Here is a 47,233-nt window from a genome sequence, read left to right on the forward strand (position 1 = left end):
CACTTCGCCGGGCTGGTCGCGGCCGGGCTGCACCCGTCCCCGGTCCCGCACGCCCACGTCACCACCTCCACCACGCACAAGACCCTCGCCGGTCCGCGCGGCGGCATCATCCTCTCCAACGACGCCGAGATCGCCAAGAAGATCAACTCCGCGGTGTTCCCCGGCCAGCAGGGCGGCCCGCTGGAGCACGTCATCGCCGGCAAAGCCGTGGCGTTCAAGATCGCCGCCTCGGAGGAGTTCAAGGAACGCCAGGAACGCGTCCTCGCCGGTGCCAGGATCCTCGCCGAGCGCCTGGTCCAGCCGGACGTGACCGCCAAGGGCATCAACGTGATCTCCGGCGGCACCGACGTGCACCTGGTCCTGGTGGACCTGCGCGACTGCGAACTCAACGGCCAGGAAGCCGAGGACCGCCTCGCGGCGATCGACATCACCGTGAACCGCAACGCCGTCCCGTTCGATCCGCGTCCGCCGATGGTCACCTCCGGGCTGCGGATCGGCACCCCGGCGCTGGCCACCCGCGGTTTTGGCGAGGCGGCCTTTACCGAGGTTGCCGACATCATCGCCGAGGCCCTGACCGCCGACGCCGGCGCCGACCTCTCCGGTCTGCGTTCCCGGGTGGAGGCCCTCGCCGCCGCCCACCCGCTCTACCCCTCGGTTGCTAACCTCGCCTAGCGCTCAATGGGCGCATCATCGCACCGGTCCAGGGTCATTGGGGGGCCGGGACCGGTGCGGTGAGCCCCGCCTCTAGTCATTGACCATCATTCTCTTTCTCCGCGGAAGGTACGCATCATGGCAGTTGGAGTCTTCGACCTCTTTTCCATCGGAATAGGGCCATCCAGTTCCCACACCGTTGGCCCCATGCGGGCCGCCGCCGTGTTTGCTGAAGAACTCAAGTCCCTCGGCAAGCTGGCAGAGGCGGCGTCGCTCCGGGTGGACCTCTACGGCTCCCTCGCCGCGACCGGCCACGGCCACGGCACCATGACCGCCATTCTGCTCGGACTCGAGGGCTTCCACCCGGAGCAGATCCTGCCCGAGGAGGTCGAGGAACGGCTCGCCGCGATCGCGGACACCGGGAAACTACAGTTGGCTGGCTCCGTGCAGCTTCCCTACGGGGTGCAGGACATGGTCCTGCGCCCCCTGACCATCCTGCCCCGGCACACCAACGGCATGACCTTCACCGTCTCCGACGCCGACGGCGAGACCCTGCACAGCGCCACGTTCTTCTCCGTCGGCGGCGGCTTCATTGTCCGCGAGGGCGAGGAGGACGCGGCCCTGAAGGAACTCGACGAATCCAAGAAGGAACTTCCCCTGCCGTTCCGCACGGCCGCCGAACTGCTGGAACACTGCCGGACGACCTCGCTGAGCATCAGCGAGGTGATGCGGATCAACGAAGAGGACAGCCGGACAGAGGCCGAAATCTGTGCGGGGCTGCTGCACATCTACTCGGTGATGGAAGGCTGCGTCGAGGTCAGCCTCAAGCGCGTTGGGCTGCTGCCCGGCGGGCTCAAGGTCCGCCGCCGCGCGCCGGACTGGCACGAGCGGCTCATGAAGGAGGATAAGGACCGGGACCCGAAGTACTGGCAGGAATGGGTCAACCTGATCGCGCTGGCCGTGAACGAGGAGAACGCCTCCGGCGGCCGCGTCGTCACCGCCCCGACCAACGGCGCCGCGGGCATCATCCCGGCCGTGCTCTACTACGCGCTGCACTTCGCCCCCGGCATGGACCAGGCCACCCAGGCCGACCGGGACGAGACGATCGTCAAGTTCCTGCTGACCGCCGGCGCCATCGGCGTGCTGTACAAGGAGCAGGCCTCGATTTCCGGGGCGGAGGTCGGCTGCCAGGGCGAGGTGGGTTCGGCGTCGTCGATGGCGGCCGCGGCCCTGGCCGAAGTCATGGGCGGCACGCCCCAACAGGTGGAGAACGCCGCGGAAATCGCGATGGAGCACAACCTGGGCCTGACCTGTGATCCGATCGGCGGGCTGGTCCAGGTCCCGTGCATCGAACGCAACGCGATCGCCGCCGCCAAGGCCATCAACGCCGCCAAGATGGCGCTCTGGGGCGACGGCACGCACCGGGTCTCCCTCGACGAGGTCATCGTGACCATGCGCGAAACGGGCAAGGACATGTCCTCCAAATACAAGGAAACGGCCATGGGCGGCCTTGCCGTCAACGTCGTCGAATGCTGAAGGAAAGAGAACTAATGACACTGGCACCAGAAGGCCGGAAGATGCTGCGCATTGAGCAGCGAAACGCGGCCACACCGGTGGAACGGAAGCCGGAATGGATCAAGGCCAAGGTCCAGATGGGCCCGGAGTTCGTCCAGCTCAAAAACCTCGTGAAGAAGGAGGGCCTCCACACSGTGTGTGAGGAGGCCGGCTGCCCGAACATCTTCGAGTGCTGGGAAGACAAGGAGGCCACSTTCCTGATCGGCGGCTCCGAATGCACCCGGCGCTGCGACTTCTGCCAGATCGACACCGGCAAGCCCTCGCCCGTGGACATGTTCGAGCCCACCAAGGTGGCCCGCTCGGTCCAGGCCATGGCGCTGCGCTACGCCACCGTCACCGGCGTGGCCCGCGACGACCTCGCCGACGAGGGCGTCTGGCTSTACGCCGAGACGGTCCGCAAGATCCACGAACTGAACCCGGGCACCGGCGTCGAACTGCTGATCCCSGAYTTCTCCGGCARGCCCGAGCACATCGCGGCGATCTGCGACTCCAAGCCCGAGGTCTTCGCCCACAACGTCGARACCGTGCCCCGGATCTTCAAGCGGATCCGCCCGGCGTTCCGCTACGAGCGCTCCCTGGACGTCATCACCCAGGGCCGCAAGCTCGGCATGGTGACCAAGTCCAACCTGATCCTSGGCATGGGCGAGACCCGCGAGGAAATCTCCGAGGCGCTGCGGGACCTGCACGAGGCCGGCTGCGACCTGATCACCATCACCCAGTACCTGCGCCCGTCCGAGCGGCACCTGCCGGTGGACCGCTGGGTCAAGCCGCAGGAATTCGTCGACCTGCAGAATGAGGCGGACGAGATCGGCTTCCTGGGCGTCATGTCCGGGCCCCTGGTGCGTTCCTCCTACCGCGCCGGCCGGCTCTGGGCCACCGCGATGCGCAAGAAGGGCTGGGAAATCCCGGCCGAACTCGCGCACATCGAAAGCTCCGGAAGCACCCGCCAGGAAGCCAGCTCGCTGCTGGCAGCTACGGCCTGAACAACCCAACCTTGATGCCCAAAACCTGATACCCAAAAAATCTGATGTTCAGAGAGGACCAATGATGTTCCCCATCAGAATAGAAATCATCCCTTCCGGGGGAATCGTTGAGCGCGTCACGGACCTGGTGCCGTTGACCACGACGCTCACGGTGACGTGCCTGCCCCATCACGGCATCGAGCGGACCATGCGCACTGCCGTGCAGCTTGGTGTGTTGGGCTACACCGTCATCCCGCACCTCGCCGCGCGGACCCTGCATGACCGGGCCGAGCTGACCGGAATCCTCCGCGACTGCGATGCCGCCGGCATCCGCGAGGTCTTTGTCATCGGCGGGGACCGGAAGCAGCCGGCCGGCCCGTATGAGTCCGCCCTTCCTCTGCTGGAGGACATCGCGCAGTACACAGGCGGGTTGATGCGGGCAGGCATTGCGGGCTACCCGGAGGGCCACCCCTCCGCCGGCCCCGTGGAGGTGCTGGACGCCCTCCTGGCAAAACAGCACCTAGCCTCGCACGTTGTGACCCAGATGTGCTTCGCCCCGGAGAAAATCCTTGATTACGCGGCGCTCCTGCGCCGCGAAGGCGTTGAGCTGCCCATCTGGGCAGGGGTGGCGGGGTCCGTGCCCCGGACCAAACTGGTCTCGCTGGCTACGCAGATCGGCGTCGGAAGTTCCCTGAAGTTCCTGAGCCGGAAGGGCCCGCTGGCCCGCAAACTCCTGAGCGGCGACCACTACTCGCCGCAAAGCCTGGTGTCCGGGCTGGAAAACCAGCCTGGCAACCTCGCGGGCATCCATCTCTACAGCTTCAACAGCCTTGACTCGGTTCCCGGCGGACCGGGTCAGGCGCCCATCTCAGCAGCACTCCAGACAGCATTGATTCGAGGAGCAGCACGTGACAACTGAAACCGTAACTTCCCACCAGGAACCGCATCTTGAGCGGCAGCTCAGCAACCGGCACATCCAGCTGATCGCCATTGGCGGCGCCATCGGCACCGGCCTGTTCATGGGCTCGGGCAAAACCATCTCCGCGGCCGGGCCGTCCGTCATCTTCGTCTACATGATCATCGGCTTCATGCTGTTCTTCGTGATGCGGGCCATGGGCGAGCTCCTGCTCAGCAACCTGAACTACAAATCCTTCAGCGACTTCGCAGCGGACCTCCTCGGGCCCTGGGCCGGCTTCTTCACCGGATGGACGTACTGGTTCTGCTGGGTGATCACGGGAATCGCGGACGTCATCGCCATTGCCGGCTACTCCAAGGAACTCTGGCCGGGGCTGCCGCTGTGGATCCCGGGCCTGGCCACCGTGGCCATCCTCCTGCTCCTGAACCTCACCACGGTGAAGGCGTTCGGCGAGACGGAGTTCTGGTTCGCGCTGATCAAGATCGTCGCTATCGTGGCGCTGATCGTGGTGGGCCTGTTTATGATCTTCAGCGGGTTCCAGTCCGATGCCGGCCCTGCCAGCTTCACAAATCTGTGGAGCCACGGCGGATTCTTCCCGAACGAGTTCATGGGTTTTGTGGCCGGCTTCCAGATCGCCGTGTTCGCTTTTGTGGGCATTGAGCTGGTGGGCACCACCGCCGCGGAGGCCAAGGCCCCGGAGAAGAGCCTGCCGAAGGCCATCAACTCCATCCCGATCCGAGTGCTGCTCTTCTACGTGGGCGCCCTGATCATCCTGATGTCTGTCACTCCCTGGACCCAGTTCCAGGCTGGCCACAGCCCGTTCATCGCCATGTTCTCCCTGGCAGGGCTCGGAGCCGCGGCAACGATCGTGAACCTGGTGGTGCTCAGCTCCGCCATGTCCTCGGCCAACTCCGGCATCTACTCCACGTCGCGCATGGTCTACGGGCTGGCCCAGGAGGGCGACGCGCCGTCAGTCTTCAGCAGCCTGTCCCGGCGTAAGGTCCCGCAGAACGCCCTGTTCCTGTCCTGCGTCCTCCTGCTCTCCGGCGTGGTGCTGATGTACGCCGGACAGGACATCGGCAAGGCCTTCGACATGGTGACCACCGTGTCGGCCGTCTGCTTCGTGTTCGTATGGTCCATCATCTTGGCCAGTTACCTGGCCTTCCGCCGTCGCCGCCCGCACCTGCATGACGCGTCCAAGTTCCAGATGCCCGGCGGAATCCCCATGGTCTGCGTGGTCTTCGCGTTCTTCGCCTTCGTCCTCTGGGCGTTGACCACGCAGCCGGACACACTTCTGGCACTCCTGGTAACGCCGGTCTGGTTCATTCTGCTCGGCGCCGCGTGGTTCGTGCTGCGCCGGCGCCCCGCGCACTTGGCCCGCTATGAAAGCTTCCAGGCTGAGCTCGCGCAGGACGAGGAATCAGCTGTTGCGCGAAAGTTTGAGAAGGTGCAGAAATGACCGCACAGACCCCAAACAGCCCCGAGCCTGCAGCTGTGGAACCCGGTGCCACGGCAGAGCACATCCTGACCGTCGACTGTGTTGAGTCGCCGGGCATCGTCCATTCGGTCTCGGGATTCCTGCTCAACCACGGCTGCGACATCCTGGACATCAAGCAGTACGGGGACAAGGGGCAACGGCACTTCTTTATGCGCGTCCACTTTTCCTCGGGTTCCTCCTCCGACTCCTCCTTAGGGCGGGATTCCTTCAGCACCGAGGACCTGCGCCGCGACTTCACGCCTGTGGCCGAAAAGTGGGAGATGAATTGGCAGCTGGAACCGCACGGCCGCAAACGCCGTGTCCTGGTGATGGTGTCCAAAATGGGCCACTGCCTCAACGATCTACTCTTCCGGGCACGCACCGGCGACATCCCGGTGGAAATCGTCGCGGTGGTATCCAACCACCGCGACCAGGAGGGCCTGGTCCAGTGGCACGGCATCCCGTTCTTCCACCTGCCAGTCACCAAGGACACCAAGCCCGAGGCGGAGGCCCGGCTAATGGAGCTGGTGGACGCCTTCGACGTGGAACTCGTGGTCCTGGCCCGTTACATGCAGGTCCTGAGCGATGAGCTCTCGGCTCAGCTGGCGGGACGGACCATCAACATCCACCACTCGTTCCTGCCCAGCTTCAAAGGCGCAAAGCCGTACCACCAGGCCTACGACCGCGGCGTCAAGACCGTGGGCGCCACGGCTCACTACGTCAACGCCGAACTCGACGAGGGCCCGATCATTTCCCAGCAGGTCATCGAGGTGGACCACACGTACACCGCTGATGACCTGGTGGCGGTGGGCCGGGACGCCGAATGCGCGGCCCTCCGCAACGCCGTCCGCTGGCATTGTGAAGGCAGGATCCTGCTGCTCGGCAACCGCACCGTCATCTTGCGGTAGGCCATGAAACCGACAAATGTGCCACGCTGGCGCCCAGTGTCGTGGAACGCCTTGCCCGTCGGGCAGCCGGTGAGGCTCTCGCAGGACGGCCGCCCTATCGGCTCCGGCACCGTGGACGGAACCACGCCAGACGGATCCATCATCTGGGTTGTCCTTGACGGCTGGTCCGAACGGCGAATGTTCCACCGGGAGGATTATGTTCGGGTCGAAATTAGCGCGTAGCCGGCCGCGGCCAGCGCGCGAGTCATCGCACCGGAAGCGCGCTGATCGGCGGTTGCGCAGGGAAACCTGGGCTGTCATTCTCGCGGCCGGTGCCCTGTTGGCAGTGATCCTGTGGCAGGCGCTGTCCTATGGAAACTGACAAAACGCCAGCGGACGACGCCGACTGGGCTCCATAGAAGGTCAAGACGACGGCATCAGAGTCCGTCGAATTCAGACTGGTTCGATTTTGCTGGGCCGGGGTTCAGCATAATGTCCGTTCTGCTTGCTCGGGATCTCGGTCGGCGCTCAGGGGAGCGCGTACACGCGTCGGGCGTTGTCGCGTCCGACGAGTTGCACGATCCTGCGGGCGTCCGCCTCGGAACAGTCGTCGTCGTCGATCCATTCGCCGACTACCTTGGTGATTGCGTTGCGCCACAGTCTCGCTCCGAGGTAGTGAAGTTCGGCTGGGCCGCCACCGCCGCGCAGCTCGCCGCCTCCATCACCTTCCTGCTCAGCGACGACGGCACCAACGTCAACGGCGCCACCGTCGCTCGTTTACCTGCGTCAGGAGGGCGGCGCAGCGACGGTTCAAGTCCACCCTCCGGACGCCGCGACCGGCTTTCTGGAAAAGTTGCGCAGCCAGGTGTGGGACAAGCCCGAGGTGATAGGGCAGCTGATGACGGCAGCGCCGACGGCCAGGATTCCGGAAGAGGTGGCCCGCGAGGGCCAGGGCGCGGGCTGACCGCTGAGAATCCGATGGTCCCCGCCGGATGAGCTAGCCGCAACTTCATGTCGTCCCAGGACGACGGCGGAACGTCCCGCCGCCGCCGGATTCCATGTCCTCGTTCTGTACCCCGTCGGCTCTTGGGGGTCTTGACCTATATTCGGACAAGGGAAAGGACTGGACTGCATTGCAGGCCGAAGGAAGGCGGATTTCTGAATGGCTCGAATGCCGCCAGCCACGGTGGAAGTGAGTGACGCGGTGGTCCAGCGCCTCGTCCGGGACCAGCGGCCCGACCTCGGCGATTGTCCTTTAGCGCGGGTTGCGAACGGCTGGGACAACGCGACCTTCCGGCTCGGTGACGATCTGGCCGTCCGGCTTCCGCGCAGGGCGGAGGCCGTTCCGCTGATACTGCATGAGCAGCGCTACCTTCCCGACATAGCTCGCCGCTCCCCGGTTGCGGTTCCTGTCCCCGTCCATGCCGGCAGGCCGACGTCGGACTTTCCATGGCCGTGGAGCATTGTGCGGTGGGTCCCCGGAGCCGCTGCGGCCGACGTCGGGCCGGCAGGCCGCGGGCCGGCGGCTAAGGGCCTCGCCGATTTCCTGCTGTCCCTCCACGTGCCCGCCGAAACCGGCGTCCCGGTCAACCCTTTCCGGGGCGTGCCGCTGGCGGACCGTGACGCTGTGCTGATAGAACGGCTCGGGGACCGCGAACGCTACCCGCAGGCGGCAGCGCTGAGAGCAGTGTGGGCGCAGGCCTGCGCCGCCAAAGCCTGGGATGGTCCGGCGATGATGCTCCACGGGGACCTCCACCCTGGCAACATCCTGCTGGCGGACGACGGCTGCCTGGCCGGCGTCATCGATTTCGGCGACGTCGGGGCAGGGGACCCGGCTGTCGACATTGCGGTGGGGTGGCTGATGTTCGACGCCGGCACCCGCCACCGCTTCATGGGCGCCTTTGGCTCCGCAGTAGATGGAGACACCTGGATGAGGGCCCGCGGTTGGGCCCTCATCCTGTCCACCGCCATGCTGAGCAACTCCGACGATAATCCTCGGATGTTCAGCGTAGGAAAGTTCGGGATCAGGCAGATCCTGGATGACGGACTTCGCCTGCAACTCTGACGCCTGCGTTAAATGTCAGTGGCGGCTGCCATGCTGAGGGTGTGGAAGGCAAAGCAGCTGCGGAGACGTTGGAGGCCATGGAGGCCTCCCTTGCCAGGTTGTGTGCATTTGCAGGTCGCGGAGCCGGGAACGCGGCCTCGACTGGCGCCGACCCTCTTCGGGACGAAGCGGACGCGTGCCTGGACGGTATGGCTGAGGTCGCCAGCATGGAAGCCAGGCTGGCCGCCCTGAAAGTGCACTTCGCCGCCGGATATGCCCGCGCTGCCGTCGCCATGGCGGGCCCATCCGATTCCCCGCAGGAGCGCACCGCCCAGGAAATGGCCGTGACAGCAGAGGTGGCCTGTGTCCTGACCGTGAGTGAAAGATCGGCGGCGGCGCTCCTGGCAGAGTCGGCCACCCTGACCACTAAGTTGCCCCTGACGCTGTCTGCGCTGCAAGTAGGGAGCATTTCATGGCAACACGCGCGGGTGATGTGTGATGAAACGTCCGGTCTGGACCTCGCCGCGGCGGCTGCTTTGGAGGCTCATTTCCTGGACCCCGAAGCTCCCTTTGCCGCGCGTGGCTGCCCGGCGGGGGAGCTGGTGCCGGGCAGGTTCCGGGCCAAGGCGCGCAGATGGCGTGAGCTGCACCATCCCGTAAGCATCGAAGCCCGCCACCGCAAGGGTGTGGAGGACCGTCGGCTGGAATATGTGCCGGACCGGGACGGCATGGCCTGGCTCTCGGCCTATCTGACTGCGGATGTGGCGGTGGCTGCATGGTCCCGTGCCACGGAAGCGGCCCGTGCCCTGCAGGAGCCGAATGAATCCCGGACCCTGACCCAGCTCCGTGCGGACGTCGCCGCCGACTGGCTGCTGGCGGGGGTGGCGGAAGGAACTCCGTCACCCAAGGCGCAGGTCCTGGTGACCGTGCCGGTGCTGTCTCTTTTGGGCGCCGAGTCGGAACCGGCCACGCTGGACGGGTATGGTCCCGTTCCGCCGAGCATCGCCCGCCGGCTTGTGGGGGATGGCGCCGGATCGTTCCTGCGTGTGCTGACCGATCCGCGCAGCGGAGCGCCGCTGGAGATCGGACGGACCAGCTACCGGGTTCCGAAGGCGATGCGCCAATGGTTGCGGCTTCGGGATGGCCGGTGCCCTTTTCCGGGCTGCAACAACCATTCCCTGGATAACGAAGCGGATCATCTGTTGGCTTGGTCCGAGGGAGGCGGCACCGGGGTCACCAATCTGGGCCAGCCATGCCGGCGGCACCACCGGCTCAGACACACCACAGCATGGAGGCCGGTTGACGCGACCCGGGACAAGCCACCCGGCTGGATCTCACCTGCGGGACGCTCCTATCCCAGCGAACAACAAGACTGGGAACCACCACGCTGGCCGCAGCACCTCGGCCACGCGGGTGAAGGCCGGGAGTTGGAACCGCCCGACTGGCCGGACGTACTTGTCGGCGCTGTTGGACCCGGAGAGACCGGGCCGCCACTGCCGGTGGATCCCTTTCCTGACTGGGCACTGTTCATCGCGGCGTAGGAGCGGGGCTCCATGTTTCCCTCCCCGTCCAATGAGAGGCTCGAAAGGATGTGCCGGCCATTGGCCTGCACCCCTGCCTCCGCCGTGACCCTGAGCCGTGACCCTGAAAGGCCGGATCGGCCAGGACGAACGCGACTCAGGCCACCGTCCCCCCGCCCATCACGGTCCGGGTCAATCTCGACTCACCGGACGGGTTCGTCGGGTCTGCCTGCTGCGGCGATCCTGCGACGCATGACGCCGAGTGGACGGGGAAGAAGGCCTTGATGAAAGTTTCTTCATGACCGTTTCATCCCTGCCTCATTGTTGTCGTTCACGCTGGACACACGAATGGCTTGCGCCGGAAGAGCGTGGGTATGGGGAAGCGGGGGCATTGTGTACGGAGCATGGCTGTCTACTGTTCGGGGGCACGGCACGCCTGGAACGCGTCAATCTGCTGCGTCGCACCACTCGCTGGTGTCTCCGCCAGTCCATGGAATTGATTCCATGGATTGGCCCTCCGCCGTTCCGGCGTCTGCCGACGACGATACCGGCACGTCCTGGCTGGTTCAGCGGGCTTGGCCAGAGAAGACACCAGGAGAATTTGTACTGGAGGTCCGGACGCCGGGAGTGCCAGGCGTCCGGGGAGCTTATTTGCGTCACGGGCAGTTCGAACTAATCCCGTTGGACGATCCGGGGCTTCCCGCCTTGCGGGGGGAAGCGCAGCAGGGGGAATTGATTTCGTATTGGCCGTACCATCAGGCTGTCGTCCGGGCGGAGGGCCGCTATATAAAGATCTTCGGGCCCGGGGGCGCCGTCGTACCGGCCGAGCGCTGCGCACAAATGAACGTCCTACTGGACGCCGGCAACTTCACAACGCCCAGAATCCTTCGTCAGAGTTCCCAGGCGGACGTCATCGCTTTCAGCGCCATTCCGGGACCGACTCTGAACGAGCTGGGCCGGGTGGAAGCGGCCGTCTGCGATGAAGCGTTCGCCAGGGCATGGGAGAAATGGTCGCGCGCCTGGGTCGCGGAACTGAACGGCTCCCATGGTCCAGCAGCACGAGGCGTTCTCGACAGCCTTCCGCTCCGTTCAGCAGAGTGGGAAGCCACGAAGGTGTGTCGACGGGTGGACGACTGGTTGCGGCACAATGAAAACGTCCCCGAGTTGTCGTCTCAGCGCGCTGTCTTGCGCGCCGCGGCAGAGCACGTGGCCATGAACCTCGCACGGACGGCACCGGATCCGGTGGTATGGGCCCACGGAGACCTGTACGACAAGCAAATCATCGTTCCTGACGGCGACATCCCGCCCGGGCTGCTGGACTTCGACAGTACGGCCCGACACGAGGCCGCCCGGGATCTGGCCGGCCTGGACGTCCATCTGGAGCTGCATCTACGAAACAACCGCATGACGCCGGCACGCTATCTGACGGCTCACACGCAGGTGCTGGCCGTGGCCGAGGAACTGCGCGTCAGTCCAGCCCGGTTCGATGCGTACTCGGACGCCATCTGGCTCCGTCTGGCACTTTCTCCGTTACCTGGCCGCTTCTCTCTGGCCATCGGCGTCCTCGCGGAACGGGCCGAAAGGAGCTGAGGCCCTCGAAGCGGCCAGGCCGGCGAGCCCTTGGCATGTTTTGCCGGTTAGCCGCTCACTTAGGTGTAAAAGCGACAGAATGATTGCTACTCTGGATTCTGCACCTAGAGAGAGTGAGCAATGATGCTTCTCGAAAGAGACCTCATCCAGTCCGTCGGCTTCCGCAACGTAATGGACGGCGGACGTGTAACCGGCTTTCAGTTCCGGGTCCGGATGCCTTCCTACCGGGGCATGGCCGCGTCCCTCATCGATGGCATCGCCGTTCGCGTGGGCGGCATCGTCGACGTCGGACCTGACGTTCCGCTGTGGACCTTCGGCGGGCGGACCTACACCCTGCAGCAGCTCTGGGAAAGTGATGGCGTGCGCTGGCCCCTTGAGGAAGCGGCAGTGGTCACCGTTCCCCTCGATGGCGGCCTGCCGCAGGGCGTCCACGAGCTCTCCATCGAGCTGCGGCTGCGGATGTCCTACATACCAGTCGAGCACCAGCCCACCACCCACCGGACCAGCCGCAAGGTGACCCTCGCGCCGGAAGGCGGCGAAGGTACCTTCCGCTACGGCGTTTCCCTCTACAGCTTTATGGGCGATTACGGCACGGTGATGGACCTTGAGACGGCGCTGGCCGCCGTCGCCGACGTGGGCGCCACCGGCGTCGAGATCCTCGGCGAAGGCCACGTTCCCAACTATCCGGAACCGTCCCCGGCCTGGATCGATAACTGGTTCGGCCTGCTGGAGAAGTATTCGCTGGAGCCGACGAACTACGGTTCCTGGATTGACACCCGTCTTCACCCGGGCCGCACCATGACGGTCGCCGAGGGTGCGGAGGCCCTGCAGCGGGACCTGCGGCTTGCCAACCAATTGGGTTTCGGCTTCGTGCGCCCCAAGATCGGCGTGGTGTCCAGCGATCTGGTCCCAGACCCCATCTGGACCGAGTCCGTGGAACGCTCCCTTGATCTGGCCCACGAGTTGGGGATCATCATCTGCCCGGAGATTCATTCGCCGACGCCCATCAGGCACCCCGTCGTCGAGGACTACATCGCCCTCATCGAACGAACAGGAACCAAGAACTTCGGCCTGCTCATCGACACCGGAATCTTCCAGGACCGGCCCATTCCGCTGCGCGCAGGTGAGACCCGCAAGACCCGTCCGGCCTTCCTCGACGGCATCGGCGTCGACCCCGCCGACTTCGCCGATATCGCCCAGTATGTGGTGTTCGTCCAGGCGAAGTTCCACGACATCAACGAGCGGCTGGAAGACCAGCAGATTCCCTGGCTGCCCGTGCTCAAGGCCCTCAAGGACTCCGGCTACACCGGTTATCTCTCCAGTGAATATGAAGGCGAACGCACGCCATGGCACGCCATTGACCAAGTGCGGCGCCAACACGCCCTGATCCGCCGCATCACCGGCGAACTTACCTGACCCATCCCCTTTTCCCAGTAAAGAGAGCAACAATGCCAAACGGACTTCTTGACGATGCAAGCCTCCGCACCCATCCCGACGGTCTCGCGCTTGCCCTGACCCTGCCGTGGTACCGAAGTCTGTGGCTCTCCTCGGTCTCCAGCCTGCGGCTCACCGTCGACGGCCAGGATATCCCCGCCGGGAACTTGTCCCTGGAACTGGGCGGTGTCCGCTATGCGCTCCCGGACCTGCCCGCTCAAAGCGAAACGCTCTGGTACCTCCAGGAACATCCCTTGCTAATCGCCACAACGGAGAGCCCTGTTGCCTTGGGCGAGCAGCACACCGTCCGGCTCGTCGGTGAGCTGCGCCTGCCGTACATGCAGATTGTGCCCGGCCAGGACGGCGGTCCCGGCATGTACGTTCCCAACTTCGTGAACCAGACGTTGGAGCTGACCGTCACGGACAGGGCTGCGGCGGCACCGGAACTGACGACAGCGGTCACGCCGCCCCCACCGAAAGCGGAGGAAGATCCGTTCTCGCTGGGGCTCACCCTGTACTCGGCAAGCGCCGAATTCCGGGCCGGCTGGTACGACTTCGACGGTCTGCTGAACCGCGTGGCCGAGCTCGGCATCGGCCCCGGGATCGAGATTGTGGCATCGCAGGTCCTGCCTACCTATCCCAACGTGACTGACGACTTCGTGCGCTCGTGGCAGCGCGCCTTCGACAAGCACGGCTTCACCGCCAGCTCCTTCGGCGCCAATCTGGACATGGGACGCCGCCGTGACCGCGACATGACCCCGGACGAGGAGTACGAGTTCACGCAGACACTCTTCCACGGCGCCAAGAAGCTCGGTTTTCCGCTGGTCCGCATCCAGAGCGCGAAGCCGGACCTGCTTCGCCGGCTGCTGCCGCTCGCCGAGGACCTCGAACTCAAACTTGCCTACGAGATCCATGCACCGCTGGGACCCAACTCGCCCGAGATCATGAAGGTCCGCGACGTCTACGCCGAGCTGGATTCACCGCTGTTGGGCTTCGTGGCTGACTTCTCCTCAACCATGCACAGCATGTCTCCCACGCTCCTGCGCGCGGTTCGCCGTGCCGGGCTGGACGATGAAGCTGTCGAAAGGCTGCAGGCTATATGGGGCACTGAGGCACCGATGCGGGTGYGGCAGGAGGAGTTCATTGCGTACCTGCGGGGACATGACTTCGATCCTGCCCGGCTTGGGTCCTTCGCCCACCTGGCGTTCAACATGCACGGCCACGTCAACCCGAAGGAGTGGGCTGACATCATGCCGCAAATCATGCACGTCCACGCGAAGTTCTACGACATTGATGAGCAGGGCAACGAGCCGGCCATCGACTATCCGGAACTGGTCCGCGTATTCGTCGAAGGCGGCTACCGCGGTTACTGGTCCAGCGAATGGGAAGGCCATGCCTTCGCTGAGCTCGGTGAGGTGGATCCGCTGCTGCTGGTGCGGAAGCAGCATGACCTCGTCCGCAAGAGCATGCGGACGGCGCTGGCATCAGCCTGACCTGAAAGACCGACGTCCCATAGCCTCGATGCCCGTCCGTTTAGCCGGCCGGGCATCGAGGCATTTAAGGGGCTTCCTTGGTTGCGGCGGCGGCCACGATGTCGGCAGCCTCTTTGAAGAGGCCCCGCATCCACTCATGCTCGGAGTCGCGGTTGTGCACGGGGTGCCACCACAAGGCATTAACCAGCGGCGTGGCATCGAAGGGCAGCGGCAGGATCCGAATCCCGCCCACGCGCAGGGCGAACGGCACCAGGGCCGCCTGGATGAGCGCGATCCGGTTGGTCCCAACCACAAAATGCGGCAAGGACTGGAAACTTTCAACAACCACGTCCACGCGGGGCTCAACGCCCAGCTGCTGGATCTGCCGTTCCGCCGACGTTGAGGCTGAGCGCGTCTGATAGGTCATCACCCAGGGAAGTTCAGCGATGTTTTCCATGGTGATTTGCTCGCCGACGGCTTCATTTGACGTGGAGACCACGGCCACCCACCCGTCCCTCCACAGGTCCAGGTAGGGCAGCCCGGTGAGGAATCCATGCGGAATCACCATGCCGTCCACCGATCGAAGGCGGTTGGCTGCATCCTCCACCACCATCGGATTGTGGAGCATAAACCGGAACCGGACACCTGGGGCGCGCTCGGCTGCAAGCTCGGAAACAACCCGGCCAATGGTAGTGAAGCCGTAATCCGAGCCGTAGATGGAGAACTCGCGCTCGGATTCTGTGGGCTCCCAGGTGGCCTGGCTTTCGAAGACGCGGCGTGCGGCCTCCAGCGCGGTGGTGGTGTGCTCGGCGAGCCGGAGGGCGAAGGGGGTGAGGTCGTAAGCATTGCCGCGGCGGGCCAGGATCGGGTCCCCAAAGTGGGATCGGAGCCGGGCGAGCGAGGCGCTGAGCGCCGGCTGGCTGAGGTGGAGCCGCTCGGCCGCCCTGGTAACGCTTCGCTCGGTAATGAGGGCATCCAGCGAGATCAGCAGGTTGAGGTCGAGACGGGAAAGCAGGACATGTTTCGTCACGGCGCAGCGATCCTTTGAAAGTGGAACCGTTTCAAGGGAGCTTATCAGCGGGATCAATAACCTAGGCGAAGCCATCAGGCGTCTGAATAGACCTTCCGCGGACCCCCGTTAAACTTATGTCCGTCATAGCAAAGACTTATGTGTCTTTTAGGCACATCTCCTGCATACTTGTGAGTGACCGGGGTCACGACACCCGGATTTTGGACAATGAAGTCAGAAAGGCTGGACATGACACAGCACCGTCGCTATTCAGGCCTGAAGGTCGGCGCCCTCGCCGTCCCCACCGTCGCAGCACTCATTCTTACCGGTTGCTCGGCCTCCACCGGCAGCAGCTCCTCTTCGGGTGGTTCCCAGGAATTTTCACTGTCCTTCGCGACATCCAACACCATCGAGAGCCCCTTCCAGGTGTTGGCAGAAAATTACATGAAGTCACACCCGAACGTGAAAATCACCTTCAATCCTCAGCCGAACGACTCCTATGACCAGACCCTGCGCACACAGCTCCAGGCCGGAAACGCCTCAGACGTCGTAGTGACCTCACCCGGCTCCGGCACCGGCCGCAGCATCCTGCCGCTCGTCCAGGCAGGTTTCCTTGAGCCGCTTGACGATGCCGCGAAGCAACTGCTCCCCGAGGGAAGCGCCAGCACGTTTGGAACCGACGGCAAGGTGTACGGCCAGGCCACGGAAATTACGATCTCTGCCTTGGTGAGTAATGAGACGGCTGCAGCTGCAGCCGGTGGCTTCCCTGCCGACTATTCCTCCCTCCAGCAGCAGTGCAAGGCTCTGGAGTCCTCCGGTAAATCCCTCTTTGCCCTTGCCGGATCAGCCCCTCCCAACACAGGGCTGATGGCGATGTCCCTGGCAGCCTCGCGCGTCTACGCGGAAGACCCGAAATGGAACGATAAGCGCGCTGCCAAGGAAGCCACCTTCGCCGGCTCGGACGGTTGGAAGTCGGCCCTCGAAGCAGTTAATACCTTGAAGGACGCGGGCTGCTTCCAGAAGGGTGCTGCCGGCGGCGGCTTCGATGCCATCACCAAGGGGCTTGCCAGCGGAACGTCCGTGAGCGGCTTCATCCCGGCTCCAAGCTGGAAGCAGCTGCAGTCCGCCGCTGGGGGCTCCCAGTTCGCCGTACGGCCGTTCCCGGCGGAACAGGGCTCAGGTAATAGCTACGTATTTGCCAGCGCAAACTACGCCTTCTCCATCAACGCGGCCTCCAAGAACAAGGACGCTGCCAAGGCCTTCCTCGACTGGGCCGCCCAGCCTGAGCAGACCAAGGCATTCGCAGAAATCGACGGTGCCCTGCCGGTCAGCGGACTCGACAAGTACGATTTCGACGGCGGCGCCTATAAGAACGTCGGAGGCCTGATGAAGGACGGCAAGTACGGCCCCCTGCCTAACATCCAGTGGCCGAATTCCGCCGTCTACGACGCGCTGGCCACGGGGGTCCAGGGCATCATCACCGGCCAGAAGAGCCCTGACCAGGTCCTGCAGGCCATGGACGCGGCCTGGGATCAGTAGCAGTTCTTGACCATCAACGTTCCGACGACTCAAAGGGACAAGCAAGGAATACCAATGACTGCGACGATGCAACCGAAAAGCGAAGCAGCTGAAGCACCCCGGCGAGGCAAGCGGACGCCGGGGGCGGGTGAGAACACCCGTCCCCGGCGGGGGCCCATGCAGTTCGGGCACTGGTGGTGGGCGCTGCCCGGGATCGCCCTGGTGTTTGCCATCCACTACGTGGCAACCGGAATCGGCGGATTCTTCGCCTTTACCAACTGGACGGGCATCGGCTCGTTCAAAATCACGGGCTGGACAAACTTTGAGGCCATCTTCAAGGACCCCACGAAACTCGGAGCCCTCTTCAACACCCTCTTTCTGGCCTTTGGCTCGGTTCTCCTGGGCAACATCGCCGGGTTGGTCATTGCGCTGGGCCTGAACCGCGTCGTCAAGACGCGCTACATCCTCCGGACCCTCTTCTTCATGCCGGTGGTGCTCAGCCCGCTAGCCACGGCCTACATCTGGAAATACATCTTCGACTTCGACGGTCCGCTCAATGCCTTCCTTACGGCAATAGGCGCCGGCGACCAGGCCAAGCCGTGGCTGGCCGACCCGCAGTGGGCCATCTGGACCGTGCTGGTGGTGCTGGTCTGGTCTTCCACCGGCTTTGCCATGGTGATTTTTATGGCCGGCCTGGCCGGTGTCCCCGTGGAAGTGGAGGAGGCGGCGGCCATTGACGGTGCCAATCTGTGGCAGCGGTTCCGCAACGTTACGCTGCCCGCCATCCGCCCCGCCGTCGCCATCGCCACCACGCTGGGAATCGTCCAGGGGCTGCGCGTCTTCGATCCCATCATGGCGCTCACCGGCGGCGGACCTGCCGGAGCGACGGAAACGCTGGCCACGCTGGTTTACAAGCAGGCCTTTGCGCTCGGGAACTTCGGGGGCGGTGCCGCCCTGGCCCTGGTGCTCGCCGCCATCATCCTGATCTTCGCCGTTCTCCAGCAGCGGCTGACGCGTTCGAACCCTGAGGACTAAGCCATGTTCCGCTACACCAAACTCACCCTGCTCCGCGAAGTCGGCCTCTGGGCGCTGGCCCTGGTGTTCCTCGCACCGTTCTACTTCCTGGTGACAACTGCCCTGAAGCCGGACAACGAGTTGTTCACCACCTCGGCCCTGGCTCCGCCAACAAGCCCCGACTTCAGCAACTTCATCGACGTCCTCACCGCCACCGGCAACTCCAACGTGGTGATGGGCCTGGTCAACAGCGCCATCATCACCGCAGGCAGCATCGTGGGGCTGATCGCACTCGGTTCCATCACCGGATATGTCATCTCCCGCAGCACCCGACGCTGGAGCAAGGGCGCGTATTACCTCTTCCTGATCGCCATCATCCTCCCCGGCCAGCTCGGCGCCGTCCCGCTCTACATGGGTGCACGGGCCCTTGGGCTCACCGGATCCGCTTGGGGCCTGATCATCCTCTACACGGGCATGCTCCTGCCGTTGTCGATCTTCCTCTACGCAAACTTCTTCCGCGGCCTCGGCACGGACTACGAAGAAGCGGCCACCATCGACGGCGCGAGCAAATCCCAGATTTTCTCCAAGGTGGTGTTCCCCATGATGGCGCCAGCCACGGGAACGGTCACCATCTTCGCCGGGCTCATCGTGTGGAACGACTTCTTCACGTCGCTGATCTTCCTGGGCGGCTCCGCCAACCAGACGCTGCCGGTGGCCATGTACTACTACATCGGCTCCCTGGTCTCCCAGTGGAACTCGATCTTCGCGATAGTGATCGTCTCCATGATTCCCATCCTGGCGCTGTTCCTGTTCGCGCAGAAACGGTTCATCCAGGGCTTCTCCGGCGGCCTGAAGGGCTGACCCGCGATGGTTGACAACCGCGCAGCGTTCGAGCGCTTCGTGGAGATCTTCTACACCCAAAAACGGGTGCGTGAAGCCTTCGACTTCCTTGTGGCCGACGACTACCGGCAGCACAACCCGACCATTCCTGACGGGCCTGAGGCGGCAGTAAGAATGCTGACGCCGAAGTTCGACGGATCGCCAGACTCCCGGTTCGAGGTTCAGCGCATCCTGGTGGACGGTGACCTGGCGTTGGTGCATGTGCGCGCTTCAGGTCCCGGGCGTCCCGACGCCGCCGTCGCAGACATTTACCGCTTCGAAAACGGGCGGATTGTTGAGCACTGGGACGTGCTTCAGCCGGTTCCCGAGCACCCGGTCCACGACCACCCCATGTTTTAGACCACCATCTTAATTCCCTAGGAGACATCCATGTTTCAACTTTCGCCCAATATCGACCTTTTGTTCGCCGAAGCAGGCGAAAGTGCTGCCGACCGGGTTCGCGCGGCGGCAGCAGCCGGCTTCGACGCCGTCGAAATGTGGGGCCCAACGGGCAAAGACATTCCTGCCCTGAAGCACGCACTCGAGGAAACCGGAGTCCAGCTCACCTCCCAACTGGCGGAACCGCGTATGCAGTTCATGATCCCGCCCCGCAACCACGATGCTTTCTACACCGGGCTGGACGCCGGCGTCGAAGTGGCACAGCAGCTCGGCTGCCCCCGGATGGTAGTGGGCAGCGGTACCGGATTCGGCGGCCGCAAGCGGCAGGACCAGCTGGACGAACTGATCGAGATCTTCACCCGAGGCGTCGCGCACATCGAGGGTTCCGGCATCACCCTGGTCCTCGAACCGGTCAACGTCAGGGTTGACCACCCGGGAGCCCTCCTGGACCGGACCTCGGAAGCCGTCTATGTCGCCAAGGGCGTCAACTCGCCCAACTTCGGCGTTCTCTACGACCTCTACCACTCCACGGTCGAGGGCGAGGACGTGGCCGCCGAGCTCGCCAACGCCGGCGGCCTCATCAAGTATGTTCAGATCGCCGATGCGCCGGGGCGCGGCGAACCCGGCTCGGGATCCATCGACTGGCACGCCCGGCTCAYGGACCTGGGGAACAGCGGGTATGCCGGCCCCATCGGGCTCGAGTACTATCCGACGATCGACTCGGCGAAGTCCGTCCGGCGCATCCAGGAACTGGTGGCGGGATGGTGAGCGGTAACCGGTATCCCGTTGCGGTCGACGTCGCCATCGTCGGCAGCGGCCCCACGGCATCGGCATACGCGCGGATCCTCAGCGAGGAAGCTCCTGGTGCCACCATCGCCATGTTCGAGGTGGGCCCCACGGTCAGCAATCCACCCGGGGCGCACGTCAAGAACATTGAGGATCCTGAACGCCGCAGCCTCGCGCAGCGGGCATCGGAAGGCCCCGGTGCAGGTGCCGAAACGGTGAACTCACCCGGCGCGGTCAAAAGCGGGGAGCGAAGGGCCAGGCCCGGCACCTACCTGCTCCAGGATGGCTACGTCTTCCCCGGCGAGGACGGGATGCCCGTTGCCGCCATGTCCAGCAACGTGGGCGGCATGGCCGCTCACTGGACCGCTGCCTGCCCCCGCCCGGGCGGCAAAGAGCGCATTCCGTTCCTGCCGGACCTTGAAGAGCTTCTTGAGGACGCCGACCGGCTGCTGGGGGTGACCACCCGCGCCTTTGACGGGGCTCCGTTCTCTGACCTCGTCCGGGAACGACTCGCCGCCGCCGTGGACGCGGGCCGTGGCACCGCCTACCGCGTCCAGCCCATGCCTCTTGCTGTACACCGGCGGGAGGACGGCGGCCTGGTCTGGTCAGGTTCCGACGTCGTGATGGGGGATGTGACCCGCGAAAATCCGCAGTTTGAACTCTTTGATGAGTCGCTGGTAACGCGTGTGCTCCTGGAGGATGGCGCTGCTGCCGGCATCGAAGTCCAGGACCGCCGCAGCGGCGAAACCCATCAGGTGACCGCCCGCTACGTTGTGGTGGGTGCGGATGCCCTGCGCACGCCGCAGCTGCTGTGGGCTTCCGGGATCCGGCCCGACGCCCTGGGCCGCTACCTCAACGACCAGGCGCAGGTAGTGTTCGCGAGCAGGCTGCGCGATGTCACGGCTCCGCAGGGCCGGGCAGCCGCCAACGGCGCGCTCAGTGAGCAGAGCGGAGTTGCCTGGGTTCCCTACACGGACGGGGCACCCTTCCACGGCCAGATCATGCAACTGGATGCCTCACCGGTTCCCTTGGCCGACGATGACCCCGTTGTCCCGGGCTCTATCGTGGGGCTTGGCCTGTTCTGCGCCAAGGATCTGCAGCGCGAGGACCGGGTGGCGTTCGACGACGGTGTCCGCGACTCGTACGGGATGCCCGCCATGCGCATCCACTACCGCCTCACAGGGCGGGATCACGAGGTACTGGACCGCGCCAAGCAGGAAATTGTCCGCCTGGGCAAGGCGGTGGGTGAACCGCTCGACGAGCGTCCGTTCGTCATGCCGCCCGGCGCYTCGCTTCACTATCAGGGCACAACCAGGATGGGTGCAAGGGACGACGGCGAGAGCGTGTGTTCGCCCGACAGCCAGGTGTGGCAGGTCCCCGGCCTCTTCGTGGCCGGCAACGGCGTCATTCCCACCGCCACGGCCTGCAATCCCACGCTGACCGCTGTGGCGCTCGCAGTGCGCGGCGCCCGGAAACTCAGAGAAGAACTCAACAGCTCTTTACTTATGTCTGAATCAGACAATAGACTGACTAAATAATGAATAAGTGGTGCGATGCCGCTGCTATTTCGTTCAACCACAGGCAAGGCATGCCGCAGACAAGGAGGTCTCGATGATCGCCGACCGCATAATCGAGCAGGGAACACTGATCACCCAGGACGGCCGTACCGCCGTCGAAGTCCGCATCCCCTGGTACCGGGCCCTGCCGGGTTCCTGCATCGCTGGAGCTGCATTGACAGTGGACGGCGTCGCCGCCCCCGAGGGCTCACTGCGCTGGACCATGAACAACCGCACTTTCAGCTTCGAGGAACTCGTGGACGAGACCGGCGAATGGTGGTTCCCGCTGGACTCGGCAGTCCTTTCGGGCGACCTTCCCGTCCCGGACAGCCGGACCGAGCACGAGGTCAGGGTGGACCTGAAGCTCTACATCCCCTACATCATCACCGACCACGGCGTGCTGCACATCGAAGAGCACGACACCAAGACCATGAAGGTGGGACAGCGATGACCAGCCTCGGCACGCCGATCCAGGGCGTCACCCTTTACAGCTTCACCCGGGCCTTCCACGCCCGGCAGTACGACCTCGATGGCCTGATCCGCAAAGTAGCGGCCGAAGGCTTCGGCCCAGGGCTCGAAGTCATCGGATTCTCCAGCCTGCGCGGCTTCCCGGACCGGATCGATGACAACTTCGTGGGCCAGTTCCGCGATCTTGTTGAGGAAGTGGACCTGGTCCCCACCTCGCTCGCAGTCAACGTTGACACCGGTATCCGCCGCGACCGGCTGATGAACCATGACGAGCTTGTCGAATACATGCGCAAGCAGATCGAAGTAGCCGCCAGGCTCGGCTTCCCGATCGCCCGGGTGCAGATCTCCCTGACTCCGGACGCCATGGAAAGCCTGCTGCCCGTGGCCGAGAAGTACGGCGTCACCCTGGCCCTCGAAGTCCACGCGGACCAGCACGGCGCCCACGAGCGTGTCCTGGCCCTTCGCGACCGCTACGAGAAACTCAATTCCCCCTTGCTCGGCTTCACCGCCGACTGGGGTGCCACCGTTACCGGCTTTGCGCCCTCCCTGCTGGAGGCCTACCGCCGCCGTGGTGCTTCGGAGGAACTTCTCGGACAGGTGGTTGACCTGTGGAATGGTTTCTACGTCGACGGACCGCCAAACACGCAAAAGGTTCACGGTGAACGCTTCGGTGCCTTCATCGGCCTGGCCGCCCGGAACGGCCGGCCCGACCTTGGCATTGACTTCGCCATCAACGGAACAGGGCTTTTCGGTCCTGCCCCGCTGGACACCTGGCTGGAGATCATGCCTTGGGTCCGCCACGTGCACGGCAAGTTCTTCGGCATCGACGAGACCGGCGAAGAGCCCTCGGTGCCGGTTCGGAGCCTTGTCCGGCAACTGGTTGAGCACGGCTACTCCGGCGCAATCTCCAGCGAATACGAAGGCTGGCACTGGAACAACTGGCAGGACCCGTTCGACATTATCCGCGGCGAGCAGGCAGTCCAGCGCTCAGCGGCCGCCAACGCCGGTTCGGCCATGATCACCGACCCTTCAGAAGCCCGCCGCATCCTCAATAGCCATCTCGCCCAGCCCGTCCGCGGCTGACAACGAAGGAACCAGAAATTATGTCAGAAGGCATCGCAGGCTCGGGCATCGAGCTTGGCATTACCCTCTATTCGCTCACCTCCGAGTTCGCCGCCGGGCTCTACACCCCTGAGACGCTGATCAAAGCTGTTGCAGATGAAGGCCTCGGCCCGGGGGTTGAGTTCAACATCGCCCAGATGCTGCGCACCTACCCGGACGTCGACGACGACTTCGTCCGCCTGTGGCGCGACAGCATGGACCGCTACGGCCTGACCCCCAGCGCAGTGGGCACCAACCTGGACATGGGCCGCCGCAAGGACCGGGACATGACACCCGATGAGGAGTACGACTTCTTCGCCGCGCAGCTGCACACGGCCAACAAGCTTGGTTTCCACCGCGTGGTGATCCGCTCCGCGGGCAAGGAATTGCTCCGCCGGCTGCTTCCCCTGGCCGAGAAATACGACCAGAAGCTCGGCTACGAAATTCACGCGCCGCAGGGGCCGAACGATCCCAAGATCCTGCAGATCCGCGAGATGTACGAGGAACTGGGAAGCGACCGGCTCGGTTTCACCGCAGACTTCAGCTCGACGATGCACAGCCTTTCCCCGACCCTCTTCCGCACGTTGACGCAAATGGGGCTGCCCGAGGAGCACTTTGCCGTCATGCAGGACATCTGGCGCAAGCCGTTGCCGATGCAGGAACGCAACCAGGAGTTCGAGGACTACCTGAACGCCAACAACTTCGACCCCGCGCGCCTTGGTCCTTTCACCCGGCTGGCGTTCAACATGCACGGACTGGTTCCGCCGGAGGAATGGCTGGATATCATGCCGCAGATCTTCCATGTCCACGCGAAGTTCTACGACATCGACGAACACGGCAATGAACCCGCGATGGACATTCCCCGCATTGTGCGCCAGTTCGTCAAGGGCGGCTACCAGGGCTACCTGTCCAGCGAGTGGGAGGGCCACGCGTTCGCCGACCTGGGCGAATCCGATCCGATCGACCTCGTCAAGAAGCAGCACACGCTGATGCGGCATGCCATCGAAGAAGCCGCTGATCCAAATGCATCCGACTCCCACGCGACCCTGGTCGAGACTGTTAAGTAAGGAAAGCCATGGCAACTCACAATTCCCTGTTCCAGGACACCGACGTCCGCAGGCACCCCGAGGGGATTGCCGTATCGGTGCAGCTGCCCTGGTACCGCAGCCTCTGGCTGTCCGCCGTTGACGACGTCGTTGCAACGGTCAATGGCGTGGAGATTCCCAAGGAGTCCCTCCGCTTCGAATTGCAGGACAAGTCCTACTCCATAGCTGAACTCCCGGAGCAATGGGAAACCCTGTGGTTCGTCGCAGACAAGCCCGACGTGATCATCCGGCTGGACCGCGTCCCCGACGCCGGCGAGGAGATCGACGTCGAGGTCATCCTCACCCTGCGCCTGCTGTATATGCAGATCGCGCCGATGCGTTACGTGGGCAACCGCGTCGCGGTTGAACGGACAGTGGTGCTCGCATGAAAACCCTGCGCGTGGCCATGATCGGTTATGGCTTCATGGGTGCTGCCCACTCCCAAGGCTGGCGGACGGCGCCGCGGGTATTCGGCCTGCCTGCCGAGCCGGAAATGGCGGTTATCGTCGGCCGTAACGCTGAAGCGGTCGCCGCCGCTGCCAGCAAGTGGGGCTGGGCCGAGTCAGCAACAGACTGGCGGGACGTGATCGCCCGTGACGATATCGACGTCGTCGATATCGTCACCCCCGGCGACTCCCACGCCGAAATCGCGATCGCCGCGCTGGAGGCCGGGAAGCACGTTTTGTGCGAAAAACCACTCGCCAACACCGTGGCGGAAGCCGAAGCGATGGCCGAAGCTGCCGAACGGGCGGCTGCCCGGGGCATCCAGGCAATGGTCGGGTTCACCTACCGCCGCGTTCCGGCCGTCACCTTCCTCCGCAACCTCATCGCCGAAGGCGCCGTGGGCACGATCAACCAGGTGCGTGCCTCCTACCGGCAGGACTGGCTGGTGGACCCGGAGATGCCGCTGGCGTGGCGCCTGCAGAAGGAACACGCCGGCTCGGGGGCCCTGGGGGACATCGGCGCCCACGCCATCGACCTGGCCCAGTTCGTCACCGGCCTGAACCTGGAGAAGGTATCCGGAGTAATCGACACCATCGTGAAGGAGCGGCCTCTTTTGAAAAGCTCCACTTCAGGCTCCGGACCTTCCGATACCGGGCTTTCCGGCGCTGCCGGCGTCGGCTCCGGCCAGGTGACGGTGGACGATATCGCCATCTTCACGGGCCGCTTCGAATCCGGCGCGCTGGCGTCGTTCGAGGCCACCCGGTTTGCCACCGGCCGGAAGAACGCGCTGCAGATTGAGGTTTCCGGGGACAAGGGCGCCCTGGCCTTCGACCTGGAGGACCTCAACAGCGTCCAGTTCTACGACCGCACGGCCCCTGCGGACCGCCAGGGCTTCCGGAAGATCCTGGTCACGGAAGCGGAGCATCCCTACGTTTCGGCGTGGTGGCCGGCAGGGCACATGCTCGGTTACGAGCACGGGTTCTCCCACCAGGTCAAGGAGTTCGTGGAAGGCATCGTGGGCGGCTCCGCCCCGCATTCGTCGTTCGCCGACGGGCTGAGGGTGCAGCGGGTGCTCGACGCTGTCGAGCGCAGTTCCGAAAATGATTCCGCCTGGACACGGGTCGCTGCCGGCGTTCCCGTGCCGGCCAGTTGAGGAGGGGAAGTACGTGGCACGACCAATTACCTTGTTCACCGGCCAGTGGGCCGACCTGCCGTTCGAGGAGGTGGCCCGGCTCGCCGGCGAGTGGGGCTACGACGGGCTGGAGATCGCCTGCTGGGGTGACCACCTGGATCCCTGGCGCTGGGACGACGACGCCTATGTGCAGGGCAAGCTGGACATTCTTGAACGCCACGGCCTCAAAGTGTGGACCATCTCCAACCACCTCAAGGGCCAGGCCGTCTGCGACGACCCGATCGACGAACGGCACCGCGGCATCCTGCCGGACGTCGTATGGGGCGACGGCGATCCTGAAGGGGTCCGCCGTCGTGCCGCCGAGGAACTGAAGAACACTGCACGGCTCGCCGCAAAGCTGGGCGTGAAAACGGTGACCGGCTTTACGGGATCGTCCATCTGGAAGTACGTGGCGATGTTCCCGCCCGCCTCCGAAAAGATGGTCGACGCCGGCTACCAGGATTTTGCCGACCGGTGGAACCCCATCCTCGATGTCTTTGACGAGGTGGGCGTCCGGTTCGCCCATGAGGTGCACCCGTCAGAGATCGCTTACGACTACTGGACAACGCAGTGCGCCCTCGAGGCGATCGGGCACCGCGAGGCCTTTGGCCTGAACTGGGACCCGAGCCACATGGTGTGGCAGGACATCGACCCTGTGGGGTTCCTGTGGGACTTCAAGGACCGGATCTACCATGTGCACTGCAAGGACACGAAGAAACGCCTGTCCAACGGGCGCAACGGCCGGCTCTCCTCCCATTTGCCCTGGGCTGATCCGCGCCGCGGCTGGGACTTCATCTCCACCGGCCACGGCGACGTGCCGTGGGAGGATGCGTTCCGGATGCTGAACGCCATCGACTACCGCGGGCCGCTGTCCGTGGAGTGGGAGGACGCCGGAATGGACCGGCTGAAGGGCGCCCCCGAGGCTCTGGCTTTCGTGCGCCGGCTCTCCGGCTATGAACCCTCCGCCGCAGCTTTCGACGCCGCATTCAGCACGAAATAATTCGCAGACAAGTGAGGCCGGCCCCGCGGGGCCGGCCTCACTTGTGCCATGAGCTTCTTGTATCCGGTCAGCGTTTTATATCGGTCAGAGGGCAGCCCGGGCCGCTGGTGCCGGCTCCACTGCTGCTGGCTCTGCGAGGGCTGCCCCCGCCAGGGCCAGGTGACTCCGCGTCATCTCCGTTGGGTCGTCCTGGAGCCACTCGTGGCCGCCCCATTCGCTGGTCAGCGTGCCCGTGAAGCCGGTCCCGCGCAGCAGGCTGCCGAGGTCATGCAGCGGCTGGGAAACCCGGCCGCCGTCGTCGTCCAGATCCCAGAACTTCAGATGGAAGGCGCCCACCAGGGGGAGGATGCCCTGCAGGTCTGCGGCGTCACTGCGGCCGAAGCGGATGAGCAGGTTCATGAAGAGCGTGTGGATGCGCGGCGGAACCTTCCCTGCGCGGAGCAGGGCGGTAACGGCATCGAGGGTGGCGGGATCGCGCCAGTCATTCTCCAGGCGCGCCAGAAGATCGGAAGGAACGCCGCCCTGCCGCAACTCATGAAGGTACGTGACGGGAAGGGCCGGCATGAGCATGCTGATGTCAACGAGTACCCGAACGCGCTCATCTGCCAGCCCGGCTATCGCATCCAGGGCTGGTGCCACCGAAGGGTTGTTTGGAGTCTGCTGCCCTTGGATTTCTTCGTACAGCACCAGATCGAGTTCATGCAGCAGCGGCTGCAGCATCGTGAGCAGTTCCGTGCCCGCCTGTCCGATCGGTAACCGGATCCCGCGGGCACCCACTCGGCTGGCGGCGCTGAGCTGGGGGACCAGGAAGTCCAGGCGCTCCTGCAACGAGCGGCGGTCGGTTGGGGACGTGAAGTCGTCGAGGCTGGCGCCAACGATGCTGACGCGTCCCCCTCTTGCGGCCAGCGAATCCCGCAGTTCGTCCACCTCGGCGTCCTGCGGAGCGGGGAAGGACCGCCACAGCAGCCCAGGTTCGAGCTCTATTGTCTTCGTCACGGAATCCGCGATGCCAATCACAACGTCCGAGGCTGTCCGGCGGGCTGCCGTGATCTCCGGAGTCCAGTTGAACGAGCTGGCGCAGAGGGTCCAGTTCTCAGGAAGTGCGGGGGCCATGTGATGCCTTCCCATTTATGCTTGTTAATGACAAACTTATGTCACTTTTAGGATAAAGGACGGAAGCCATGTTGCAAACCGCTTTGCGCGAAGATGCGCTGACGGCCACGCCGGAAGGCTTTGAACTCCGGCTCGGCCTGTCATGGATCCGCTCAATGCCCCTTTCCGGCGTGGCTGAGCTCGCAGTTGAGCTCGACGGCATCCCGGTGGCACCAGGGGAGTTGGCGGTGGTAATGGGGGCCCGGCGCGTGCGTGCGGACGCATTGCAGGCGGAGTCCGGGTGGTGGTTCGTGCAGGACAGGCTGGTCCTGGCCGGCAGGCGCGAGCTTTCCCGCGGGGTGCACGCCATCGCCGTCGACTTCCAGCTGCTGGTGCCCTACCTTCAGGCGCGTCCCGGTTCGCCGCTGGTCCTGCCGTTCCATCTGGAGGCCCAGCTGGAGCTTGACCGGGCGCCGGTACCCAGCGTCTCCCGCGACGTGGCCTGAGCGGCTATGCCCAGGCCACGCAGTGGACCCTAGGCGGGAACGGCGTGCCGTTCCGGTGAGGGCCTGCCGTCAGCAAACCAGCGCGGGAAGGTGACATCAAACAGCTGCTCGCGCGCCAGCTCGGCTCCTCCGCGCAGGGGTTCGCGCTCATCGTTGACGGACAAAGTGATGGTGAGGTCGCGGGTGGCGAGCGGCAGGGACAGTTCGTAGACCCGCTGGCGCACTTCGGCCAGGAACACTTCGCCAGCCGATCCCATGGCCCCGCCGATGACGATGATTCCGGGGTTGAACATGTTCACCAGGGCTGCAATGGTCTCACCCGCTACCCGGGCCGACTTTTGAATCAGTGTGATGGCCAGCGGGTCCCCGGCCTGGGCCGCGAGGGTGATCTCCTCGAGGGTCAGTGTCCCCTTTTTTGCCAGCGGAGCCAGGGAGCTGTGGGTGCCTTCCCTGACAGCCTCTTCCGCGTCCCTGACCAGGGCCCAGCCGCTGGCCACCGCTTCGAGACAGCCGATCTTGCCGCAGCGGCATTGGGCATGGGAGTCGGAAACCCGGACATGGCCGATGTCGCCGGCCGCGCCGTTGGCGCCGCGGTGGATCCTGCCCTGGGACAGCAGGCCGGCACCGATGCCCGAACCGATCTTGCAATAGATGAGGTTCGCGAGGGATTCGCGACGCCGGGCGCGCTCACCAAGGGCAAGCAGGTTGACGTCGTTATCCACCCACACCGGTGCGTTAAAGCGGTCCTCGAAGGGTGTGCGGACATCGAATCCATTCCACCCGGGCATGATCGGAGGTGCCACCGGTTGTCCCGTGGCGAAGTCAACCGGGCCGGGGAGGCCCACCACCACACCCCAGACGGGCACTTGGTGATCCYTTTTCAGCACGTCGTCAACGAGCGCCATCACGGCGTCAATGGTCTTCTCGGGGCCCTGGGCGATATCCCAGGTGCGGTGCGTGTGTGCCAGGATGTCGCCGTCCAGGGCAGTGACGCCAACCCTTATATGAGCGGCTCCGAGGGCACATATGACGATCCGGCCCTGCTCCGCGCGGAAGCGAAGGGTCCGGGGTGCGCGGCCACCGGAGGAGGCGCCGAATTCTCCATCCCCGAGAAAGCCGATCTCAATGGCCTGGTCCACACGCTGGCTGACAACGCCCCTGCCCAGCCCGGTGACCTTGCCGATTTCCGGGCGCGTTGTCGCCTCGCCCGTTCGCACCAGGTTGACGATCCTCAGCAGGCTCGTCACTTCATCCGTTTGTGCTCCAAAGCGGAGTGTGGACTCTGTCGTCATGATCACAATTCTCACACATAAGAGGGGACTAAGGTGGGGTTGAACGCGACTATAGCCGGATATTTCCGCACTTATGAATAATAAGGACAAAAGGGGAGGGCGACGATGCCTTGGAATATAGGAGTTCTTGGGGCCGGGCCGGGCGTCGCGGCCCTGCATCTGCCGGTGCTGGGGCGCCTGGCGGAGCTGTTCAAGGTGGTGCACATTGCCGATGCGGGAAGTGGGCGCGCCCAGGGCCTGGCCGAAAGGCTTGGTGCCCGGTGGTCAGTGGGGGAGGCGGACCTGCTTGCGGACCCGGCTGTCCACCTGGTGGCCATCTGCAGCCCGCCCGCTGAACATGCCCGCCAAATCCTGGCGGCTGTAGCCGCGGGGAAGCCTGCAATCTTTTGCGAGAAGCCGTTGGCCACCAGCAGGGAAGAAGCCGACGAAGTCATCTCTGCCTGCCGGCTCGCGGGAACGGTCCTTCTGGTGGGGACGAACCACCTGTTTGACGCCGCGTGGGGGCGGGCCAGGCATCATCTTGTGGCCCTCGCGGGCCGGGTGCAGGCGATCTCCGTGACGCTGGCGCTCCCGCCGAATGACAGGTACCACCGGCTGGTCGCCGAGGGCGGCCCTTTCCAGGCCGCCCGGAGGGGACGCCTGGACCTCGACAGTCCTGCGGTTGCGGCCGGCGTCCTGCGGCAGCTGCTGACCGGTCTTGCGATCCATGATCTCCCGGCCGTGAGGGACATCGCGCCAGGCATCGACGAGGTCGTCTACGCCAGGGTCGCTCCGCCAGTCGGCTACCTTGTGGGGTATCGGGCCGGCGGAATCCTGGTCCAGTTGGCGCTTACCATGCTTCCGGAAGGACCGGATGCCCTCTGGAGGATGAATATCGCCACCTCCCACGACCGCATCGAGGTGAATTTCCCGCCCGCCTTTGTCCATGCCGGAAGCGCGGCCACCCGGGTGCGAAGCACGGACGGGCAGTGGACGGAGTACAGGCGGGATCCGGAAGACGGCTATGTGGCTGAGTGGCGCCTGCTTGCCTCGCTCCTTGAAGGCGGGGTCCCGGTGGAGTACGACGAGCTGCTGGCTGACTCGCACTTTGCAATCGACCTGGCCGATGCTGCCGCAGCCAAGGTTCTGGAAGGGGTGTCGCAATGAGTTCGGCAGATCCAGGGCTCGGCATCTTCACGGTGTTGCCCTCCTATGTCGCGGCTGTCGCCGAGCTTTCCGTCAGCGCTGCACTCACCGGAGACGTCAGTGGGGCGGTGGCTGTGGTGCCTGGATCCGGCGATTGGTGGCAGGGCATGCTGGACGCCCGGGCCAGGGGAGCGGCGGCCGTGGTGGTTGCGGACCCTGCTGAGCTCCCGCAGAAAGGAATCGGAGCCTACCCGTGGCCCGGTGACATCCCGGTCATCGTTGAGCGTCCCCGGCTGCGCCCGGATGTGGTTGCCGATGCCCTCCGGGCCAGACGAGGCAGGCCGGCCCGGATCGTCACCGTCGAGTGCGCTGCTCCCGCGGCAGGTCTTGAAGCGGTAATCCGCGACGGCTTGGGCTGGGCCCGGTCACTGGTCCGGGGCCCGTTGACGCTCCAGGTGTGCAGTGCCACGGCGCAAGCCAGGATTGCTCTGCTGGATTCAGGGGGATCCGCGGGCGCGGCAATACCCGTCACCCTGGGGGCGACGGCGGCAGCGGGCCTTCACGCCGACGGCCTGCTTCAGGTGCTGGGCCTCGGCGAGGTGCGAACCGAAGTCACCGTGGACCAGCAGGCCGGGCTGACGCGGCTGGAGACGTCCACGGGGGACGGGGCACTAAGGGCTCCGGAGCGCTATGAATCATCAGCCCGTCTGGCGCTGCGCCGGGCTATCGAGGCGCACTCTTCCGGTCAGCCCGGAACGGACCTGGCTGAGCTGCTCGAGGACATGTCCCTCACGCGCGCCGTGCTTGCTACATAAGGAATGCCCGCCACAGGCGTCTAATTCACGCATTCTTTTGTTGCTTTCAAACTAAAGTGCGGTAGCATGAGTAACGGCGCCGGGGTTCCTTCCGAACCCGTTCTCCGTCGTGATGGTGCGCCGGAAGCACAATACGTCGCGTCGACGGCCCGATCGTTCGGGTAGATCACTATGCCACTTTCACCTTTGAGACTCCGTCTCCTTGTTATCTCCCTGCTCACGGTTTCGTTCCTCGGGGCCCTGGACCACACCGTGGTGTCCACATCCCTGGCTACGGTTGCGGGTGAGCTGGGCGCGCTGAAGCTCATGAGCTGGGTTGTTGTGGGATACACCCTCGCGAGCACAGTGCTGCTGCCGGTGCTCGGCAAACTAGGTGATGTCCTGGGAGCCCGCCGGATCTTCCTCGGTTCGCTGGTGATGTTCCTGGCGGCCTCCCTTGCCTGCGGCTTCTCGCAGGACATGGCCTGGCTTATCGCCGCGCGCGTCCTGCAGGGGATGAGCTCCGCGGGCCTGCAGCTGATGTCGCAGACCATCATCGCCAGGGTCACCTCGCAGCGGGAACGTCCGCGCTACATGGCCATCATTGGCGCAGCTTTCCCCATCGCGGTCCTGGTTGGACCCGTTCTCGGCGGCGCCATCACCGATTACTGGGGATGGCAGTGGGTTTTCTGGATCAACATCCCGGTGGGCGCTGCAGCCCTGGCCCTTGCCCTGGTTGCCGTTCCCCACCTGGAGCCTGGCCCCATGCCCCGCCACTTCGATGTTGCCGGGGCGGCTGTATTTACCGCTGCACTGGTGGCCCTAGTCCTCGCCGCCACCTGGGCCGCAGAACGCAGCGCGGGCCCCGCCACCGCTGCCGCGCTCGCGGTCAGCATGCTGGGCTTTGTTGCCTTTTACTTTGTTGAGCGCCGCGCACCCGAACCCATCGTCCCCCTGCATTTCTTCGCCAACCGGACCATCGCGGCAGGCACCGCACTCTCGGCGATTATCGGCGTCGGCCTCTTCTCCATCACCGCCTATTTGCCCACATACGTCCAAATGGCGTACCAGACCACCGCCACCGTGTCCGGGCTCGTGCCCATCGCAACCGTGTTCGGCATGCTGACCAGCAACCTGCTGACCGGATGGCTGGCCAGCAGGACGGGGCGGTACCGGATCTTCCCCATCCTGGGAACATCGTTGGGGGCCGCCGGACTCTTTGTGATGGCGGTGCTGCCCGCCGGGCTTCCGCTGTGGGTTCCCATGATCGTCATGGCCGTTGTTGGGATGGGCACCGGCGCGTTCATGAGCCTGATCGTCACTGTGGTCCAGGGAGCTGTTCCCGCCAGCCAGACCGGCACCATCACCGCGACCATCAACCTGGTGCGGCAGGTGGGCTCAACAGTGGCGACGGCGATTATCGGCGGGGTGATCGGCTTCGGCGTGGCGGCCCTCTTGCCGGCGGGCCTGGACGCTTCCACCCTGACCCCGCAACTGGTCAAAGGGGCCGCTCCGGCAGTGCAGGCCAGCGTGGCTCAGATCTACGGCTCAGTCTTCGCCCCCATCTTTATTGCCTTGGCGGCCACGTACGCCGTGGGAATAGTCGCGGCGGTCCTGCTTCCGCACGGGCGCCTCTCCGACGAACCCGTTCCCGCCCCCCAAACAACTTCCGAATCCCTTTCGGCCTGATTTCAAAGGAGACATCATGTCCAACCCAACCATCGCCATCGTCGGCAGCGGGCCCATCGGCTCCACCTATGCGCGGGTGCTCCTCGAGCAGGTCCCRAACGCGCGGGTGGTGATGTTCGAAGCCGGACCGCAGGTGACGGAGGTTCCCGGCGAAAGCGTCCGCAACATTGCCGACCCTGGCGAAAAGGCTCGTGCGCGCGAAATGTCGCAGGGGCCGCAGGCCGGCGCTTACCGGGAGTCGCTCGGCATCCCGGCAGCCACAGTCACCGAGGGCATGTTCACCGCCCGCCAGGGCACCCACCTTCTGGACTTCGGCGGCGCGGGCTCCGCCCACGCCCCGAGTTTTCCCGCGGCGGCTGCGGCCACCAACGTGGGTGGCCAGGGTGCGCACTGGACCTGCGCGACGCCGTCGCCCGCCTTCAGTGAAAAAGTCCCCTTCATAGCTGACGACGAATGGGACGGTCTGATTGAGGACGCGAAGCAGCTGCTGCACGTCCACAGCGCAGCGTTTGCCGACTCCGCCGTTGGTGAGGCCATTCGGACCCTCCTCGATGAAGAGTTCGGCGCGGAGCTGCCGGATGGGTATGGCGTGGGCACCCTTCCGGTTGCCGGGGACCCGCAGCCCGACGGCTCCGTGCGCTGGGCGGGGGCCGACGTCGTCCTCGGCCCGCTGATCGACAAGGACAGCCCGCTCTCGAAGCAGTTCGAACTCCGTGACCTCACCCTGGTCCGCCGCGTGGAACTGGACGGACACCGGGTCACCGGTGTCACCGTCGAGGACCTCCGCACCGGGGAGAAGTCATTCGTGGCAGCAGACATCGTGGTGGTGGCCGCCGATGCCTTCCGCTCCCCGCAGCTCCTCTGGGCATCCGGTGTGCGGCCGCAGGCCCTCGGCCACTACCTGACCGAGCATCCCGTGGTCATCTCCACGGTGGCGCTGGACGCCGAAAGGATGGGGCGGTACGCCACCGAAGAGGACCTTAAGGCCGAGCTGGCCCGGCGCGCACTGAACCCGGCAGACCCCGTCGCGGCGGTCAACCGCATCCCGTTCTCAGAGCCGGAACACCCCTTCTCCGTCCAGGTGATGTACACCGAGACCACGCCGTTCCCAATGGAGCCGGGAACCCCGTACTCCGAGAACCGCTGGGGCTACGTCAACATGGGCTACGGCATGCGCAAGCACCCGCGCTACGAGGATGCCGTCACGTTCGACGACAATGAGCCGGACTACCGGGGATTTCCCAACATGAGAATCGAGTATGCGCTCACAGAACGGGAAAACGCGGAAATCGCCGAGGCAACCGAGCGGCTGCGGCGTGCCGGCAAGGCCCTGGGCGCCTTCGTGGCCGAGCCCAGGCTCATGCCGAACGGCTCGAGCCTGCACTACCAGGGCACCATGCGCATGGGTGAAACCGACGACGGCACCTCGGTGGCGGATCCCTGGTCACGCGTGTGGGGCTACAACAACCTGGTGGTGGGCGGAAATGCGCTCATTCCGACGGCCACGGCCATGAATCCCACGCTGATGAGCGTGGCCGTCGCCGTCCGCGGTGCCCGGAAGGTTGCTGAGGAGCTTGGTTCGCAGAGTGCCTAGGTCAGCTGCTCGTTGGGGCTCAGACGCCCGCCAGCTGTGGCCGGGCTGACGTCGAGGCACGGATAACCTGTGGGTATGAAGAACCTGGACCTCAACCTGCTGCCCCAGCTGCAGGTCCTGCTGGAACTGCGGAATATCTCCCGGGCAGCCGAGAGGCTCCAGCTCAGCCAGCCGGCCACCAGCGCCGCAATGGCCAGGCTCCGGCGCCATTTCGACGACGAACTCCTGGTGCGGAACGGCCGCGCCTATGACCTCACGCCCTTCGCACAGTCCCTGGTCCCGCTGGTTGATGAAGCCATGCTTCACATCCAGCGGGCCACGCGGGTGCGGTCCGGCTTCGACGCCGGCACGAGCGAGCGGGAGTTCATTATCGCCGCCTCGGATTACGCGGCGGCCCTGATCGTGGGGCCGCTGCGGGGGATACTGCGCGAGGAGGCCCCCGGAGTGTCGGTGGATTTCGTTCCCACAGCCAAGTCCGGGATCCAGGGCCAGATGGCCGACTACTCAAAAATCGACCTGCTCGTCGGGCCCACGGGATACCAGATGCAGGGAGCCAGCAAGCAGCTGTTCCGGGACAGCTTTGTTGCTGTGGCTGACACCGGAAATCCCCTGCTCCAGCGGCCCCGGCTCACCGTGGAGGACCTGGCCACCGTTCCCCACGCCGTCGGCTATTTCGGTGAGGGAATCAGCACCCCGGCGGACAAGCTGTTCGAATCGCGAGGTATTCAGCGCCGCGTGGCGGCTGTGGTGGCCGGGTTCCTGTCCCTGCCACTCCTGGTGGAAGGGACAGACCTCGTGGCGCTCGTCCCCGGGATGCTGGCAGCACGGGCCCAGCGCGGCGCGGATATCGTTGTGCTGGGGTTCTCCGAAGGCGCTGAAGCGTCCCTCGTGGAAGCGATGTACTGGCACCCGTCCCAGGCGGAGGACCCTGCCAGCGTCTGGCTGCGTTCCGTGGTCCAGCGGGCCTGTTCGCGGCTGCACGAACTCTTCCCCATCACCGCGCACCCGGTAACTATCCACGCGGCGGATACCACCTAGAACCAAAGCGCCGTTCCCCATCCGGACCATCCCTGCGAAAGTCGAAGAAACGTACTTTCGAAAGGGATCCCCCATGCCTGTCTCCAGCCAGCGCCTCGACGGCAAGACCGCCGTCATCACCGGAACGGCCAGCGGCCAAGGCAGGGCGGCGGCGCTCGCCTTCGCCGAGGCGGGCGCCGTGGTGGTGGGCTGTGACATGGACGACGACGGCGCCGCGGCCACCGTCCGCCAGGTCACCGCCGCCGGGGGCCGGATGAGCAGCAGCCGGGTTGACCTCACAGACGAGGCCGCTGTGGCGGCATGGGCGCAGGACGTAGCCGCAAACCACGGCCAGGTGCACATCCTGTATGCCAACGCGGCGGTCACCCGCTTCGCCCCGGTGGAGCAGCTCACGTTTGCCGACTGGAAGTGGAATGTCGAACACGAGATGGATGTGGTGTTCCTGCCGGTCAAATACTTCTGGCCACAACTGATCCGCGTGCGGGACGCCGCCATCGTGCTGGTGGGATCCACGGCAGGAGTTACCGGTTCCATGACCAACGGCCGGCTGGCCCACACCGCCACGAAGGGGGCCGTGGTGGCCATGACCAGGCAGCTCGCGGCCGAAGGGGCTCCGCATGGACTCCGCGTCAATACTGTCAGCCCCGGAATGATCCGCACCGCAGCGACCGAGGGCAACCTCCTGGCCGCCGACCACCCCATGCGGTCCATCGCCGGCAGCATCCCGTTGGGCCGGATCGGCACGCCGGAAGAAGTGGCCAAATGCGCGCTGTTCCTGGCCTCCGACGAAGCGTCATACGTGACGGGCGCCAACCTGATGGTCGACGGCGGCTGGTCGGCCGTGCTGCCGGGCTAGTTGGAATCGTGCACCGCGTCAGCGCATGGCGTCGGAGACAGACTTTGCTCCGCCGTGGCCCGACTGGCCGCCGTCCACCGGGATCTCGGCGCCGGTCACGAAGGACGAGAGCGGGCTGAGGAGGAACAGCACGACGCCGGCCACTTCCTCCACGCTTCCAGTGCGGCCCAGCGGGGTCTCGGCCAGGGTGGCCTGCCTGAATTCCGGCTTAGCGCTCGCCGTCATGGGCGTTTCGATGAAGCCCGGATGGACAGTATTAACGCGGATCCCCCGCGGGCCGAGTTCCATGGCCGCCACCTGCGAGAGGCCCCGCAACGCCCACTTGCTGGCGGTATAGGCCACCGGATAGTGCGCGGTCAGGCCTGCGACGGAACCGACATTGACGATGGATGCGGCACTGCCCATCAGCGGTGCGAGCGCCTGGATCCCCAGCAAGCTTCCGGCGACATTGACTTCATAGACGCGCTGCAGGTCAGCCACAGAGGCATCCAGCAACCGGCTCCGCTGGGTGATGCCCGCATTGTTGACCAGCCCGTCCACCTGCCACCCCTGGGACTCGATCCAGGAAGCGAGATCGGACCAGCCGGAGGCATCGCTGACGTCCAGCTGCCGGTACACCAGCGCACCGGCCGAAGACGATGACACGGCGGCCAGCTCGGCCGGTATGTCCGCTGCGAGGTCTGTGGCAATGACGCGGGCCCCGGCCTCCACCAGCATGCGCGCCTCGGCAGCGCCCTGGCCCTGGCCAGCGCCGGTGACCACCACGGTCCGGCCATCGAGCTGAAGGGAGAGCACCCTAGATACCGGACGTAACCGCAGCGGCAACCCGGTTGCGCGGACGCTGCCGGGCACGCACCAGAGTCCCGGCGTTACGGCGTTCACCTACCGTGTTCTCTATGGTCCCGATGCCTTCCACCGTCATGCGGACCATGTCTCCCGTCTTCAGCGGCGGGGGAGTCTTCGCGCCGTTCCGTCCCCAGAGCTCCGCGAGGCAACCGCTGCCGCAGGTGCCGGAGCCCAGCACATCGCCGGGCCGGACCACGGAGTCCTGCGAGGCGTAGGCCACTAGCTCGGCGAACGGCCAACCCATATTGGACAGCAGGTCCTGGCCGATGGCTTTCCCGTTGACTTCCACGGCCATGGAGATCGGCAGGAACCCCTCGGCGTCGTGCAGGTCCTCGAACTCATCCGCGGTGACAATCCAAGGCCCCAGCGTATTGGCGAAGTCTTTGCCCTTGCACGGCCCCAGGCTGACTCTCATCTCCCGGCGCTGCAGGTCCCGCGCCGACCAGTCGTTGAGGACGGTGTAGCCGAAAATGTGCCGGTGCGCCTCCGCTGCAGTCAGGTTCCGGCCGTCGCTTCCGGGGACGCGCCCGACGACGGCGGCTACCTCGGTCTCGAAGTCCAGGTCCTCGCAGCCCGCCGGAATACCAATCACCTCGCCGGTGCCGGTCACCGTATGCGGGTTGGTGAAGTAAAAGGTGGGCGCCTCGTACCATTCGGGCACCACGCCGGCCACGCCGTCGATGCTCTTCCGCACGCCTTCGACGTGTTCCTCGAACGCGACAAAATCCCGGATGGTGGCGGGCGCCAGTGGGGCGAGCAGCTGCACGTCCGCCAGCGGAACGGCCGGGCCAGACCCGATGATCCGCCGGGCCAAACCCAGGGTCGCCTCGAGCCCTGCTTCCAGGAGTGTCTGAACCGTCTGGCCTGCGGGCAGGGCATAGCAGTTACCGCCGTCGACGAAGCCGGACTGCGTCCCGCCGTCGTGGTTCCAGCGAGCAATCTTGACCATAAGAACGTCCTTAGGCTGTGCGGCGGGCGGTGAGGATGGAAGCGGGCGTGATGCCCAGGGCAGCGGCGTTGCCGGCCAGCACCCTGGCCTCGTCCTCGGCGGAAAGCTGTGCCTCGATGACCTCGGCCACGGGGCGGTCGGAGCCCATGTCGAACGGGTAGTCCGAGCCCAGCAGCACCTGCCCCGGGCCAGCGGCGGCCACGAGCGCCCGCAGTTCAGCCGGGCTGTGGACCAGGGAGTCGAAGAACAGCTTCTTCACATACGAYGACGGCGGCTCAGCACAGCCGCGTGCCTCCGGCCGGACCCTCCAGGCGTGATCGGAGCGGCCAAGGCTGGTGGGAAGGTAGCCGCCGCCGTGCGCGGCCAGAACCAACAGGCTCGGGTGCCGGTCCAGGACACCGCTGAAGATCAGGTGGGACAGGGCCACCGCGTTTTCCGCGGGCTGGGAGACGGTGTTGGCGAGGTAGAAGCGGTCCAGCCGCTCGTCCAGCGAGCAGCCGAACGGGTGCAGGAAGACCAGGGCACCAAGCTCCTCGGCCCGGCTCCAGAACGGTTCCAGCCTGGGGTCGGACAGCTCAACGGTGCTGCGCTCCGGGTCGGCGGGGGTGGCGGCGAACGAGCCGATTTCCACGCCTAGCAACCCGCACTCCAGCATGGCGTGTTCCAGGGCTTCGACCATCAAGGAAGGGTGCTGCAGCGGGACCAGGCCCAGGCCGTTCAGCCGTTCCGGGGCGCGGGCCACGAACTCCCGCACCGCCTGGTTGGCGGCCCTGGCAACCTGCAGGGCCAGCTCTTCCGCGGCGAAATAGTAGAAGTGCGACGGCGACGGCGAGACGAGCTGCACGTCCACGCCTTGGGCGTCCATGTCCGCAAGACGGCGGTCCAGGTCCGTCAGCTGCGGCCAGCGCTCCTTGATCATTTTTCCCGAAGCGGCCATCGACTCTGGTCCGTTGCGCCGGACTTCCAGAGCCTGTTGAGCGCCGAAGCCCTCGGGATCAGCTTCGGCCACCAATTGCTGCAGGGCCGGAAGCAGGATGTGGGCGTGGACGTCCACGGTGGGTTTTTCAGCAGGGCCGGTGCTCATGCGGGCTCCCTAACCAAGCTGGAGACTGAATGCATGAGGCCCGGAACGTTGGCGTCCCGGACGCCGTCGAGCATCCACTGGCCCAGCTGGACGGAGGCGTCGACCACTGCTTTTGCCCGGTCCAGTCGGCGGTCGGTGAACTCTTTCCAGAGTGTCTCGGTGATCTCGTCGGCGCCGATCAGGAGATCGGCCAGCACGGCTGCGTCTTCCATTGCCATGGCAGCACCTTGCGCGATGGTTGGCGGGCAGCTGTGGGCGGCGTCGCCGATGATGACGGTGCGGCCGCGGTTCCACGGCCCGTCCACCAGGTGGGCAGTGAACCAGGTGTAGTTGATACGGGCGCTCTGGTCCAGGTTGGCGCGGATCTCGTTCCATGGGCCGCCGTAGGCTGCGGCGAGTTCGGCCATAATGCGCGGGCCGTCCTCGTGTTTGCGCTCCTGGGCCCTTTCCACGAGGTAGGCATAGATGGTGTCAGGGCCGGTGGGGCAGTAGCCGGCAATAAAGCAAGGGCCGCCGTACGTCAGGTCGGTGCGGACCACGTCCTGCGGCCGTTCCACGAACGCGCGCCAGATGCCCATGCCCGTGGACCGGGGTTCAACATCGATGCCGATGGCCTTGCGGACAGCTGAGTGCAGGCCGTCGGCGCCGATCAGGAGGTCGTAGCGGTCGGTGCCGCCGTCGGAGGTGCTCACGGTGACGGAACCGCCGTCGTCCGTTATTTCGGTGACCGTCTTGCCGTAGCTGATCCGTGCGCCTGCCTGCCCGGCACGCTCGCGGAGGATGGCGGTGAGGTCGGGGCGGTACATGCCCAGGGTGGCTGGGAGGTCGTCGCCGCCGGTCCGCATGTCATCCAATACGGCGATGACGGTGCCGGCGGGGTCTGGGGCGCGCAGGCCGAGGGTGCTGAACGCGTAGCCCTTCGCCTCGATTTGCTCCCAGACGCCCAGCTGGCGGAGGACCCGCAGGGCGTTCCCCTGCAATGTGATTCCAGAGCCAAGGGTTTGCGGGGCATCGGCCTTCTCCAGGATTTCAACCTGGATTCCCGCGTCGGCCAGCAGGATGGCGGCGGTCAGTCCCGCGGCTCCCGCCCCGACGATTCCGACGTTCTGTACTGCTGCCATCGCTGACTCCTTTGTATTGACGGCCTGACTGATGATGGTTGTCGTGCTGTTGTACTGAAAGCTACCGGAGGGCGATCGGGTTGACGGGCGATCCGACGGCGCCGGTAATGGGCAGGGGCGCCGCGGTGAGCAGGAAGTCGTACCTGCCGTCTGCCGCGCAAGCCTCCGCGAGGCCGTCCGGGTCCCACATTTCGCCGAGGAACAGCCCAAGGTTGGGGATGGCGATCTGGTGGAGGGGCTGGAAGGCGCCGTCGAACTCGTTGGGCCGGACCTCGAAACCCCAGGTGTCCGTGGCGATCCCCGCGATTTCACTGCGGTGAAGCCAGGGTGCGGTGCTGAAGGACAGCCCCGGGGCTGAGCCGCCGGCGTAGTCGCCCCAGCCGTCGCGGCGCACCCGGGTGTGCTGTCCGGTGCGGATCACCAGGATGTCGCCCCGGCCAACCTTTGAGCGGGGGCCCTGCAGGTCGATGGTCCGCTGGAGGTGTTCGGGGGTGATGGCGAAACCGTCCGGCAGCTCGCCGTCGTTCCTTCCCAGCTCTGGTCCGAGCGCGCGGCCGACGTCCAGCAGGACGCCGCGGGTGACGATCTTGGCCGCGGCGGTTTCGATGCCGGTGACCAGGTCGCCTTCGGAGGTGACCACGTCCCCTGCGGCGCGGCCGTTCCAGGCCTTGCCCTGGTCGAAGATGTGGCCGAGGCCGTCCCACTGGGTGGAGCACTGCAGCGGCATGGCAATGACGTCGTCCGCGCCGCCGAAGCCGTGCGGGAAGCCCTGGTTGCCGCGTTCGGCGTCCACCCCGGTGTCGGTCATGGTGTGGACAGGGTTGGTGCGTCGCCGCCAGCCCTTCTGCGGTCCGTTGGTGTCGAACGGCTGGGACAGCGAGAAGGCCTCGCCCGTCTTTACCAGGGCTGCTGCTTCAATACGCTTGTCCGCGTCGATGAAGTTCAGGGTCCCAAGGACGTCGTCCTGGCCCCAGCGGCCCCAGTTGTTGTGGGATTCGGCCATGGCGCGGATGCTGCCGAGCGGATCCTCACGCCGGATGACCGGGGAATCGGTGGCTGATTCCCCGGTGCCGGTGGTGGTTGGTGCTGTGTCCTGGCTGGTCACTGCTGGCTGCCTTCAGATACAACTTCGTCCTTGCAGTGGATGCGCTGGGTGCCCAGACCTGTAATGGTGCCCTCCATGACGTCGCCGTCCTGGAGCAGCCTTCCCCAGTGCTGGCCGTTGCCGGCGGGGCTTCCGGTGAGCACGAGGTCTCCCGGGCGCAGCGGCATGATCTGGGAGGCCTCGCTGATCAGCTTGGCGACACCGAAAATCATGTCTGAGGTGGACTCGTCCTGCATGGCCTTGCCGTTGAGCTTCAGCGTAACCTGGACGTCCTGCGGGTCGCCGAAGAACTTGGCGGGTACCAGCAGCGGTCCGGTGGGCAGGAAGCCGGGGGCGTTCTTGGCGCGGTACCAGTCCGAGCCGATCGCCGGCATGTCCTTGCGGAACACGTACTCACGGGTCGTGATGTCGTTGACCATGGTGTAGCCGAAGACGTAGTCCAGGGCTTCCTCGGGGGTGACCCGGAACGCCGTCCTGCCGATCACCGCGGCCAGTTCAAGTTCCCAGTCGTGGGACTTGGAGTAGGCAGGCAGGGTGAGGTCGTCCGTGGCGGACGCGATCGCCGTCGGCAGCCCGATGAAGAAGTACGGCGTTCCCTGGCCCGCGCGCTTGTCCATCATCGCGGCGGTCCGGTCCCGGACTTCGTCCTCGTCCTGGCCCGGTTCGCGGTGGGCTGCGGCGAGGTCGATGACGTGCTTGCGGTAGTTGGCGCCGGTCTGAAGGACCTGGACAGGCTCTACCGGGGCGAGGACCTCGATGTCGGCCATCGCCAGGCCGGTGTCCTCGCCGGCCGATGCGGCGATGGCGTCCAGCTGGCTCTCGGCGGCGCCCCAGTGCTCGATCAGTGTATTGATCTCCTCATTCAGGGCCACGACGCGGTCGCCGACCAGCAGGCCCGCGCGGGCCTTGCTGTCACCGGTCTCCTGGAACCGGATGAGTGCATATTGTGTTTCGGCCATGGTGTCCTAGCCCCGTCCCTGCTTGGCGTAGGGGTTCAGGAGGGCTTCCTTCATTTCGGGGGAGGCGCCTTCTTCGGTGGCGGTAAAGCCTTCCGCGGGAGGGAAGGATTCGGTCATGGAGTGCGGCATGGCGCCGTTCTTGTAGAAGTTGTTGGAGCCTTCGGAGGGCTTCCAGGTGTTGGCTTCCCAGTCCGGGACGTAGTTGCGGTATCCGCCGGAGTTGAGCTCGACGCGCAGGCCTGACGGGTCGCGGAAGTAGAGGAAGTTTTGCTCGCCCACGCCGTGGATGGAGGGGCCGTATTCCATGGCGGTGCCGTTTTCCATCATGACGTCCGCGGTGCGCAGCAGGTCTTCGGTGGCGTCCACCCAGAAGGCGATGTGGTTGACGCGTCCCGCGCGGCTGGAGGTGTCCAGGACCACGCCCAGGTCGTGGGACTTTTCGTTGGTCGTGAGCACGGAGAAGACGGTGATGGGTGCCTCGTCCAGGTCCACGAAGGCCATGACGCGGAAGCCCAGGGCCTCGTTGTACCACTTGGCGAAGCCTCGGACATCGGAGGAGGCCACGGTGACGTGGTCCAGGAAGCGGGGCGCTGCGGCGTGGCTGCTGCGGCGCTCCGGCCGGTCCGGGTAGGTGGATTCAAAACCGGGTTCGGCCACGAACTTCTCAACGTCGAAGAAGAGGCGCATGGGGTGGCCATAGGGGCCGGTGAATTCGTAGGTCTTGCCGTAGCCGTGGCCGCCGGCGGTCCAGCTGCCCTGGACACCGGTTGCTTCGACGCGCTGGGCTGCGGCTTCCAGGGCGGTCTGGGAGTTGGCGCGCCAGGCCATCCGGCCGAGGGAAGCTTCCGGACCTTCCGTGAGGACCAGGCTGTAGCGGTAGTAGTCACCCCAGCAGCGCAGGTAGACGTTGCCGTCCACCCGGTCGATGATGCGCATGCCGAACTTTTCCTCGTAGAACCGAGCCGAGGCTTCGACGTCGGGAGTGGTGATTTCGAGGTGGGCAAGATGGGAGAGGGGAGTTTCCACGTTGAATTCCTTCTAAGTACTGATTGCCTTGAGTGGGGTCGCTGCAGGTCTAGTAACCAGACTGAGGCAAGAGAGGTATTCGGTGAAGAGGCGTTTACTGATGCCACCTATTTGTATGGCAGATAGTTGGCCTGAGGGGTCGATCCGCGCGCAACGCCGTACCGGCTGCTCCGGCTTTTGAACCAGTGTCGGGTTCCTAGCCCGCCGCGGGCGCGGTGCGGGTGGTTGTGCCGAGGCCCGCGGGGTCGGCCAGGAACGAGGTAAACGCCAGCTCCGCGGCCCCGATCATCATCAGGTCAGAACCGAGCGCTGCACGGTAGATCTCGACCTGGCCGGCGGGGCCGTCCATTGCCTGGGATAGCAGCACTCCGTCTACCGACTCCGGTGCGAGGGCGTACAGCGTTCCCAGGAAGCCGTCCAGGACGATTGCCTCGGGGTTGAAAATGTTCACGGCATTGCGCAGGGCTATGTCCAGGAACATGAGCTGGCGTGCCACTTCGTCGTTCACCTCAGCACTGCTGCTCGTTGCCAGCGCTTTTTCGAGGTCGGCGGTGTCGCCGCGGTTTAGGCCGGCCAGTTCGAGGAGGCGGGACTGGGAGACTTCGGTTTCCAGGCAGCCGGTGGCGCCGCAGTGGCAGCGCTTTCCTTCGGAGCGGACAAAGGTATGGCCGATCTCCCCGGCGTAGCCGGAGGCGCCCCTGAGCAATTGCCCGTCGGAGATGATTCCGCCGCCGATGCCGCTGGCGCCGCCGTTGAGGTAGATCAGGTTCCCCTGCCCGGCGCCGGCGCCGAAAATCAGCTCAGCTTCGGCGCCGAGGGAGGCGTCGTTCGCGGCCTGGCACGGATAGCCGGTGGCTTCGCTCAGCATTCGGGCGACCGGCTCGTTCCGCCAGCCCAGGTGCGGAGCGTGCCGGACCACGCCGTCGTCGCGGTTGACCAGGCCGGGCACGGCCATGCCAATGCCCGTGATCCGGTAGGACGCATCCAGCTCGGAGCGCATCCCGGCGATCACGGCCGATGCGATATTCACCGCTTCGCGGGCGCTCGGTATCCGTTCCGTGTCGAAGCGGATCTTCTTTTGCACCTTCCCCCCGAGACTGACCAGGCCGATAGTGACGGCGTCGATTTCTGGGTTGACTGCCAACGCCGCGACCGACGGGCTCGGATGGACGTTCGGACTCGGCCTGCCGACGTGCCCTTCGCCGGCGGGCGCCGTTTCATAGACCAGGCCCAACGCAACGAGCTGTCCGATCAGCGTCCCGACGGTGGAACGGTTCAGTCCCGTGTGCCGGGTCAGTTGGGCACGGCTGAGGACGCCGTGGTGGTGGACGAGGGAGGTCAGCAGCGACAAATTGTTGCGGCGGGACGGATCCGGCTCCCTCGCCGCCGCGGAAGCAAGTGTACGTGGAGGCATCATCGTGACACTATCAGCGGCCGGCCACCGCGCGGTCCAGGAAGGCGTTGCGGAATTTCTCATCCGAACCCAGCCGGAGGTCTTGCGGTTCCGACGCAGTGCACGGATGGGTTTCGTAGCTGAGGTTTTCCGGCCAGTTGCGTTCGGTCACCATCTGATCAATCACGGTGGGATCCTTCCCCCAAGGGCCTCATTGCTTGATCTGCCGGCCAAATTGCTGTTACGGACAACTTAACATTCACCCACCCGCAGCGCCAGAGCCGGTCATCCATTCCGTGCTTGGCGGGGTTGACACCGCAAAAATTCATAATATGTTTGGGTCTAGAACAATTCCCTCTGGTTCCCCGCCAGCCGCGCAACAGCAGCCACACCTACCTTCGGAGCATTCAATGGCGATTCAGCCCACCCGTGACGACAAGTTTTCCTTCGGCCTCTGGACAGTTGGCTGGGAGGCCCAGGACCAGTTTGGCTCCGCCACCCGCCCGCCGCTGGACACGGTGGAAGCCGTCAACAGGCTCAGCGACCTCGGCGCTTACGGCATCACCTTCCACGACAACGACCTCTTTCCCTTCGGCTGCTCCGCGGCTGACCGCCAGCGCGAAATCGACCGGCTGACCGGCGCGCTGAAGGCCACCGGGATGATCGTCCCGATGGTCACCACCAACCTCTTCAGCCACCCGGTCTTCAAGGACGGCGGCTTCACCAGCAACGACCGCGGCGTCCGGCGCTTCGCCCTGCGCAAGGTCCTGGACAACATTGACCTCGCCGCCGAGCTCGGTGCCGAAACCTTCGTCATGTGGGGCGGCCGGGAAGGCAGTGAATACGACGCCGCCAAGGACATCCGCGGCGCCCTGGAACGCTACCGTGAAGCCGTGAACCTGCTCGGCGACTACGTCACGGACAAGGGTTACAACATCCGGTTCGCCATCGAGCCCAAGCCCAACGAACCCCGCGGCGACATCCTCCTGCCCACCCTCGGCCACGCCCTGGCGTTCATCGAAACCCTCGAGCGCCCCGAACTGGTGGGCATCAACCCCGAGACCGGGCACGAGCAGATGGCCGGACTGAACTTCACCCACGGCATCGCCCAGGCGCTCTACCAGGGCAAGCTCTTCCACATCGACCTCAACGGCCAGCGCAGCATCAAGTTCGACCAGGACCTGGTGTTCGGCCACGGCGACCTGCAGAACGCGTTCTCGCTCGTGGACCTGCTCGAAAACGGCGGGCCAGACGGCGGACCGGCCTACGACGGCCCGCGCCACTTCGACTACAAGCCCAGCCGCACCGAGGACATCGACGGCGTGTGGGACTCCGCGGCCGCCAACATGCAGACCTACCTGCTGCTCAAGGAACGCGCCAAGGCCTTCCGCGCCGACCCCGAGGTCCAGGCCGCGCTGCAGGCCTCCCGCGTGGCGGAAATCAACGAACCCACCCTCAACCCGGGCGAAGGCTACGAACAGCTCCGCGCGGACCGCGCCTCCTACGAGGACTTCGACGCCGACGCCTACTTCGGCGGCAAGGGCTTCGGTTTCGTGAAGCTGCAGCAGCTCTTCATCGAGCACCTGCTCGGCGCCCGCTAAGACCGTGACGGCTGCTTCCATGAACCTTGTTGCCGGTGTGGACTCCTCCACCCAAAGCTGCAAAGTGGTAATCCTCGACGCCGGCACCGGCACGCTGGTCCGCGAGGGCCGGGCCGCCCACCCGGACGGAACGGAAGTCCACCCGGATCACTGGTGGCGGGCCTTGTCAGCGGCGTTCGACGACGCCGGCGGGCTGGCGGACGTC

43 protein-coding genes and 2 pseudogenes are annotated in these 47,233 nt (G+C 65.4%); 33 read left to right on the forward strand and 12 right to left on the reverse strand.

Going from position 1 to position 47,233, the window contains the following annotated elements; genetic code table 11:
* The 12 genes and pseudogenes from AC1DHX_RS11315 to AC1DHX_RS11370 form a co-directional block, all read left to right on the forward strand.
* Nucleotides 1-672, forward strand: a 672-nt coding sequence (locus AC1DHX_RS11315) for a PLP-dependent aminotransferase family protein (RefSeq protein ID WP_476900043.1), incomplete at its 5' end; no start/stop codon positions are given.
* 117 nt (nt 673-789) lie between these two features.
* Nucleotides 790-2,187 (forward strand): L-serine ammonia-lyase, encoded by a 1,398-nt coding sequence (locus tag AC1DHX_RS11320; RefSeq protein ID WP_476859993.1) that lies wholly within the window; start codon nt 790-792, stop codon nt 2,185-2,187.
* A gap of 14 nt (nt 2,188-2,201) precedes the next feature.
* Complete coding sequence (lipA, locus tag AC1DHX_RS11325) at nt 2,202-3,209, forward strand: lipoyl synthase (RefSeq protein WP_476900044.1); 1,008 nt, start codon at nt 2,202-2,204, stop codon at nt 3,207-3,209.
* 61 nt (nt 3,210-3,270) lie between these two features.
* Complete coding sequence (locus tag AC1DHX_RS11330) at nt 3,271-4,107, forward strand: methylenetetrahydrofolate reductase (protein ID WP_476859991.1); 837 nt, start codon at nt 3,271-3,273, stop codon at nt 4,105-4,107.
* Nucleotides 4,097-5,563 (forward strand): D-serine/D-alanine/glycine transporter, encoded by a 1,467-nt coding sequence (cycA, locus tag AC1DHX_RS11335; protein WP_223913464.1) that lies wholly within the window; start codon nt 4,097-4,099, stop codon nt 5,561-5,563. The genes AC1DHX_RS11330 and cycA overlap by 11 nt, the downstream gene beginning before the upstream one ends.
* A complete protein-coding gene (gene purU / locus AC1DHX_RS11340) occupies nt 5,560-6,489 on the forward strand; it encodes a formyltetrahydrofolate deformylase (RefSeq protein ID WP_223913465.1) in 930 nt (309 codons plus the stop codon). The genes cycA and purU overlap by 4 nt, the downstream gene beginning before the upstream one ends.
* A 672-nt stretch (nt 6,490-7,161) precedes the next feature.
* Nucleotides 7,162-7,242 (forward strand): annotated as a pseudogene (locus AC1DHX_RS11345) (short-chain dehydrogenase); the annotation flags it as partial.
* A 388-nt stretch (nt 7,243-7,630) separates the two neighbouring features.
* A complete protein-coding gene (locus AC1DHX_RS11350; protein ID WP_476859990.1) occupies nt 7,631-8,533 on the forward strand; it encodes an aminoglycoside phosphotransferase family protein in 903 nt (300 codons plus the stop codon).
* Nucleotides 8,534-8,610: 77 nt separating this feature from the next.
* A complete protein-coding gene (locus tag AC1DHX_RS11355) occupies nt 8,611-10,053 on the forward strand; it encodes an HNH endonuclease signature motif containing protein (RefSeq protein WP_476860004.1) in 1,443 nt (480 codons plus the stop codon).
* A gap of 660 nt (nt 10,054-10,713) precedes the next feature.
* Nucleotides 10,714-11,622: a phosphotransferase gene (locus tag AC1DHX_RS11360; RefSeq protein ID WP_476859989.1), complete on the forward strand. Its 909-nt coding sequence runs from the start codon at nt 10,714-10,716 to the stop codon at nt 11,620-11,622.
* Between the two features lie 123 nt (nt 11,623-11,745).
* Nucleotides 11,746-13,038, forward strand: coding sequence for a C-glycoside deglycosidase beta subunit domain-containing protein (locus AC1DHX_RS11365; protein WP_476860003.1), 1,293 nt, complete (start codon nt 11,746-11,748; stop codon nt 13,036-13,038).
* A gap of 32 nt (nt 13,039-13,070) precedes the next feature.
* Entirely contained in the window at nt 13,071-14,549 is a 1,479-nt protein-coding gene (locus AC1DHX_RS11370; RefSeq protein ID WP_476900045.1) for a sugar phosphate isomerase/epimerase family protein, read from the forward strand.
* 64 nt (nt 14,550-14,613) lie between these two features.
* On the opposite strand, the gene AC1DHX_RS11375 is transcribed toward AC1DHX_RS11370, so the two are convergent.
* A complete protein-coding gene (locus tag AC1DHX_RS11375; RefSeq protein ID WP_476859987.1) occupies nt 14,614-15,558 on the reverse strand; it encodes a LysR family transcriptional regulator in 945 nt (314 codons plus the stop codon).
* A gap of 228 nt (nt 15,559-15,786) precedes the next feature.
* Here AC1DHX_RS11375 and AC1DHX_RS11380 point away from each other — a divergent pair, with 228 nt between their 5' ends.
* From AC1DHX_RS11380 to AC1DHX_RS11435, 12 genes are all read left to right on the forward strand, one after another.
* Complete coding sequence (locus AC1DHX_RS11380) at nt 15,787-17,076, forward strand: ABC transporter substrate-binding protein (protein ID WP_230010184.1); 1,290 nt, start codon at nt 15,787-15,789, stop codon at nt 17,074-17,076.
* A gap of 54 nt (nt 17,077-17,130) precedes the next feature.
* Entirely contained in the window at nt 17,131-18,090 is a 960-nt protein-coding gene (locus AC1DHX_RS11385) for a carbohydrate ABC transporter permease (protein WP_476859986.1), read from the forward strand.
* A 3-nt stretch (nt 18,091-18,093) separates the two neighbouring features.
* Nucleotides 18,094-18,930, forward strand: a complete 837-nt coding sequence (locus AC1DHX_RS11390; RefSeq protein WP_223913472.1) for a carbohydrate ABC transporter permease — start codon at nt 18,094-18,096, stop codon at nt 18,928-18,930.
* 6 nt (nt 18,931-18,936) lie between these two features.
* Nucleotides 18,937-19,308 (forward strand): nuclear transport factor 2 family protein, encoded by a 372-nt coding sequence (locus AC1DHX_RS11395; protein WP_476849724.1) that lies wholly within the window; start codon nt 18,937-18,939, stop codon nt 19,306-19,308.
* 30 nt (nt 19,309-19,338) lie between these two features.
* Entirely contained in the window at nt 19,339-20,115 is a 777-nt protein-coding gene (locus AC1DHX_RS11400; RefSeq protein WP_476900046.1) for a TIM barrel protein, read from the forward strand.
* On the forward strand, nt 20,109-21,671 hold the full coding sequence (locus AC1DHX_RS11405; RefSeq protein WP_476859984.1) for a GMC oxidoreductase: 1,563 nt from the start codon (nt 20,109-20,111) through the stop codon (nt 21,669-21,671). The genes AC1DHX_RS11400 and AC1DHX_RS11405 overlap by 7 nt, the downstream gene beginning before the upstream one ends.
* A 73-nt stretch (nt 21,672-21,744) precedes the next feature.
* Nucleotides 21,745-22,140, forward strand: a complete 396-nt coding sequence (locus AC1DHX_RS11410; RefSeq protein WP_476859983.1) for a C-glycoside deglycosidase beta subunit domain-containing protein — start codon at nt 21,745-21,747, stop codon at nt 22,138-22,140.
* Nucleotides 22,137-23,240 (forward strand): sugar phosphate isomerase/epimerase family protein, encoded by a 1,104-nt coding sequence (locus AC1DHX_RS11415; RefSeq protein WP_476859982.1) that lies wholly within the window; start codon nt 22,137-22,139, stop codon nt 23,238-23,240. Before AC1DHX_RS11410 ends, AC1DHX_RS11415 begins: the two co-directional genes overlap by 4 nt.
* Nucleotides 23,241-23,260: 20 nt before the next feature.
* Nucleotides 23,261-24,325 carry a sugar phosphate isomerase/epimerase family protein gene (locus tag AC1DHX_RS11420; protein WP_476849720.1) on the forward strand — a complete coding sequence of 355 codons (1,065 nt, stop codon included), beginning with the start codon at nt 23,261-23,263 and terminating at the stop codon, nt 24,323-24,325.
* An 8-nt stretch (nt 24,326-24,333) separates the two neighbouring features.
* Nucleotides 24,334-24,732, forward strand: coding sequence for a C-glycoside deglycosidase beta subunit domain-containing protein (locus AC1DHX_RS11425; protein WP_476859981.1), 399 nt, complete (start codon nt 24,334-24,336; stop codon nt 24,730-24,732).
* Nucleotides 24,729-25,940 (forward strand): Gfo/Idh/MocA family protein, encoded by a 1,212-nt coding sequence (locus tag AC1DHX_RS11430; protein WP_476859980.1) that lies wholly within the window; start codon nt 24,729-24,731, stop codon nt 25,938-25,940. The genes AC1DHX_RS11425 and AC1DHX_RS11430 overlap by 4 nt, the downstream gene beginning before the upstream one ends.
* Before the next feature lie 13 nt (nt 25,941-25,953).
* Nucleotides 25,954-26,958 (forward strand): sugar phosphate isomerase/epimerase family protein, encoded by a 1,005-nt coding sequence (locus tag AC1DHX_RS11435; protein WP_476859979.1) that lies wholly within the window; start codon nt 25,954-25,956, stop codon nt 26,956-26,958.
* 84 nt (nt 26,959-27,042) lie between these two features.
* On the opposite strand, the gene AC1DHX_RS11440 is transcribed toward AC1DHX_RS11435, so the two are convergent.
* On the reverse strand, nt 27,043-28,071 hold the full coding sequence (locus AC1DHX_RS11440) for an apurinic/apyrimidinic endonuclease family protein (RefSeq protein WP_476859978.1): 1,029 nt from the start codon (nt 28,069-28,071) through the stop codon (nt 27,043-27,045).
* 68 nt (nt 28,072-28,139) lie between these two features.
* Between AC1DHX_RS11440 and AC1DHX_RS11445 the strand changes: the two genes are divergently transcribed.
* Complete coding sequence (locus AC1DHX_RS11445; RefSeq protein ID WP_476859977.1) at nt 28,140-28,556, forward strand: C-glycoside deglycosidase beta subunit domain-containing protein; 417 nt, start codon at nt 28,140-28,142, stop codon at nt 28,554-28,556.
* A 29-nt stretch (nt 28,557-28,585) separates the two neighbouring features.
* Here AC1DHX_RS11445 and AC1DHX_RS11450 read toward each other — a convergent pair whose 3' ends face one another.
* On the reverse strand, nt 28,586-29,848 hold the full coding sequence (locus AC1DHX_RS11450) for an ROK family protein (protein WP_476900047.1): 1,263 nt from the start codon (nt 29,846-29,848) through the stop codon (nt 28,586-28,588).
* Nucleotides 29,849-29,953: 105 nt separating this feature from the next.
* On the opposite strand from AC1DHX_RS11450, the gene AC1DHX_RS11455 reads away from it, so the two are divergent.
* The 6 genes from AC1DHX_RS11455 (at nt 29,954) to AC1DHX_RS11480 (ending at nt 36,944) form a co-directional block, all read left to right on the forward strand.
* Entirely contained in the window at nt 29,954-30,994 is a 1,041-nt protein-coding gene (locus AC1DHX_RS11455; protein WP_476859976.1) for a Gfo/Idh/MocA family protein, read from the forward strand.
* Nucleotides 30,991-31,788: a hypothetical protein gene (locus tag AC1DHX_RS11460; protein WP_476859975.1), complete on the forward strand. Its 798-nt coding sequence runs from the start codon at nt 30,991-30,993 to the stop codon at nt 31,786-31,788. The genes AC1DHX_RS11455 and AC1DHX_RS11460 overlap by 4 nt, the downstream gene beginning before the upstream one ends.
* Before the next feature lie 186 nt (nt 31,789-31,974).
* Complete coding sequence (locus tag AC1DHX_RS11465; protein ID WP_476857617.1) at nt 31,975-33,456, forward strand: MFS transporter; 1,482 nt, start codon at nt 31,975-31,977, stop codon at nt 33,454-33,456.
* 16 nt (nt 33,457-33,472) lie between these two features.
* On the forward strand, nt 33,473-35,050 hold the full coding sequence (locus tag AC1DHX_RS11470; RefSeq protein ID WP_476859974.1) for a GMC oxidoreductase: 1,578 nt from the start codon (nt 33,473-33,475) through the stop codon (nt 35,048-35,050).
* 75 nt (nt 35,051-35,125) lie between these two features.
* The gene (locus AC1DHX_RS11475; protein ID WP_476849710.1) at nt 35,126-36,088 is read left to right on the forward strand and encodes a LysR family transcriptional regulator; all 963 of its coding nucleotides are present in this window, start codon (nt 35,126-35,128) and stop codon (nt 36,086-36,088) included.
* 73 nt (nt 36,089-36,161) lie between these two features.
* Nucleotides 36,162-36,944, forward strand: coding sequence for an SDR family NAD(P)-dependent oxidoreductase (locus tag AC1DHX_RS11480; RefSeq protein WP_476857615.1), 783 nt, complete (start codon nt 36,162-36,164; stop codon nt 36,942-36,944).
* Between the two features lie 18 nt (nt 36,945-36,962).
* Here the strand turns inward: AC1DHX_RS11480 and AC1DHX_RS11485 are convergent, their stop codons facing one another.
* The 9 genes from AC1DHX_RS11485 to AC1DHX_RS11525 form a co-directional block, all read right to left on the reverse strand.
* A complete protein-coding gene (locus AC1DHX_RS11485) occupies nt 36,963-37,739 on the reverse strand; it encodes an SDR family oxidoreductase (RefSeq protein WP_230008665.1) in 777 nt (258 codons plus the stop codon).
* A gap of 1 nt (nt 37,740) precedes the next feature.
* The gene (locus tag AC1DHX_RS11490) at nt 37,741-38,739 is read right to left on the reverse strand and encodes a fumarylacetoacetate hydrolase family protein (RefSeq protein ID WP_476859973.1); all 999 of its coding nucleotides are present in this window, start codon (nt 38,737-38,739) and stop codon (nt 37,741-37,743) included.
* Nucleotides 38,740-38,749: 10 nt separating this feature from the next.
* The gene (locus AC1DHX_RS11495; RefSeq protein WP_476859972.1) at nt 38,750-39,823 is read right to left on the reverse strand and encodes an amidohydrolase family protein; all 1,074 of its coding nucleotides are present in this window, start codon (nt 39,821-39,823) and stop codon (nt 38,750-38,752) included.
* A complete protein-coding gene (locus AC1DHX_RS11500; protein ID WP_476859971.1) occupies nt 39,820-40,944 on the reverse strand; it encodes an FAD-dependent monooxygenase in 1,125 nt (374 codons plus the stop codon). Before AC1DHX_RS11500 ends, AC1DHX_RS11495 begins: the two co-directional genes overlap by 4 nt.
* Before the next feature lie 61 nt (nt 40,945-41,005).
* Nucleotides 41,006-42,049, reverse strand: coding sequence for a cyclase family protein (locus tag AC1DHX_RS11505; protein ID WP_476859970.1), 1,044 nt, complete (start codon nt 42,047-42,049; stop codon nt 41,006-41,008).
* On the reverse strand, nt 42,046-43,008 hold the full coding sequence (locus tag AC1DHX_RS11510) for a fumarylacetoacetate hydrolase family protein (RefSeq protein ID WP_476859969.1): 963 nt from the start codon (nt 43,006-43,008) through the stop codon (nt 42,046-42,048). Before AC1DHX_RS11510 ends, AC1DHX_RS11505 begins: the two co-directional genes overlap by 4 nt.
* Nucleotides 43,009-43,014: 6 nt before the next feature.
* Nucleotides 43,015-44,034: a VOC family protein gene (locus tag AC1DHX_RS11515; protein ID WP_476859968.1), complete on the reverse strand. Its 1,020-nt coding sequence runs from the start codon at nt 44,032-44,034 to the stop codon at nt 43,015-43,017.
* Nucleotides 44,035-44,230: 196 nt separating this feature from the next.
* Entirely contained in the window at nt 44,231-45,451 is a 1,221-nt protein-coding gene (locus AC1DHX_RS11520) for an ROK family transcriptional regulator (RefSeq protein ID WP_476859967.1), read from the reverse strand.
* Nucleotides 45,452-45,461: 10 nt separating this feature from the next.
* Complete coding sequence (locus AC1DHX_RS11525) at nt 45,462-45,614, reverse strand: hypothetical protein (RefSeq protein WP_476859966.1); 153 nt, start codon at nt 45,612-45,614, stop codon at nt 45,462-45,464.
* Between the two features lie 223 nt (nt 45,615-45,837).
* Between AC1DHX_RS11525 and xylA the strand changes: the two genes are divergently transcribed.
* Both xylA and AC1DHX_RS11535 read left to right on the forward strand, forming a co-directional pair.
* The gene (gene xylA / locus AC1DHX_RS11530; protein ID WP_223981120.1) at nt 45,838-47,028 is read left to right on the forward strand and encodes a xylose isomerase; all 1,191 of its coding nucleotides are present in this window, start codon (nt 45,838-45,840) and stop codon (nt 47,026-47,028) included.
* A gap of 19 nt (nt 47,029-47,047) precedes the next feature.
* Nucleotides 47,048-47,233: pseudogene (locus tag AC1DHX_RS11535) on the forward strand (xylulose kinase); the annotation flags it as partial.

It is taken from the genome of Arthrobacter sp. 05N33_2 (assembly GCF_056397425.1).

Coding starts and splice junctions, on each gene's coding strand:
- AC1DHX_RS11320 (WP_476859993.1), top strand. CDS start 790: ATGGCAGTTGGAGTCTTCGACCTCTTTTCCATCGGAATAGGGCCATCC.
- AC1DHX_RS11330 (WP_476859991.1), top strand. CDS start 3,271: ATGATGTTCCCCATCAGAATAGAAATCATCCCTTCCGGGGGAATCGTT.
- purU (WP_223913465.1), top strand. CDS start 5,560: ATGACCGCACAGACCCCAAACAGCCCCGAGCCTGCAGCTGTGGAACCC.
- AC1DHX_RS11350 (WP_476859990.1), top strand. CDS start 7,631: ATGGCTCGAATGCCGCCAGCCACGGTGGAAGTGAGTGACGCGGTGGTC.
- AC1DHX_RS11355 (WP_476860004.1), top strand. CDS start 8,611: ATGGAGGCCTCCCTTGCCAGGTTGTGTGCATTTGCAGGTCGCGGAGCC.
- AC1DHX_RS11365 (WP_476860003.1), top strand. CDS start 11,746: ATGCTTCTCGAAAGAGACCTCATCCAGTCCGTCGGCTTCCGCAACGTA.
- AC1DHX_RS11380 (WP_230010184.1), top strand. CDS start 15,787: ATGACACAGCACCGTCGCTATTCAGGCCTGAAGGTCGGCGCCCTCGCC.
- AC1DHX_RS11385 (WP_476859986.1), top strand. CDS start 17,131: ATGACTGCGACGATGCAACCGAAAAGCGAAGCAGCTGAAGCACCCCGG.
- AC1DHX_RS11390 (WP_223913472.1), top strand. CDS start 18,094: ATGTTCCGCTACACCAAACTCACCCTGCTCCGCGAAGTCGGCCTCTGG.
- AC1DHX_RS11395 (WP_476849724.1), top strand. CDS start 18,937: ATGGTTGACAACCGCGCAGCGTTCGAGCGCTTCGTGGAGATCTTCTAC.
- AC1DHX_RS11410 (WP_476859983.1), top strand. CDS start 21,745: ATGATCGCCGACCGCATAATCGAGCAGGGAACACTGATCACCCAGGAC.
- AC1DHX_RS11415 (WP_476859982.1), top strand. CDS start 22,137: ATGACCAGCCTCGGCACGCCGATCCAGGGCGTCACCCTTTACAGCTTC.
- AC1DHX_RS11420 (WP_476849720.1), top strand. CDS start 23,261: ATGTCAGAAGGCATCGCAGGCTCGGGCATCGAGCTTGGCATTACCCTC.
- AC1DHX_RS11425 (WP_476859981.1), top strand. CDS start 24,334: ATGGCAACTCACAATTCCCTGTTCCAGGACACCGACGTCCGCAGGCAC.
- AC1DHX_RS11430 (WP_476859980.1), top strand. CDS start 24,729: ATGAAAACCCTGCGCGTGGCCATGATCGGTTATGGCTTCATGGGTGCT.
- AC1DHX_RS11440 (WP_476859978.1), bottom strand. CDS start 28,071: ATGGCCCCCGCACTTCCTGAGAACTGGACCCTCTGCGCCAGCTCGTTC.
- AC1DHX_RS11445 (WP_476859977.1), top strand. CDS start 28,140: ATGTTGCAAACCGCTTTGCGCGAAGATGCGCTGACGGCCACGCCGGAA.
- AC1DHX_RS11455 (WP_476859976.1), top strand. CDS start 29,954: ATGCCTTGGAATATAGGAGTTCTTGGGGCCGGGCCGGGCGTCGCGGCC.
- AC1DHX_RS11460 (WP_476859975.1), top strand. CDS start 30,991: ATGAGTTCGGCAGATCCAGGGCTCGGCATCTTCACGGTGTTGCCCTCC.
- AC1DHX_RS11475 (WP_476849710.1), top strand. CDS start 35,126: ATGAAGAACCTGGACCTCAACCTGCTGCCCCAGCTGCAGGTCCTGCTG.
- AC1DHX_RS11480 (WP_476857615.1), top strand. CDS start 36,162: ATGCCTGTCTCCAGCCAGCGCCTCGACGGCAAGACCGCCGTCATCACC.
- AC1DHX_RS11490 (WP_476859973.1), bottom strand. CDS start 38,739: ATGGTCAAGATTGCTCGCTGGAACCACGACGGCGGGACGCAGTCCGGC.
- AC1DHX_RS11500 (WP_476859971.1), bottom strand. CDS start 40,944: ATGGCAGCAGTACAGAACGTCGGAATCGTCGGGGCGGGAGCCGCGGGA.
- AC1DHX_RS11510 (WP_476859969.1), bottom strand. CDS start 43,008: ATGGCCGAAACACAATATGCACTCATCCGGTTCCAGGAGACCGGTGAC.
- AC1DHX_RS11520 (WP_476859967.1), bottom strand. CDS start 45,451: ATGATGCCTCCACGTACACTTGCTTCCGCGGCGGCGAGGGAGCCGGAT.
- xylA (WP_223981120.1), top strand. CDS start 45,838: ATGGCGATTCAGCCCACCCGTGACGACAAGTTTTCCTTCGGCCTCTGG.